This window comes from Bacillus sp. 491mf, assembly GCF_900112415.1.
Lineage (GTDB): Bacteria > Bacillota > Bacilli > Bacillales > Bacillaceae_G > Bacillus_A.
On record NZ_FOLV01000008.1, the window covers coordinates 115,343 to 157,787 of the forward strand.

The 42,445-nt window shown below is 34.7% G+C and carries 39 protein-coding genes, 4 pseudogenes and 3 other annotated features (1 of these 46 only partly in view); of the genes and pseudogenes, 12 read left to right on the forward strand and 31 right to left on the reverse strand.

Annotation, left to right across the window (positions count from 1 at the left end; all coding sequences use genetic code 11):
- Positions 1–863, forward strand: the 3' portion of a protein-coding gene (gene arsB, locus BM211_RS10560; RefSeq protein WP_256217070.1) for an ACR3 family arsenite efflux transporter. The gene continues 187 nt to the left of window position 1, outside the view; 863 of the gene's 1,050 nt are visible here — the last part of the coding sequence; the start codon falls outside the window, past its left edge; the stop codon is at positions 861–863.
- Here the strand turns inward: arsB and BM211_RS27065 are convergent.
- Together BM211_RS27065 and BM211_RS10565 are read right to left on the reverse strand one after the other, a co-directional pair.
- Positions 837–935: pseudogene (locus BM211_RS27065) on the reverse strand (hypothetical protein); the annotation flags it as partial. The gene arsB and the pseudogene BM211_RS27065 overlap by 27 nt on opposite strands.
- Positions 936–1,285: 350 nt before the next feature.
- Complete coding sequence (locus BM211_RS10565) at positions 1,286–2,134, reverse strand: hypothetical protein (protein WP_051957281.1); 849 nt, start codon at positions 2,132–2,134, stop codon at positions 1,286–1,288.
- 298 nt (positions 2,135–2,432) lie between these two features.
- Between BM211_RS10565 and BM211_RS10570 the strand changes: the two genes are divergently transcribed.
- Positions 2,433–3,260 (forward strand): peptidoglycan-N-acetylglucosamine deacetylase, encoded by an 828-nt coding sequence (locus BM211_RS10570; RefSeq protein WP_035432320.1) that lies wholly within the window; start codon positions 2,433–2,435, stop codon positions 3,258–3,260.
- A gap of 74 nt (positions 3,261–3,334) precedes the next feature.
- Here the strand turns inward: BM211_RS10570 and BM211_RS10575 are convergent, their stop codons facing one another.
- The 6 genes from BM211_RS10575 to BM211_RS10600 all read right to left on the reverse strand — a co-directional run bounded on the left by BM211_RS10575 (position 3,335) and on the right by BM211_RS10600 (position 10,617).
- Positions 3,335–4,237 (reverse strand): RNA polymerase sigma-70 factor, encoded by a 903-nt coding sequence (locus BM211_RS10575; protein WP_090996936.1) that lies wholly within the window; start codon positions 4,235–4,237, stop codon positions 3,335–3,337.
- 27 nt (positions 4,238–4,264) lie between these two features.
- Positions 4,265–5,446 (reverse strand): NAD(P)/FAD-dependent oxidoreductase, encoded by a 1,182-nt coding sequence (locus BM211_RS10580; protein WP_177206915.1) that lies wholly within the window; start codon positions 5,444–5,446, stop codon positions 4,265–4,267.
- 134 nt (positions 5,447–5,580) lie between these two features.
- The gene (locus tag BM211_RS10585; RefSeq protein ID WP_090996942.1) at positions 5,581–6,057 is read right to left on the reverse strand and encodes a YbaK/EbsC family protein; all 477 of its coding nucleotides are present in this window, start codon (positions 6,055–6,057) and stop codon (positions 5,581–5,583) included.
- A gap of 136 nt (positions 6,058–6,193) precedes the next feature.
- A complete protein-coding gene (locus BM211_RS10590; RefSeq protein ID WP_035432329.1) occupies positions 6,194–7,822 on the reverse strand; it encodes an ABC-F family ATP-binding cassette domain-containing protein in 1,629 nt (542 codons plus the stop codon).
- Positions 7,823–8,459: 637 nt separating this feature from the next.
- On the reverse strand, positions 8,460–9,302 hold the full coding sequence (locus BM211_RS10595) for a glucose 1-dehydrogenase (RefSeq protein WP_090996945.1): 843 nt from the start codon (positions 9,300–9,302) through the stop codon (positions 8,460–8,462).
- Between the two features lie 106 nt (positions 9,303–9,408).
- Positions 9,409–10,617, reverse strand: coding sequence for an MFS transporter (locus BM211_RS10600; RefSeq protein ID WP_035432333.1), 1,209 nt, complete (start codon positions 10,615–10,617; stop codon positions 9,409–9,411).
- A 591-nt stretch (positions 10,618–11,208) separates the two neighbouring features.
- On the opposite strand from BM211_RS10600, the gene BM211_RS10605 reads away from it, so the two are divergent.
- A complete protein-coding gene (locus tag BM211_RS10605) occupies positions 11,209–11,562 on the forward strand; it encodes a nitrous oxide-stimulated promoter family protein (RefSeq protein ID WP_256217067.1) in 354 nt (117 codons plus the stop codon).
- Positions 11,563–11,671: 109 nt separating this feature from the next.
- A pseudogene (locus tag BM211_RS26430) lies at positions 11,672–11,809 on the forward strand (IS3 family transposase); the annotation flags it as partial.
- 50 nt (positions 11,810–11,859) lie between these two features.
- On the opposite strand, the gene BM211_RS10610 reads toward BM211_RS26430, so the two are convergent.
- The 9 genes and pseudogenes from BM211_RS10610 to BM211_RS10650 form a co-directional block, all read right to left on the reverse strand.
- The gene (locus tag BM211_RS10610; protein ID WP_090996948.1) at positions 11,860–12,309 is read right to left on the reverse strand and encodes an Imm6 family immunity protein; all 450 of its coding nucleotides are present in this window, start codon (positions 12,307–12,309) and stop codon (positions 11,860–11,862) included.
- Between the two features lie 195 nt (positions 12,310–12,504).
- Positions 12,505–12,834: pseudogene (locus BM211_RS10615) on the reverse strand (GNAT family N-acetyltransferase); the annotation flags it as partial.
- A gap of 148 nt (positions 12,835–12,982) precedes the next feature.
- On the reverse strand, positions 12,983–14,155 hold the full coding sequence (eis, locus tag BM211_RS10620) for a GNAT family N-acetyltransferase (protein ID WP_090996954.1): 1,173 nt from the start codon (positions 14,153–14,155) through the stop codon (positions 12,983–12,985).
- A gap of 106 nt (positions 14,156–14,261) precedes the next feature.
- On the reverse strand, positions 14,262–15,554 hold the full coding sequence (gene aroA / locus BM211_RS10625; protein WP_090996956.1) for a 3-phosphoshikimate 1-carboxyvinyltransferase: 1,293 nt from the start codon (positions 15,552–15,554) through the stop codon (positions 14,262–14,264).
- Between the two features lie 17 nt (positions 15,555–15,571).
- Positions 15,572–16,672, reverse strand: coding sequence for a prephenate dehydrogenase (locus BM211_RS10630; RefSeq protein WP_035432343.1), 1,101 nt, complete (start codon positions 16,670–16,672; stop codon positions 15,572–15,574).
- Positions 16,665–17,759: a histidinol-phosphate transaminase gene (gene hisC / locus BM211_RS10635; protein WP_035432346.1), complete on the reverse strand. Its 1,095-nt coding sequence runs from the start codon at positions 17,757–17,759 to the stop codon at positions 16,665–16,667. Before hisC ends, BM211_RS10630 begins: the two co-directional genes overlap by 8 nt.
- A 14-nt stretch (positions 17,760–17,773) precedes the next feature.
- Positions 17,774–18,946 (reverse strand): chorismate synthase, encoded by a 1,173-nt coding sequence (gene aroC, locus BM211_RS10640; protein ID WP_090996959.1) that lies wholly within the window; start codon positions 18,944–18,946, stop codon positions 17,774–17,776.
- A gap of 52 nt (positions 18,947–18,998) precedes the next feature.
- Positions 18,999–19,232: a binding site (T-box leader), on the reverse strand.
- 7 nt (positions 19,233–19,239) lie between these two features.
- Entirely contained in the window at positions 19,240–20,316 is a 1,077-nt protein-coding gene (locus tag BM211_RS10645) for a bifunctional 3-deoxy-7-phosphoheptulonate synthase/chorismate mutase (protein WP_035432350.1), read from the reverse strand.
- A 144-nt stretch (positions 20,317–20,460) separates the two neighbouring features.
- Positions 20,461–20,695, reverse strand: a binding site (T-box leader).
- 56 nt (positions 20,696–20,751) lie between these two features.
- Positions 20,752–20,984 (reverse strand) — a binding site (T-box leader).
- A gap of 98 nt (positions 20,985–21,082) precedes the next feature.
- Positions 21,083–24,595 (reverse strand): DUF4020 domain-containing protein, encoded by a 3,513-nt coding sequence (locus BM211_RS10650; RefSeq protein ID WP_090996964.1) that lies wholly within the window; start codon positions 24,593–24,595, stop codon positions 21,083–21,085.
- Positions 24,596–24,831: 236 nt separating this feature from the next.
- On the opposite strand from BM211_RS10650, the gene BM211_RS10655 reads away from it, so the two are divergent.
- On the forward strand, positions 24,832–25,281 hold the full coding sequence (locus BM211_RS10655) for a YndM family protein (RefSeq protein ID WP_035432404.1): 450 nt from the start codon (positions 24,832–24,834) through the stop codon (positions 25,279–25,281).
- A 170-nt stretch (positions 25,282–25,451) separates the two neighbouring features.
- On the opposite strand, the gene BM211_RS10660 is transcribed toward BM211_RS10655, so the two are convergent.
- The 4 genes from BM211_RS10660 to BM211_RS10675 form a co-directional block, all read right to left on the reverse strand.
- Complete coding sequence (locus BM211_RS10660; protein WP_035432355.1) at positions 25,452–26,168, reverse strand: YoaK family protein; 717 nt, start codon at positions 26,166–26,168, stop codon at positions 25,452–25,454.
- A gap of 412 nt (positions 26,169–26,580) precedes the next feature.
- On the reverse strand, positions 26,581–27,516 hold the full coding sequence (locus tag BM211_RS10665) for an aminoglycoside phosphotransferase family protein (protein ID WP_090996967.1): 936 nt from the start codon (positions 27,514–27,516) through the stop codon (positions 26,581–26,583).
- A 161-nt stretch (positions 27,517–27,677) separates the two neighbouring features.
- Positions 27,678–28,706, reverse strand: a complete 1,029-nt coding sequence (locus BM211_RS10670; RefSeq protein ID WP_090996969.1) for a DUF2332 domain-containing protein — start codon at positions 28,704–28,706, stop codon at positions 27,678–27,680.
- Positions 28,707–28,947: 241 nt separating this feature from the next.
- Positions 28,948–30,279 carry a D-serine ammonia-lyase gene (locus tag BM211_RS10675; protein WP_090996972.1) on the reverse strand — a complete coding sequence of 444 codons (1,332 nt, stop codon included), beginning with the start codon at positions 30,277–30,279 and terminating at the stop codon, positions 28,948–28,950.
- Positions 30,280–30,438: 159 nt separating this feature from the next.
- On the opposite strand from BM211_RS10675, the gene BM211_RS10680 reads away from it, so the two are divergent.
- A complete protein-coding gene (locus tag BM211_RS10680) occupies positions 30,439–30,993 on the forward strand; it encodes a helix-turn-helix domain-containing protein (protein WP_035432364.1) in 555 nt (184 codons plus the stop codon).
- Positions 30,994–31,182: 189 nt separating this feature from the next.
- Here the strand turns inward: BM211_RS10680 and BM211_RS10685 are convergent, their stop codons facing one another.
- Positions 31,183–31,884, reverse strand: a complete 702-nt coding sequence (locus BM211_RS10685) for a MerR family transcriptional regulator (protein ID WP_090996975.1) — start codon at positions 31,882–31,884, stop codon at positions 31,183–31,185.
- 148 nt (positions 31,885–32,032) lie between these two features.
- Between BM211_RS10685 and BM211_RS10690 the strand changes: the two genes are divergently transcribed.
- On the forward strand, positions 32,033–32,527 hold the full coding sequence (locus BM211_RS10690) for a DUF6022 family protein (RefSeq protein WP_090996978.1): 495 nt from the start codon (positions 32,033–32,035) through the stop codon (positions 32,525–32,527).
- 70 nt (positions 32,528–32,597) lie between these two features.
- On the opposite strand, the gene BM211_RS26435 is transcribed toward BM211_RS10690, so the two are convergent.
- From BM211_RS26435 to BM211_RS10720, 6 genes are all read right to left on the reverse strand, one after another.
- Complete coding sequence (locus BM211_RS26435; RefSeq protein ID WP_177206917.1) at positions 32,598–32,768, reverse strand: hypothetical protein; 171 nt, start codon at positions 32,766–32,768, stop codon at positions 32,598–32,600.
- 371 nt (positions 32,769–33,139) lie between these two features.
- Complete coding sequence (locus BM211_RS10700; protein WP_090996981.1) at positions 33,140–33,664, reverse strand: cysteine hydrolase family protein; 525 nt, start codon at positions 33,662–33,664, stop codon at positions 33,140–33,142.
- Entirely contained in the window at positions 33,639–34,208 is a 570-nt protein-coding gene (locus BM211_RS10705) for an isochorismatase family protein (RefSeq protein WP_090996985.1), read from the reverse strand. Before BM211_RS10705 ends, BM211_RS10700 begins: the two co-directional genes overlap by 26 nt.
- A 17-nt stretch (positions 34,209–34,225) precedes the next feature.
- Positions 34,226–34,756 carry a GNAT family N-acetyltransferase gene (locus BM211_RS10710; RefSeq protein WP_090996988.1) on the reverse strand — a complete coding sequence of 177 codons (531 nt, stop codon included), beginning with the start codon at positions 34,754–34,756 and terminating at the stop codon, positions 34,226–34,228.
- Between the two features lie 78 nt (positions 34,757–34,834).
- Positions 34,835–36,403 carry an MFS transporter gene (locus BM211_RS10715; RefSeq protein ID WP_090996992.1) on the reverse strand — a complete coding sequence of 523 codons (1,569 nt, stop codon included), beginning with the start codon at positions 36,401–36,403 and terminating at the stop codon, positions 34,835–34,837.
- Between the two features lie 157 nt (positions 36,404–36,560).
- Positions 36,561–37,154: a TetR/AcrR family transcriptional regulator gene (locus BM211_RS10720; protein ID WP_090996995.1), complete on the reverse strand. Its 594-nt coding sequence runs from the start codon at positions 37,152–37,154 to the stop codon at positions 36,561–36,563.
- A 357-nt stretch (positions 37,155–37,511) separates the two neighbouring features.
- On the opposite strand from BM211_RS10720, the pseudogene BM211_RS25905 reads away from it, so the two are divergent.
- The 4 genes and pseudogenes from BM211_RS25905 to lsrF form a co-directional block, all read left to right on the forward strand.
- A pseudogene (locus BM211_RS25905) lies at positions 37,512–37,661 on the forward strand (sugar-binding transcriptional regulator); the annotation flags it as partial.
- Positions 37,662–37,669: 8 nt separating this feature from the next.
- Positions 37,670–39,232 (forward strand): autoinducer-2 kinase, encoded by a 1,563-nt coding sequence (lsrK, locus tag BM211_RS10725; protein WP_090996997.1) that lies wholly within the window; start codon positions 37,670–37,672, stop codon positions 39,230–39,232.
- A gap of 25 nt (positions 39,233–39,257) precedes the next feature.
- Complete coding sequence (locus BM211_RS10730; protein WP_090997000.1) at positions 39,258–39,614, forward strand: cupin domain-containing protein; 357 nt, start codon at positions 39,258–39,260, stop codon at positions 39,612–39,614.
- Between the two features lie 13 nt (positions 39,615–39,627).
- Positions 39,628–40,413, forward strand: a complete 786-nt coding sequence (gene lsrF / locus BM211_RS10735; RefSeq protein WP_090997003.1) for a 3-hydroxy-5-phosphonooxypentane-2,4-dione thiolase — start codon at positions 39,628–39,630, stop codon at positions 40,411–40,413.
- A 152-nt stretch (positions 40,414–40,565) separates the two neighbouring features.
- Here lsrF and BM211_RS10740 read toward each other — a convergent pair whose 3' ends face one another.
- Both BM211_RS10740 and BM211_RS10745 read right to left on the reverse strand, forming a co-directional pair.
- Positions 40,566–40,760, reverse strand: a complete 195-nt coding sequence (locus tag BM211_RS10740; protein WP_090997006.1) for a DUF4083 family protein — start codon at positions 40,758–40,760, stop codon at positions 40,566–40,568.
- Positions 40,761–40,846: 86 nt separating this feature from the next.
- The gene (locus BM211_RS10745) at positions 40,847–41,416 is read right to left on the reverse strand and encodes a DJ-1/PfpI family protein (RefSeq protein ID WP_090997009.1); all 570 of its coding nucleotides are present in this window, start codon (positions 41,414–41,416) and stop codon (positions 40,847–40,849) included.
- A gap of 181 nt (positions 41,417–41,597) precedes the next feature.
- Here BM211_RS10745 and BM211_RS10750 point away from each other — a divergent pair, with 181 nt between their 5' ends.
- Positions 41,598–42,095, forward strand: a complete 498-nt coding sequence (locus BM211_RS10750; RefSeq protein WP_090997021.1) for a GNAT family N-acetyltransferase — start codon at positions 41,598–41,600, stop codon at positions 42,093–42,095.
- A 171-nt stretch (positions 42,096–42,266) separates the two neighbouring features.
- On the opposite strand, the gene BM211_RS10755 is transcribed toward BM211_RS10750, so the two are convergent.
- A partial coding sequence (locus tag BM211_RS10755) for a zinc ribbon domain-containing protein (protein ID WP_141771622.1) occupies positions 42,267–42,445 on the reverse strand: 179 nt, incomplete at its 5' end.

The window sequence follows — 42,445 nt, forward strand, 5'->3', positions numbered from 1 at the left end:
AAGTTCGCTACGAGGAAATGTGGCGCGTATTTAAAGGCTGGAAAGTGCTATTATTATCTTTATTTCAAAACTGGGTCATTGGACCAATTTTAATGTTCGTATTAGCAATCGTTTTTCTACAAGATTATCCAGAATATATGGTGGGTTTAATCATGATTGGTTTAGCTCGTTGTATTGCCATGGTTGTCGTATGGAATGATCTCGCACAAGGTGACCGTGAATACACTGCAGGTCTTGTTGCCTTTAATTCTATTTTTCAAATCTTACTGTACTCTGTATACACATATGTATTCGTCACAGTATTACCGAAATGGCTAGGTATGGAGAGCTTTGTTGTAGATATTTCAATGGGGGAAATCGCAAAAAGCGTGGGTATTTATCTCGGAATTCCTTTTGTTGCAGGTATGTTAACACGACTTACTTTTGTAAAAACAAAAGGACGTGAATGGTATGAGTCAACAATCGTTCCTCGTATTAGTCCATTAACGTTAATTGCATTACTTTTTACAATCATTGTGATGTTCTCTATTAAAGGCGAAATGATTGTTCAGCTACCAATGGATGTTGTACGAATTGCAATTCCATTACTTATTTACTTTATCTTAATGTTCTTTGTTTCGTTCTTCTTATCTAAGAAAATGGGAACAAGTTACCCTGTTGCAACTTCTTTATCATTCACAGCAGCAAGTAATAACTTTGAATTAGCTATCGCTGTTGCAGTTGGGGTATTTGGTATTCATTCAGGAGCAGCTTTTGCAGCAGTGATCGGTCCATTAGTAGAAGTGCCTGTTTTAATTGCACTTGTTAATGTTGCATTGAAACTACAAAAGAAATTTTCAAATACTACTGTAATCAAAGAGTAACAACAGGCTATTTACTTCAGTATCATTTAAATCATAATAACTCCAAGTACCCTGTGTTTCTTTAATTATCAAACGTCTTGTGAAATGAATAATATAACAAGTATGATAACAGCTACACAAAAAGAAAAATTTTATATTATCACCGTTAGATAACCTTGTTACTAATATAATGTGCTATATCCACCTCACTCCTTCAGCACGCATAATTTATCTGAAAATCTCTATTAAATTTGGAAATATCCTCTTTCATCGATTCACCTCAACTCCGCCCCCCCAAATATGATTCCCCCTTACACCGAGAGTGAAAAGGTTAGAATTTTCTTATTTAATAACGAAAGGATAAACCTTATGTATCATAGGGGCTCGTCCCCTCTAAAAAGGTTGGATGTCAATTTTTTTAACTTACATTTATATAAATTGATTTATAAACATTTTTCAGGATCGATTTCAATAAACTCCCATTGTCCTTTCGTATCCTTTTTATATTGCGCGGCCAAAATATCTGTGTCATTTGTTAGTTGAAAAAATACAAAGCGATATTTGTTCCCATCAGTTCCAATCACATCAATTTGTTTCGTATAGTCTTCTTGTTTTGTTGGAAGTCGTTCCTTTACAAGTTCACACCAATTTCCGAACATGATATCAACAACCGCCTCTGCATTATGTTGCCAAAGATGATAAGCAGCACATAAAAAGTCCTCACCATATAGGTCAATATCGGCAATTTTGTATGATTTACCTTCCTTTTCAATATAAATATAACCGTAATAATAAGCGAAATAAGTAATCCCTTTAGCTGAACCTTCAATTGTTTCAATTTCAAAGAAATAACGGCTTGCCTTTGGATATTTTTTATCTCGATGTAACGGTGCTAGTTTTATTAAATTGATATGTCCAATTCCTTCGAATGAACGAAAATAACTCTTATAGGAAACTCTTTTTTGATATTGACTTGTGAAAAAGTTATAAGCGATTGGATACGGAATTTTTGATAGTCCAACACTCCCGCAACCTCCCTTTTTATATTTCGTAAGATTTTCAGCTTCTCGTAAAACACTGAAATAATTTATAATTGTATTTTCCGGTGAATTCATAAGCGACGGTGGAAGAACGATTTGATAGTATTGTTTATCAATGAAGGAATCAAAAAATTGATAGTTAAATCGTTTATTCAGAACGGGAAAGCATGACGGCCGAAAGTACTTTTCTAAATTCTCTTCTCTATCATCACTTTGCCCGTTTCCTACTTTATATTTTTGTTTTTGAAACATGGCCCCCATAATAATTTCACATGTATTTAAGTTCTTCCTTTGTATAAATCGTTGAAAAAAAGCGAATTTCTTATCCTTTAAATGAAAGCCCTTCATAATTCCACTCCATCCTAAAAGCATATGTCTTTAAAATGTATGATTTCATTACACCTTTCATAAACGAAATCCCAAAAATCTTACATTGAGTTCAAAAAACATTGTTTACTTGTAAATATATTTTTTCAGTACTATACATAAAATTCCTAATATAATAGAATGAAAGAGAATGGAATTATTAGATACAGAAAGAAGGACATTTATGCGTAACAAATCATCACTCGTAACTTTATTTAAAAGATCTCTTATTATGTGTGTAGGAATTTCATGCATATGCGGAGCATCTATCGGGTCAAATCACATTGTAAAAGCTAGTACAGAGGATTCTTCACAAACTGTTCAACTAGTAAGTGAAATACAAACTGCATTAGCTCCAAAAGAGACCCCTCAACAATACAATGGTCAAGTTAGAAAAGTAGCATATCTTACTTTTGACGATGGACCTGGAAAATACACAGCTCAACTATTGGATACACTAAAGCAAAATGGTGCAAAAGCTACTTTTTTCCTTATTGGCTCAAACGTTAAAGAATATCCAAATTTAGTAAAACGCGAATTAGCAGAAGGTCACTATGTCGGCATGCATAGTATGTCACATGATTACACGAAGCTGTACAAGCAAGGCGGTTATGTGAACGAAATGAAAGAAGATCAAAAATTAATTTCTAATATTATTGGACAATCTCCAAAATTAACTCGTCCACCGTATGGTTCCATGCCAGGACTCAATGAAGCATTGCGAAATCAAGTCGCTGAAAATGATTTGCGCGTATGGGACTGGACGATCGATTCTTTAGATTGGAAATATAATAAAATGCCAGTGGATGCTGCTTCTGCTAAAATTGTAGAAAATGTAATTGCAGGTGCAAAAACAAACAGAGAGGTAATCCTGCTACATGATATTCACCCACAATCTGTTTCTGCCGTATCTGCTATTATTAAAGGGCTAAAAGATAAGGGCTATGAGTTTGAAAGTTATAATGAAAACGAACATTTCGACTTAAACTTCTGGCATGATAAACGAATTTAACATGAATAAAAGGACTAATTTCTATCTGATAGGAATCAGTCCTTTTCTAATTACAGGGTTTTTCTAACGCATTTTTAATCTGCGATATCTATATTAATATGGAAATGTTGTAACTTATCAGGATTTAAAATAATATAAATAGATTTAATTTTAACCCCTTCAAATTCAAAACTCATTATAGCTTGTATTCCTGTACGATTTCTAATTACAATTCCAGGACAACCATTTACTTCTGTTTGCAACATAAAGTATTCTTCTTGATTCGTAAGAAATTTTGTTGCTAACGTAGTAAGAAGTTGTTTTACACGCACTGCACCATAAATAGGTTTAGCTGCAGCGGTTACTTTGCCGCCGCCATCTGCATAATAAGTGATATCTTCCCAAAGAATTTCCATCAACTGATTTGTATTTCCCTTTTGAATAGCATTTATAAAACATGCGATGACTTGTTCATGATCTTCTTTTACACTTTCGACCGCAATTTTCTTTTCAAGTTCTGGAAGCGCCTTTTTTATTCTGCTTAAGATTTTACGGCAATTCGCTTCTTTTTTTTGCACAATTTCAGCAATCGTTTCATAGTCATATTCCAAAATTTCACGGAGTATAAAAACAGCTCTTTCTATAGGATTCAATTGCTCAAATAATACAAGCAAAGCATATGACATATCATTTTTCATCATTATTTCCTGTAATGGATCTGTTTCTATTACTGCAATTGGTTCTGGTAGCCATGTTCCAACATAAAGTTCTCTTTTTTTCTTTGAAGATTTCAATAAGTCTAAGCAACGATTCGTAACCAATTTACACAGAAATGCTTTTATGTTTAAGCTGTGCTTCATTTCATATTCATTCAACTTTATAAACACATCTTGAATAATATCTTCTGCATCCGCAATACTGCCCGTCATTTTATAAGCAAGTGAGAAAAGGAGCGGTTTATAATTGGTATATAATTGACTAAGTTCAGCGTTTTCCATATAAATAGTCCTCACTTTCTATTTCAGTTAGACAAGCAAACTAGCTTGATCCCATGTTCTTTCTCGAATACGAGCACCCATTTTCCCTGATAAAATAAAGTCCAGTCCCCATTTTTGAATCCAAACGAAGCCATTATGAGGTCCAAGACTTATACAATATAATTTTATCGGGTACGCTTTGTGAGTGACAGAGTTACATATTCCATGTATCTCATTCTTTAAAATTTTACTCAACCTCGTCGCCTGCGGAATCGCTTCTTTACACGTCATTCCATCTACTTGATTCGTTTTTTTGTCAACAATCCTTGCACAATCTCCAATTGCATATATATGTGAATGTCCTTCTATACTATACGTATTAGTGACTAATATTTGGTTCTCATTTGATAACGGAAGCTGAAATGATTGAATGATAGGATTCACTTTCACACCTAGTGTCCAAACACACTCACCCGCTGCATATGTTGTTCCGTTTGTACACAGTAATTGACCATTTTCAAATTTCATTACTTTCGTTTTACAGATGCATTTTATTCCGATCTTTTTAAGTTCATCTGTTAATCGTTCACTTACTTTTACTGGAACACCTCGTAATAAATGTTCTTTGGAATCAAACAAAATGACTTCTACCTCAGCTGGATTAAGGTCTGCCTTTTGAACTTCTTCTTTAAACCAAACACATATTTCTGCAGAAGTCTCAATACCAGTAATCCCTCCGCCAACAATAGCAGCGCGCAATAGTTCTCGTCTAACCTCTTTGTTTTCTTCCATTTTTGCTAATTGAATTAACGAAAGCAATTTTTGTCTTACTGTTGCAGCAGTCTGCACACTACTTAATGTTGTACCACCTAACGTACTGGGGATTTCTTGAATGACACTCCCTAAAGCAAATACAAGGTAATCATATTGCACGGTTCTTATTCTTTCATCTTCTAATTTTACCTCTATTTCTTTTTCAGAATGATTACACGCTATCACTTCCCCTTTTATACATTCCATTCCATCTGTACAATACCTTTTTAATGGAACTTTTAAATCTGCATCTTCAACAACTGACTTAAACAATAAGACCTTCCGAAAATGAAACGAGTTTTTATCAATTAACGTGATTTTCACTTCTTTTCCAAGTGAAGAACGTAATTCTTTTTTTAACCCGTTTAATAAATTAATACCAGCAAATCCTCCGCCTAAAATAATAATATGTTTCATCTTAATTCCCCCTTTCCCCTTAAAACGATTTAAGATCTTCATTTGTGACATATTGAAAGGGAAAATCAAAAAACTACCTGCTCCTTCAGTGAATATAGAAACAGGTAGTTTTTTATACATTTCATTTTAATTATTTATTTTACACAAACTACTTGACCCTTTGTCATTTGTACTAGTTCCTCAGGTGTCAGACGAAATATTGCTTTCGGATGCCCCGCAGCAACCCAAATCACATCATACTGCAAGAGATCTTCATCAATAAGTGTAATAATTGGCTCTGCATGTCCTAATGGCGGAACACCTCCGATTACAAATCCAGTATGTTCCCGTACAAAATCCGCATCAGCTTTTTTAAATTTTTCATGTAACTGGTTTGCGAGTTTCTTTTCATTAATCCGATTTATTCCACTAGCAACAATTAACAGTGGTCTATCGGAAGTTTCAAGTCTAAAAATAATCGATTTACCAATTTGCGCTACTTTACAGCCAATTGCCTCTGCTGCCTCTTGAGCAGTTCGTGCATTCTCTGGTAATTCGATTACTTGATTCGTATATCCTAGTTCTAATAATTTATTTTGTACTCGCTGCGCGCTCTCTTTTAAAGCTTTCATTGATTTCATTCCCCTCTATTTTCTAAAATATTTACTATCTATTCTTCCTAGAGCGCAAGGACTCCTCTTATTCGGCATCAACAAACACCTTTTTATGAAACAAAAAAACATCCCCTATATAAAGGGGATGTTAAATTTATTTAGCTTCTTTATACATAGCTTCTACTTGCTTTTGAAGCTCAACGTTTTCTAAATACTCATCATATGTCGATTGTTTATCAACTAAACCGCTTGGTGTTACTTCAATAATACGATTTGCGATTGTTTCAATAAACTGATGGTCATGTGAAGTGAATAAGATTGTTCCTTTAAACGCCATTAAACCATTGTTTAATGCTGTAATAGACTCAAGATCTAAGTGGTTCGTTGGATCATCAAATGATAATACGTTTGCACCGCTTAACATCATTTTAGAAAGCATACAGCGTACTTTCTCTCCTCCAGAAAGAACAGAAACGTTTTTCTTTACTTCTTCACCAGAGAACAGCATACGGCCTAAGAATCCGCGTAAGAAGCTTTCAGACTCATCTTGTGGTGAGAATTGACGTAACCATTCAACTAAATTCATCTCGCTATTATCGAAGTACTCAGAGTTATCTCTTGGGAAGTACGCCTGAGATGTTGTAACGCCCCATTTAAATGAACCGCTATCTGGCTCCATCTCACCTGATAAAATTTTAAATAAAGTTGTAATTGCAATTTCATTACGACCAACAAATGCAATTTTATCACCTTTATTAACAGTGAAGTACACGTTATCTAATACTTTTTCACCATCAATTGTTTTAGAAAGACCTTCCACTGATAACAAATCATTCCCTACTTCACGCTCTGGTGTAAAGCCAACGAACGGATAACGACGAGAAGATGGTCTAATATCATCTAATGTAATTTTGTCTAATAATTTTTTACGAGAAGTAGCTTGTTTCGCTTTTGAAGCGTTCGAGCTGAAACGAGCAATAAAGTTTTGTAACTCTTTTACTTTCTCTTCTTTTTTCTTATTCGCATCTTGTGTTAATTTTAACGCTAATTGACTAGATTCATACCAGAAATCATAGTTACCAACATAAAGTTGAATTTTACCAAAATCAAGATCCGCCATATGCGTACACACTTTATTTAAGAAGTGACGGTCATGGGATACAACGATTACTGTATTTTCAAAGTTCATTAAGAAGTTTTCTAACCATTGAATTGCTTTTAAGTCTAAATGGTTCGTAGGCTCATCTAGTAATAAAATATCCGGTTGACCAAATAGTGCTTGTGCAAGTAATACTTTTACTTTCTCCGCCCCTGTTAACTCAGACATTTTTTTCGCATGAAGGTCTTCACCGATGCCTAGTCCTTTTAGAAGAATTGCAGCTTCTGATTCTGCTTCCCAACCGTTTAACTCAGCAAATTCACCTTCTAGCTCAGCTGCGCGCATACCGTCTTCATCGCTGAAATCTTCTTTCATGTAAATCGCATTCTTTTCTTGCATTACTGCATAAAGACGTGTGTGTCCCATAATTACTGTTTCTAATACTGGGAATTCTTCATATTCAAAGTGGTTCTGTTTTAAAACAGCTAAACGCTCACCTGGTGTAATATGCACATCTCCAGTTGATGGATCAATTTCACCAGATAAAATTTTTAAAAATGTAGACTTACCAGCACCATTTGCTCCGATTAAACCATAACAGTTACCTGGTGTAAATTTTATGTTAACATCATCAAAAAGCTTACGATCTGCAAAACGTAAACTTACGTTACTTACTGTAATCATTTAGTTCCTCCTATTAATACCGCTGTTTTTTAACGAATTTTATCTAAAACACTCTTAACCTATATCTTACGACTCACGTATTTTAGGATATAGCCATTATATAGTAGCAAACATACATAGAGCAAGGAAAGTTTGTTAATTATATCCTAACATTTCATTTCTTCTCTATTTGTCACCATAACAAACTTAATAATCTATAGATTATGTAAAGACTTTGATTTGTGTTGCAATCTCCCCAAATGATACCTATCCTTATATGAAGTTCATGTTCCTCAGACCGGAGATTTACCGCTGACTTCCTTCAGATTTCGCGTCACCACGGACACCATTGTTTAAGCTAATCGCTATAACTCCCCTCACGATTGACACATGCCGAGCTCAGATATCGGTTTTTCGACGTACGATGAATTATAGTATTTAGTAACAATCGCATAAAATGAGGTGCATTTAGCTGAATTGATCTATTCTTTAACGAACTTTTCAACAGAACCCCTCAGCTACTACCAAGTCTTCAAGAACATTTAATTCTTCCATAGACAATCTAAAATTCCGATACTCTATAAAAAAATCCCGGATCTTTATACTATTATGGAGTCATTTATGAAATATAAAATGGCTCTATTAGCTTTGTAAGTATTTAACTGTTTACAATTTCTCCACCATTCACGTGCAGAATTTGTCCTGATATGTAAGATGCATCATCAGATGCCAAGAATACATAAGCGGGTGCTACTTCAAACGGTTGGCCAGCTCGCTTCATAGGTACATGGTCTCCAAATGTGGCAAGCCATTCTGGGGGTAAGGAAGATGGAATTAATGGAGTCCAAATTGGTCCTGGGGCAACACCATTAACTCGAATCCCTTGCGAAGCCAGTGACAATGACAAAGAACGTGTAAATGAAACAACGGCTCCTTTAGATGCTGCGTAGTCAATTGCATCTTGATCTCCATCATAGGCACTAAGAGATGTTGTATTTATTATGGAGCTCCCTGAATTCATGTACGGTAAAGCAGCTTTCGTTAAAATAAACTGTGAAAAAACATTTGTGTGAAAGGTGCTTGCCTGTTGATTTGAATCTACATCAAGTAGACTATTCCTTATGTATAGTACACCAGCATTATTAACCAAAATATCAATACGACCAAATTGCTGAATCGTTCGCATTACAACTTGTTGGCAATGCTGCTCATACCCAATATCACCTGGAATGCTAATACAACTACGACCATACTTTTTGACATAGAACTCTGTTTCTTTTGCATCGCTGTGTTCATTTAGGTATGAAATTACAATGTCCGCACCCTCTTTCGCGAAGGCTACAGCGACAGCTCTTCCAATTCCGCTATCCCCACCAGTTATAAGCGCTACCTTATTTATAAGCTTACCGGCTGGTTTGTAATTTGGGTTATCAAATATAGGTCTGGGGATCATTAATGATTCAATGCCAGGTTTACTTTGTTGTTGAGGCGGAAAACCCATGACATACACCCCTCTCGGCATTTTTCTATAATTTATTTTGATATTCAGGGAAATATATCCTTTTTAAAAAATTAAATAGAGGAAGTGAGGGCGTAAATTAGGATTTTTAACATTGTAAATCCGTATTTTTTGCTTGAAATAAAACAAAAGACAATCCTGCCGAGATACAGATAAGTACAGCGCCAAATATATACACCATTCTAATACCTAAATATTCAGCTATAACTCCGACTATAAAAATAGAAATACTCGAAACCGTTGACAATAGAACGTCGCGAGAAGCATATACTTTCGGAAGTAATGGCACATCTATGTTTGTTTGAAATGCAGTTTGCTGTGCTACATCCCGTATTTGATATGCTGGTCCCATCGCAATGCAGAGTATCAGTGATAAGACAGGTATACTACTCAGCCCATATAATAAAGTAAGAACGCTGAATAAAAAAGAGCCAGCTGCCATACTGATTATAAGATTTTTTTGAATCTTTTTCGCTAGGTATATCGTTATAAGTCCTCCTGCAATTGTACCGATATAATAACTAGCATTTATATAGCCCCACCATTGTTCTCCTTTGTGGAGTATTTCTTTTACATAAACCAATGTAATCGCCCCAACCCAAATTTGACCTGCAATTCCTTCGATTACATCCATTAATGTAACTAATCGTAAGGTTGAGTTACTCCAAATATGAATCCAACCTTCCTTCATAAGTGTCCATTTAGATGCCCCTTCATTTTCTCTTATCTCATTGTACAGAGAGCGAATGGCTATGTATAAACAAACGATAGAAATCCATAACAAGATAGTCGTTATTAGTAAAGTAGGAGTATATCCTATTTTTACGACAAAAAATCCTGTCAGCGTATAGCCACCAATTTGTACCGCTTGATTGGAAATCGAAAACAAGCTATTAACTTTTACAAGTTCTTCTTTTAAAACGATTTGGGGAACGATAGAGTTCAACAAGGGATTCCCCCATCCTTCAACAAAAGAAAGTATCATTATGTAAGTGAATAAAATATAAGTATGAGAAGTTAAGAATGTAAACCCTAATAATAATAAAGTAATCAAGATACCCTTCGTTATTTGCAAATTTACAAGTGCTTTTGACGTAGAAATATTTTGTAGAATGAGCGGTGCTGACAAACCAGCTAGTAATCTTGTAAGAGCCTTCAAAAAGGGAAATAAAGAAGCAAATAATACGGATTCCGTTTTCTGATAAATAAAAGTTGTAATGACCATAATATATACGACATCAGCTAATGAGATGGTTGTTTGAGCGATCCAGAACGAATAAAATCTATAATTTTTCATATTCACCTCCAGATAAGAAATATATTTTAATTGAAATTATTATAAAATAAATATTATTAAAAATAAATAGACTTTTGATGTTTGATACAAATATTCAAAAGTCTAAGCTATTTGATTTATACATAACACTTTTCAGAAATGAATGATAAACAATTGAATGGCTATTCTAGATTTGATATCACTTCTTAAAGACCTAAATTGTAAAACTCCTTAATAAATATAGGTATATACATATTAGCCATAACTAAAGTAAGCGTTAAAGTGTTCCCACCTACCAATTGAATCAGTTCCATGTCATAATCTCCTTACGTACAAGACGGAAAGGAGATTTTTTATAGCTAAAATAGATCAATCAATAGCGTGGAAGAATCGAGTGGACGCTTATCGTTCCAGTGGTTTAAGCATCCGAAGCTCGTAAGAAAAAGAAAGATGTGTATTTATGTCTTAATGCATTCACTTTTGCTGTTGGTTATGATTGGTAAGAACATTCTCCATTAATAATTCGTAGGAAAGAGATAAACATTAGAAAAACTGTCAATAAATATTCATGTAAACCCTCTAAAAAAGTCTTACAATCAAAGCAGAGAGACTTTGGAACGGGAGGCACTAGTCATGAATCGAATTGAACGTGAAGAAAAAACAATTAGCATTATGATTGATATGTATTGTAAAAACGAACATGAACAAGATACTATATGTGAAGAATGTCATAAGTTAAAAGAATATGCTTATTTTCGTTTATCAAAATGTCCATTTCAAGAGAAGAAGCCAGCATGTCAAAATTGCAAAATTCATTGTTATAAACCAGATATGAAAGATTTCGTTAAGGATGTTATGAAAAAGAGCGGACCGAAAATGATTTTAAAACATCCATATTTCGCGGTCATGCATGTTGTTGACACAATGAAGAAGGCTCCTGACTTACCGAAAAGAAAAAAAAGCTAAAAGAAAAAACGGGTTGTCTAACTGGTATGATCCCCTTTAGGTAGACAGTAAAAAAAGAGTCAATCTGGTATGATGGACTCAGTACTGTTTTACCTAAAGGGGATTTTTTATGGCGAAAAAAGGACAAACATTTCAAACATATACAGAAGAATTAAAACAAGAAACAATTCGTCTTCGGTTAGAGGAAGGAAGAGCATTACGAGAAATTCGTGAATTACTTGAAGTAAAAAGTGATAAGAAATTAATTTAACTTTGGCTTTGTTAAAGAACAATGTTGATAGTATACTATATTCTGCATTAATAACATAAGTTTTCATTAAAATACTTCAGGCACTCTTTAATATCCTCATGCGCATCCATATTTTGATTAATAAATATTACAAATCGTTCTATTTTCTCCTTTATAATGCACTCGATAGCCTGTGGTACATATTTTTGATTTTCCATTTGATAGGCGATACTACATAATACACACACTATATTCGTTAATAATGCCCACATATACGATTCTTCCTCTGTTATACCCTTCAAGTAACCAAATTCAACTATATCGTATCCATCCTGTGAATCCACAGTTTCGTATATATCATCAGCAGTAATTTCATTATTTGTTATCCATTCTTTACATATACCAATTACCCGTTGTCCTTCTTTGTACAACTCTTTATTCTTTACAATATCCTCATAGGCATGTAAGAGACTTTCTGCATTAGTTAATAACGTATCATATTGCTCCACTAATTTCATATTGTTATTCCACCTCTCTCTATTTATGATGTGTTTAATAATATTTCAGGTAGGTTTTGAATATCAACATTCACCCTTAACAGAGCCTTTATTTTAAAAATTCAACCAAGCATAACCCCGTTCTAAATTTAGGATGGACTTAAAATATAGTTATTTAACTTTTACTCTGTTCTTGAACTTATACACCTTTTTACTTTAAGAAGGAAAATATTCCATAGGTTCTGTACAATGGATGTACCCATTTTTCTTATAATAATTAATGCTATCATCACTTGGCCACACAATGATAAATTCGTAGCTATTTTCTTTCGTCCACTCATTTATTGTTGTAAGGAGCTTACTTTCAATACCTTTATTTCTATATTCTTTAATAGTAAATACGTTTGTCATATAAGCAAATGGATGTGTTATTCTACCAGGGCGGGGTACTTTTTGTATTAATGTTATATATATGTGTGATACAATTTTTCCATTTTCCTCCGCAACCCAAATATACCATTGATCACTATTAAGGGCATTCTCTAAAAAAGATTGACATTCCTTTTCAAAATCATTGAATGATTACCCCTCGTTTATTTTAAATGTAACACTCTTACGAATAGAGCCATTTTAATGAACATAAAAAGCGCTACTTTCAAATAGCGCTTTTTTTATGTTCTTTCCCAATAAATAATTAAAAGAAATCATAAATAAATGGTTGCTGGGAAGGAATCAATTTTTCAAATTGTTTTATGTCTTTTTCCGTTCCTGAAATGTTACCAATTTGATATAATTCCCATGGGCTTTTATAACCGAACAGTGCTGTAGACAGAGCATTGATGTTTACATGTATTCCCTTCCCCTTAAACACTGAAGCATCCTCTTCATTTACGATTACTGCTTCTTTCTCTCGTAAAACTACCGTTTGATTATTCCAATGTGCAAATGAATCAGAAATATGTAAAATAACCTCTTCTTCGTTATTCTCCCAAGCAAATGGATATTGCTTAATAAAACGTTCAACATCAACGATTCTAACCATAAAGTACGGTTTTATTTCCGCTTTAATGCGCGGCTCTTGTAGTGAAAATAACAATGGTTCTTTTTCATGAACAATCATCTCAAGTTCTTGAATCATTGAATCATGTTGGCAAATGAAATTCCATAAACCAGTTCTAGCTTCGCTGTTTAATGGCACAAATTCTTCTACTTTCATCTTAGAGCTTTCTACTTTATACAAAATATACCCCATCGGCTCATTTGCTTCATTATAATAAACGGCTGCATTTAGATCACCATAGACAAAATTTAACCAAATATCCCGAGTTCGAACTAACATACCAGAATATTTCTTTGCAAATTGCTCATATACGATTTCAATCTCTTTCAAATGAGAGTCCTTCTTACATCGTTTCATGCTTCCTGATACGTGTTCTTTCATAATTAAATCTGCTTTTGTTAATGAACATACAAGGCGATTCGCAAACAGCTCCCATCCATACTTCCTGTAAAAAGAAACAGAAAATGGATGTAGCATGGAAACGCTATAACCGTCTTGTTTCATCGTTTCTAAAACATATGTTAATAATTTTTTCACATAACCGTTTCGTCTAAATTCTGGGTATGTAGCCACGCCTGCAATCCCGCCCATTTTGAACTTTTCTTCACCTAAAAATATTTCAAACGGGATTAGGTGTAATTTTGCGGCAAGTTCTTTTTCTTCTAATATCCCAAAAATTTGGTGATATTTTTTCATAAGCTGAAGACGATTTTCAATTTGATCTTCTGCTACTTTATATTGAAAGGCATATTCAGATAGTCGAATTGCTTCCCGGTATTGTTCTTCTACTAATTGAATTACTTCCATGCTCCCATTCCCCCTCTAGCGCCTTTCGTAACTGCACATTAAAATATAACACAATAATCAAAAAATACAAAATTCACACAAAAAAACCCGATAGATTTTATGCAATCTATCGGGTTTCTAACCTCAATTTCTCAATCTCTTCAAAAAACCTTGGATATGATACGCCAACTGCTTCCGCATCTTGAATCAATGTCTCTCCCTCAGCAATACAACCAGCTATTGCAAGCATCATTCCAATTCGATGATCTCCATGACTATTTACAGTATTCCCCTTCAGTAGTGTTTTCCCATAAATAATCATCCCATCATCCGTCGCTTCTATACGTGCCCCTAGTTTTGTTAGTTCTTCTACAACTGTATCAATTCGATTCGTTTCCTTTACCTTTAGCTCATGGGCATCTTTAATAATCGTTATCCCATCTGCTTGCGTTGCTGCAAGAGCGATAATTGGAATTTCATCAATTAATCTCGGAATCATATCGCCGCCAATCTCAATTCCTTTTAACCTTGATGTTTCAATTGTAAGATTAGCAGCTGGTTCCGCAGCATCTCTATCATATTGTTCAATTGTTAATTTTGCACCCATTTTTATAAGAACATCGATAATTCCCGTTCTTGTTGGATTGATTCCAACGTTTTGTAATGTAAGTTTACTATTTGGAGTAATCGCTCCGCCTACTAAGAAAAACGCAGCCGATGAAATATCTCCCGGTACATGAATGTTCGTTCCTGTTAGCTGTTGTCCGCCTTCTATTGAAACTTTTGTTCCATCTCTCTTCACTTGGACGCCAAACGCTTGAAGCATTCGTTCTGTATGATCCCTTGATATATGAGGTTCTGTAACACTTGTTACACCTTTTGCTCTTAGACCTGCTAATAAAATAGCAGATTTCACCTGTGCACTTGCAACAGGCGAAAGATAATCGATTGCTTGAAGATTACCTCCTCGTATCGTTAAAGGTGTATATGTACCGTCTGCTCGTCCATCAATTGTTGCACCCATTAGACTAAGCGGTTTAGTAACACGTTTCATCGGTCGTTTTCCGATAGAATGGTCACCTTGTAAGCATAAGTGAAGGTTTATATTCGCTAATATGCCAAGTAATAAACGAATCGTCGTACCAGAATTCCCAACATCCAGTACATTCTCCGCTTCTTGTAAACCTTCCATTCCTTTTCCAATCACTTCTACTTCATCTCCATTTTGCGTGATCGATACCCCCATCTCACGAAAACAAGAGATCGTGCTTAAACAGTCTGCTCCTGGCAAAAAGCCCTTAATCGTTGTTTTTCCATGAGCGATTGCGCCAAATATGACAGAACGATGTGAAATTGATTTATCGCCTGGAATAACAATCGTTCCTCGCAACCCTTCTCTAGCTGGCTGGACAATTTTCATATATATAACACCTTCCTTTATATATTTTCAAATGTTTGATACTGTTCATCCTGTAAAGACTCCGTTGCTTTCATCCGATCTTCTTCTGTTTGAAAACTAATACGCAACACCCCAAGTAATCCTTCACGTGCTTCTAGTATTTGCAGGTTTGTAATACTAATCTCGTGCCTTGCAAGTATGCTTGTAATATGTGCTAATGCACCAACTTTATCTAAAACATCTACGTATAAATCATGATAAGCGGGAATCGCCCCACTTTTGCGAACAGGCATAGAATCACGATATTCTTTCGCCTTTGCGAAGTAATTGTGTAATACTTCGCCATCCCCTTCTGCCACTGTATGCTGCAATTGCTTCATGTCTGTAATCCATTCCTCTAATAGTTGCAATAAGTGAGAACGGTTTTGTCTTACAATATCGCTCCACATTTTGGGGCTACTAGAAGCAATACGGGTAATGTCTTTAAAACCACCAGCTGCTAACATATGAATTAACGGATTTTCTCCGGCATGCTTCTCCACTTGCTTCACTAACCCTGCCGCAATTAAATGGGGAAAATGACTAACAACACCTGTTACATAATCATGTTCCTCTGTATTTAACACAAGAAAATGCGAACGCGTTCCTTTTAACCAATCTTTTAATTGTTCAACCTTCTCTGTCTGGACATTACGCATCGGTGTTAAAATGTAATATGCATTTTCAAATAAATGCGCTTTTGCACTTTCTACTCCCGTTTTATGAGATCCCGCCATCGGATGTCCGCCAATAAACGTAACACCGCCTGGCAGCAATATTTCCGCTTCTTTCATAATTGTTCCTTTTGTACTTCCAACATCCGTCACGATGACATCTTCACGTAATTGATACGAAGCAAGTTGTTTTATTAGCTTAGTTGTTTCTTCAACAGGAGATGCAAAAATGATCAAATGTGCTTCTTCACATATTGTCTGCAAGTTCACTCCTGCCTCATCAATTACATTCAATCGTTTCGCACGTTCCACTTGCTCACTTTGAATGTCATAACCAGTAATCATTACATTGTGTTCTCGCTTTATTGCTAAAGCAAGTGAACCACCAATTAACCCTGTCCCAATTAATACGACTTTTTTACACATGCGCCTCATCTCGAGACCTACTATTATTAAAGTGTTGTGTTAACACTGTAATCACCCCTTCATTTTGTTCACTTGTACCAATTGTGATGCGAACGCCATTTAAAAATGGACGAACGATATATCCAGCGTGCGCACACAATTCGTATATTTCCTGTGCATTGTCTAACGGCATAAAGATAAAGTTCGTTTCAGATGAATAAAATGGAACCTCATTTTCTTTACAAAAGCGTTCATATCGCTGCAAGCCTTCTCGGTTTGCATGAATTGTTCTTTGTAAAAATGATTCATCATTCCACGCAAGTATTGCAGCTTTTTGCGCAAGTGATGACACGTTAAACGGAAGACGAACAACATTTAATTTCTCAATAATTGATTCATTTCCAATTGCATAACCAACTCGAAATGCCGCTAATCCGTATGCCTTTGAAAATGTTCTTAAGATCAAAAGGTTCTCATGCTCTTTCAATAATGGGATAGTATTTGGAAAGTCACTTGCTGTGACATATTCATAATACGCTTCATCAATTACAACTACTGTTTCGTTTTGAACTTGCTTCATAAATTCACTTAATTTTCGGTCATTCACATATGTGCCTGTTGGATTATTCGGATTACAAATCCAAACTATTTTTGTTTTTTCATTCATGACTGCCGCAATTTCATCTAAATTATAGACCCCGTTTTGAAGCGGAACTTCCTTCACCTCACACCCTTCAATTACTGCGTGATGACGGTATTGCGGAAATGTTTCCCCGGCGGTCACAATATTATCAGCTTGGCAAAGCATTGTGCGACTAATAATTTGAATGACTTCATCAAGACCGCTTCCACATAAAACTTCCTCTGTTTTAACATGCAATTTCTCAGCAATCATTTCACGAAGTTCTACCGATCCCCCGTCCGGGTATAAAGCATGTTCATTCCACTCTTTTCGTAATCCTTCCATTACACGAGGTGAACAGCCAAACGGATTTTCATTTGAAGCTAATTTGACAAATGACTGGACACCATAATCTGCTTGCATTTGTTTTGCTGATTTACCTGGTGTATATGGATGCAACTCCTGTAATTGCTCTTTTGCTTTCATAAAAACCCTCCTTTTTAAAATTCATTCGCGTACTTTTTATGCTGAGCAACATTTTGCTTAATAAGCTCCATACGATCTTGCCCAAATTGTTCTACTAACGCAGTTGCGAGTTCCCAAGCGACAACAGATTCTGCCACTACACTTGCCGCTGGTACTGCACAGCTATCAGAACGTTCAATACTTGCTTGAAACACTTCCTTCGTATCAATATCTACACTTGCAAGTGGTTTATATAATGTAGGGATTGGTTTCATAACACCTCTAATAACAATCGGCATTCCTGTTGTCATTCCGCCTTCTAATCCACCAGCGTTATTCGTTTTTCGTGTGTAACCCGTTTCTTCATCCCACAAAATTTCATCATGTACAGCACTTCCTGGTTGCCTAGCTGCTTCAAAACCAATGCCGATTTCAGCGCCTTTAAATGCATTAACACTCATGACAGCTGCTGCTAACTTTGCATCTAATTTTCGGTCATAATGAACGTAACTGCCAACACCAATTGGCATTCCTTCCGCAACCACTTCAACGATGCCACCAATAGAATCTCCGCTACTTTTCGCTGCATCAATTGCTTCCATCATTGCTTGCTCGGCTTCTTGATCTAAGCAGCGAACAGGCGAACATTCTGAAATCAGCTGCATCTCTTCTAATGATTTATCAAGAACTTGCTTCGCTTTTACACCACCAATTTCAAGGACATACCCTGCAACATTTACTCCTAACTCTGTTAAAATCTTTTTCGCAACAGCTCCTGCGGCTACTCTTACAGTTGTCTCCCTTGCAGAAGAACGTTCTAATACATTGCGTATATCACGATGACCATACTTAATTGCTCCGTTTAAATCAGCATGCCCTGGACGTGGTTTTGTAATTGTTCGTTTCATTTCTTTACTTTCTTGCTCAGAAATCGGCTGTGCCCCCATGACTTTTGTCCAATGTTTGAAATCATCATTTTTCACAACCAATGTAATCGGTGAACCAAGGGTATAGCCATGTCGTACGCCGCTTACAATTTCCACAGTATCTGTTTCAATTTGCATACGCCTCCCGCGTCCATATCCCTTTTGGCGTCTTAATAGCTCTTTATTTATATCTTCTGCATGTAATGAAAGACCTGCAGGAACACCTTCTAAAATAACTGTCAACTGCGGACCATGTGATTCTCCAGCTGTTATATATCTCATTTCTATTTCCCCTTTACAATTTTGTAAAAAAAAGCCCCTACTGATTCCGTTCAGTAGGGGCAGTGATAGTCGCGGTACCACCCTAATTTATAGACAAATATGTCTACCTCTCTTTATTGTTAACGATCATTTTGACCGTCTTTCTCTTCATAAAAACTTTCGTCTTTACTACGAAAAAGATGCTCCAGGGGTGTAATTCACACATATCTTTGTACTGATTTCCACCAACCATCAGCTCTCTGAAACAAGAAGATACATGCTACTGCTTCCCTATCAACGCAATAGTTATTTCATTATGATAGCTTATTTTTAAATCCTTTTAACTCTTCCATGAAGGCATGGAACTGCGGAATATCCATTTGCTGTGCGGAATCTGATAAAGCAACCGCTGGGTCTGGATGTACTTCAGCCATAACAGCATCTGCACCGATTGCGAGTGCTGCTTTCGCAGTTGGTAAAAGTAAATCTTTTCGTCCTGTTGAATGCGTTACATCTACAACAACCGGTAAATGTGTTTCTTTCTTTAAAATTGGCACTGCGGAAATATCAAGTGTATTACGCGTAGCTCTTTCATATGTGCGAATGCCGCGTTCACATAAAATGATTTGGTCATTTCCTTGTGCAATAATGTATTCTGCTGCATTCACAAATTCATCAATTGTCGCTGCTAAACCGCGTTTTAGTAATACTGGTTTATTCACTTTCCCAACTGCTCTTAACAAATCAAAGTTTTGCATATTTCGAGCGCCTACTTGAATGACATCAACGTAATCAAGTGCCAATTCAACATCATTTGGATTTAATATTTCACTAATAATCGCTAAATCAAATTCGTCTGCTACTTGGCGTAAAATTTTCAGCCCTTCTACTCCTAATCCTTGGAAATCATACGGAGATGTTCTCGGTTTGAACGCACCGCCGCGCATTAATTTGATTCCTTGTTTTTTCATCGCCTCAGCAACTTGGCGAACTTGCTCTAGACTTTCAACTGCGCATGGCCCCATAATAAACGTTTGTACGCCGCTTCCTAATAATTCACCTTTTACATCAACAACCGTATTTTCTTGTTTCTTTTTACGTGAAACTAATAATGCCTTACGATTATCGTCTTCTTGCAGTTCTAAACTTGCTTTAAAAATTGTTTTGAAAATATGTTGTATTGTGGATGTTTCAAATGGTCCTTCATTGTTCTCTGCAATCATATCAAGTACTTCACGCTCGCGAACAGGATCAAAGCGTTTCGTACCATGCAATTTCTTTTGCTGTCCGATTTCTTTCACAATCCTTGCACGCTCATTTAATAAGTCTAGAAGTTGTAAGTTAATCTCATCCACCTGTTTACGTAATTTCTCTAATTCATGATTTCCCATTAAAAATTCCTCCTTTTATCTTTTGGAAATTATATTGAGGGATTGAAAATTCCCTATTTTCCGAATCTTATTCTTATAACAAAACAAGGTTGGTAACGATTTCTTATGATGAAATATATAAAAAAATCCCTACTGATTCAAATCAGTAGGGACGATCATTATCGCGGTACCACCCTAGTTGTAGACACTTTTGTCTACCTCTCTTTATTGTTAACGATCATTTTGACCGTCTTTTCCTTCATAAAGACTTTTTGCCCTTACTACGAAAAAGATGCTCCAGGACTGTAATTCATGCTTGTTTATGTACTGGTTCGCACCAACCACCAGCTCTCTGTAACAGGGAAACAACCACTACTCTCTTTCCTATCATCGCGCTAATTATTTTATTTTCATTTAGGTCCGCATATATACAAAAAATCCCCTACTGATCCAATCAGTAGGGACGATTATTATCGCGGTACCACCCTAATTGTAGACACTTTTGTCTACCTCTCTTCATTGTTAACGATCATTTTGACCGTCTTTCCCTTCATAAAGACTTCTGCCTTTACTACGAAAAAGATGCTCCAGGACTGTAATTCATGTTTACCTCTGTACTGATTTTCACCAACCATCAGCTCTCTATTACAGGGGGATAAACACTACTCTGTTCCCTTCAATGCGTTGTTTTTTATTAATTATGAATTGTATTATAAAGTGTCATTTCAAAATATGTCAACACTTTTTCATTATTTTTTATATTTTTTTCTTTGCATCGTATGATTCATCATAACAAATGTGAATCATTTGCATGTTGATTCATCATTCCAATGCGCATCATCTCATTTCGAATCCCCTCAAGTAACGTATTTTCAAGCTTCATCTCATCAAACAATTGCCGAAGATGAATCACTTCATTTTCAATATACTCTGCATCATTTATCTTTGTTAATAAAACAAAAAATAATGTTGCATACACTTTCGGACATTGCTGGATCAACTCGCTTTTTTCCAGAAGCTGTTTTAATAAATACTTCAATGCTTGTTTTTCTTCTTGCAATGAAGATATAGAAAAATACGATAAAACAGTTTCAATTCCTTTTTCAGCAATAACATCCATATATAACACAAAACGCAAAAAGATGATATATTCTTTCTTAGATATTATACTCATCTTAGGACGTTCAACTAAAAAACCTGCAAGCCAATCTTCCCAAAATTTTTGTTGCTCTTTTAAGCTTAAAGTTTTTACATAATACGATACATTTTCTATAAACTTTACTTTCTCCATCTCTTCTCCCTGTATAAAAAGAGCGTACAACCAATCTATTTGTTCATCCCAATATAAAATACACTTTAGAAAAATGAGACTTAGCCATTTCCTAAAGACTTCTTGTGTTTGTGCATTCAACAAATGAAAATGCCGTACAGCAAAAGCAATATATTTCTTTGTTTGTATGAATAAAGGTAAATTAATTTGCGTATTTACAAATCCGGCCCATGCATACTTTGTTTCCTCTTTGTTTTTCTGCAAATCTAAGTAAGGAATTAAATGTTTTCTACACCAATGCTTCTCGATATGAAAGAGAAATGTTAAATCAGCTGTAAGCCTCGCAATCATAATATTGACATAGTATGATTTTTTCCGCATCTGCTCTTCAAATACATACAAATACGCATGGATATTTCGATCATATAAATGTTCATATGCAAGAAGCTTTAATAAAGTTGCTGTTATTTTCCCTACCGGATGTTGAACTGCCTCATTATAGTAATCTGTTTGCTCTTTATCTTTCCCTTGCCCTCCTTTCATAACATGAGGAAATAACGAAAATGCAAGTTGTTTTACTGCGCGAATTGTATCTTCTTGAAATTCTGCTAACTGATTGCTTTTTTCATATAGAAAACTACTTATGAGCCAATGATAAGTCGTATGCCTTACAAATTGATGCAACATTGGTAAAATCTCTTGTATATTCTTATCTGTTAATTGTCGATTATTGCGCCACTCTCTAATTAATACAAACCATACTTCTTTACTCACTTCTTTATATCCAACTAATTGATACGCAAGCGAAATACTCCATTGTACATTTGTTTTACAAGCCTTTGAAAGCATTTCTAAAAAATGATGCTTCTCTACCAATCCTTCCTGTGAATATTGAATAACTTGCCTTACCATTTCTACTTCTGTCATATGCAATAAACCATCTATTGTTAAATTGCATGTGATTGGTTGTAATGTCCGCTCCTCTTGTAAATCTGGAAACTGCCTTGATAAAAAATGAGGGAATTTCAGTTTCATGGATTCATATGTTTGCTTCGTAGATTCATGATTTGGTACGCACAAATAAAGCCAGTCAATTAAGTTACAAGCCACATAGCACGTCTTTTCTTCAAACTGTTTCACTATGGCTGTCAGTACTTTTTGTTTCGTATGTTCAGCTGCATGTTCATAATGATTCTTTAACAGTTGAAAGACTTCATGCTTACAAGTATCTTCGATAAGCAGTTGACACTGTAACAACCATTCTATTTTTTCATTTTGCGTTCGAAAAACAGTATGGTTCATACTGTGTACTGCAATTCGCTTTTGCAATGTATTCCCAAATTCCATCATAAAAGAAATATAAAAGTTTGCTTTATCCTCATAATGGACACAAACATAGTCCATACAATCTCTAACTATATTAATTAAAAACGAAAATTCACGTGGTTGGCTATCTTGCTCATGTGGTTCAATTGCACTTCGTGAATCACTAACTGAATCATGGATCTCAAGGGCCTGTTGTTTTAGCGTTAATCTCTGTAGTTTTTCTAATCCAATCTGTAATATTGGAATCGAAAAATAAGAAAGATGTGGCTTCAATTTCACTTCCCATATGTGCTGCAGCCTTAAAAAGCTTGTAGCTGATAGATGGTTTGTTTCCGCTAACTCTATCACATCTTGCATCTCATGTTCCCATTGCCGAAGTCGCTTCAATTTTAGTTTTCCATCTAATATACAAGTAAGTAAAAGAACCATAATTTCTTTATGTTCCGGATACGTACATTTGTTAAGCAACGAAGGCAGACTTTCAATGAAAAATTCATTTCTTTTCGCCTTTTCTAACAATAATAAAAGCCACTGCGCAAACGAAACGATATCTATGGGCTGTTCCGTATCTACTAAAAAGTTACATATCGTATTCCATAACAAAGTAGATATTTCTGTATTATTTTTATACATCAACTGAAATAATTCATTTTGGTGGCTTACTAAAAAATGATCAACAATCCACTGTGCAAGCAACTGATCTTTCTCAGAAGTCTCAGCTTCCTGTGAAAATAAATTCCGCAGTTGTCCTTCTTTTTCTAACCATTCCACCCATTCGTAGTCTCTTGCAAATTCTACAAAATAACGAAGTGTCTCAATTTTTTTTACAGATTGTTTAATATAAGACAGTTGTTCCTGCTCTAAAGATGGAGGAACAGTTACAATATCACGAATTCGTGTTCTTTTTGTAATATAATTATCTCCCATTAACTCTGCCCACCGCTGCACTGCTTTTGCTAATGATTGATGATTTTGCGCCTTATTTGGATAGACAATGGGCTTAATCCCTAAATGCTCCCAGTGATATGTATTATCTCCCCCCGCAACAAACGCATACCGCCTCGTACTTGGTGGTAATCCAGTTGCTAAATATTTCATAACAGGGTCATTATGACTATATCCAATAAACAAAACTGTATAATTAGAAAATAAATCAACCAAAAATCGTCTTGCCCATCCTTCTGTTAAGTAAGCCCTTCCAAAATCGCCATCTGTCAAAATTAAATTCTCTTCTTCTTGTTCCACATTACCATGAATATATGCCAATCCTTTAAACGTTCTTCCCGTTGGAAGTGCCGGAGCATAGTATATATTTACTTTACGTCTTGATCCCTCAAGTACCGTTGTAAAATGCTGATCGAAATTTGTAGTAACAATTCGAACATTCTCATCATTTGCAAATAATTGCAAAATAGAATAATGTAATGGATTTGGCATTGAATATGCTACATGGACAAGATTCTTCGCAATCTGATGAACATCTTTCGTTTTTGCAATTTTCCCAAGATAATAATCGTGCGGTTCATTTTCCTCACGTTTGTCTACATATAGAGCGCTCGCAATATCATCCACTAAATCATCAAAATTTGGTAAGTTTGAATTGCCTTTCATAGATACTCCAGCTCCAACAAATAAAACCAGTTTCCCTTGTTCGAGTTTATCAAATAGTTCATCTGGAATTTCTACTTCTGAAGTAATCCACACCCTGATCCCCCCTTACCTAAAAATGTTAATTTTCTCTTTCTAAATATAACATTTTTTGTTTATTTTTCAAACATTCAGATAAGTGGAATCTGAATAAATATTAAATGCATTTGATTTATAATCAGGTAGTTATCTTCCGTCTTTTTAGAAAACACCTTGCATGTTATAATTTTAAATTCCCATGTATAAAGTTCCCTTTTTCATTCAAACTAAATAGAAAAAGAGAGGTTCAAATGATGAATCATATTACGGTTTTGCTAATCAAATTTATATCCTGTATGATTGCTTTTGCGATTGGTTTGGATTTATTCTTTGATGCAACAATTGTGGACATCTTTTCTTTTAGTTTATTTGTTACAATCGCTTCATATATGCTAGGAGATCAAATTATTTTACCGCGAGAGGGAAATACCGCTGCACTCGTAGTTGATTTTCTTTTTACTTATATGAGTGTATGGATTTTTGGAAGCGTACTTTTAGGAAATTATATGCAAATTGCTTGGGGAAGTATTTTATCAGCAATTATCGTTACAGGAGCAGAAATTTTTGTTCACCGCTATTTAATGAATCGCATTGCTAATTATCAAACAGCAGAAAGAAAACCCCTTACTTTCAATAGATCATTAGCTTATGGAACAGAGTTTGCAGAAGAGCAAGATGTTACTGATGCGAAAAAACGGAAATGATGTAACAACTTTAAATATTTGAGTGAAATCATACTACATTCGTAATCGAATAGAAAAATCCTGAGAATTACTCTTTCTCAGGATTTTTTGTCAAATTGAGTTCATTATTGTTTCAAACTACAATCCACTTCACATGTCTTTTATGAAGAACGTGTTATGGTGAGGTAGTATTATCCGACTTTTCGTTTCAATATTTGAGATTTTCTCCAATACCCTCTATCTTTATGATACAAAATCAAAGCAATTACTAAAATTCCTGAAGCAATCCAAATAGCTCTGTACCCTAAATGAGTGGTAGTAAATGTGCCTAACAGTGTACCAAGTATAAAAGAAAAAATAATAACAAGAAATTCTTTAAATCGTATTTTCTCTTCCTGATTATGTTCTATAAATGCTAAATATGCTGCCTGCGTAACAGTTCGAAGATTCCCTGTTGTCATTGTTGAATTGTAAACCCACTTGTCAAGCTTATTAAAAGTAGAAATTTGTAAAGATGATACAAATGAAATGCATACGGTTACTACTATGTTAGGAATACTTTTTGGCAAGAACCCTACAATGATCAAAACAATACATTCTAAAATAAGAATAGAGCGTCTATAACTATGCAATGCATGTCTTATATGAGGAACCTTTACTACTTCTGATATTAAAACCCCTAACATAAAAGCTAAAATAGGCGGGATATATAGCAAAGCATTATACCATTCTCCATTAGCTGCTCTTATAGCGAGTAATACTACATTCCCTGTTTGTGCATTAGCGAATACTCCGTCCCTACTGATGAAAGTATAAGCATCTAAAAAGCCTCCAACTACAGCTAACAAAATACCTAAATAAACAGAGTTTGAAGATAATGAGGGGATTGTACCAAGTTTGTCTTTCATAATATTATCTCCTTGTACATTATATTGCATATATTATCCATTTATACAAATAAAAACATTATTTTGATACGATTCACAAGATATTCGTAATTTCTATCTTGATGTCGCTTCCTTTTACTTTTTCCTAATATGATATAATAACATACCAAGTTTTTTAACTACAATCAATACAATTATTGAACGGACTGTAGTTTAATTTCATTCACATTTATAGATTTCCCCTTTCTAATCGTGTATTTATTTAACGGAAAATTAGTCTATCTCAAATGCATCAAAAAGAAATTTCACCAAAATAACAAAAAAGGAGCGATAGCAAAAACTTATCTCTCCTGTTGTTAATCCAATTTCTATTAAAATATAATCAACCTAATTAGCAAAAATTCCAATTCCCTTTTTCAATACACTTCATTTATCACTTTTCACAAAACAACATATGTGGTTCGTACCATAACGGTCTTTTCATTTCAAAACCTTTATGATCCTCCAGTATATTATGTAGCCTTCCTATCATTTCATCTAATTGGTGCGGCGCAAAACGTAATGACCAGACTACTGATGAAAAGATAACCATTCCCGCGTAAATAGAATAAAGCATCCAAAAATCTTCAGGAACATTATGTTTAAAATATCCTTGAATTTGCCCTATTGAAAATGGAATGCTCTCATTTCTTTGAAATAAAGATACTTTTACAAAATCATGAATTGGGTCTCCCCAATCAAAATTATTGAAATCAATTACCCCAGCATACCTATTATTGTCTACAATAATATTTTGCAAATGAAAATCATCATGCTGAAATCGGTTCGGACGTCCTTTTAATACATACTTATTTTTTTCTATAAAATTAATAACCTTTTGATCATTTTCAATCTTTATTCCACTTTCCTTATATGCATCAAGGTATCGATAATGCTTTTGCATTGCCTGTTCATACCAAGATTTGATATTAACAGGGGCCTCAAGCAAATGCATTTTAAATAGCTGTCCTCCTGCTTCAGTACCAATTTTGTATTGCTCTTGATCAGTAAGAACGGTTAATGCCTCCTTCACATCAACGCCCTCAATAAAAGAATAAATTGTGTAGCAAAAATTCATTTCTTCTAAAATTCCGATTTCTATGGGCTTAGGGGATTTAACATGATATTCTTGCATTCTTTGTAATATTTGAAACTCCGTCTTTTTTCTCCCATACCCTTCTAAACTTCCTATTCTTAGTAAGAATTTTTTTTCATCAGAATAGACTACATATTTTTCATCTGGAGAATATCCTTTAGATAACCTTTCAATTCTATTAGTACAATGTAAGAAATCAATTTTTTCTTGAAGAATTTGAGGAATATTCTCCATCGTTTACCTCCATTATGGATTTTTCAAATGCCTTTTTAATTCTTTCATTACATTACAATAGTTATAGTAATTATCGATTCTTTACATCAATCGGAAAAATCACGTCTATTCCTGCCTTACTTAATTCTTCCTGAATATAATAACAATGTTCTGCGCCATATCTACTTCAAATTCCACTCAAACCATCTACCATGTCCATCCGTCTCTCCAATTGTTTGATGGTATTCAACACCATCAAGATAATAATCAAGGTGTAGCTTTCGATCCCACATATTGTTGTAAAGATGGAAAACGTCTCGTTTCCTTCCGATCATTTTTATTTTGTCTAGCAGTTCATACTTAGAGTCTTCTGGTATTTGATTTGCAACGTGTGTATGAAAAATACAAATTGCAGTATCCTCCGGAAGGTTTTCTGCAACTTCTGAAAGCAATGCCACTCCATCGCCTTCTATAAGCTTTACTGGATTTTCAATTAAACATGTAGCTGCCTTTTCAAAAAGTGCCAACCTTTCTTCATGTTCAGGCCAAATAAGCGCTTTTAACCACAAATAATCTTCAAAATTATTTAAATCGCTAATATGCAAGTCTAAACCTACTTTTGAAGCTACTGGAGGACTAGTTAATAGGAATTGTGGTACACTATTTCCTTTTATTTCAGACGTTATATGAACATGTGAGTTTTTATCTCCATAACCCTCGTTTGTTCCATATGAGTAACTATACTTGTCCCACAACAATTGAAGACCAGCACTTGTTCCAATTTCTATTAGTGATAATGGTTTCTTGACAACGCTATAAATATAACAAAATATTGGATATAGATATGCGCAGCGCCTTACTTCATTAGTCTGTACTAACTTACTCTTTAGAAGAGAAATAATTTCGTCTTTATACACTTGGCAAAAATCTTTAAAATGAACAAAAGAATCTTCTACTTCCCTTGGATTCTTCGTAATACTCGGATAATACTCTTTTAAAACATGATCTTCCCCTTTTAACAAAAGATAATGAACAGCACCTAAAAGTAAATTAGGAACTGGTTGACCCTCTCGAAAATTCATGCATAGCTCTAATAATTCATCATCTTCAGAAATTTCGGTGGATAAATACTCATATAATTCACTTGAGCCATTGCATTCCAGTTTGGCGAAATTTTTAAATCGTTCAGATAATTGGGTAGTATTCAAAATAATCCTCCTTCATTAGTGGGAATTTTTCTAATTTTAAAAACAATTCAATTATAACTGAAATCGACGTTATGGTAAATTATTCTTGTTATAGAAATATATGAAATTCAAAAGAAATTCAAAAGAAATTCAAAAGAAATTCAAAAGAAATTCAAAAGAAATTCAAAAGAAACTTATAAAAAACAAAAAGTACACCACTTTAGATAAGCGATGTACTCTTACATATATATTAGAAAAAGATTGTTTATCCTTTTTGATAATATTCTTCCATAATGTGAGGTGGAACCATTCCCCCACCTGTTGCCCACATAATATGAGTTGCTTGTTTCATTTTCTCTTGCAGGTGATTTTCTTGCATATATTGCTGCCCTTTAAAGAGTTGAACTGGTCCGTATACACTTGCCAATGCTGACGGCTCTAATTTTATTCCTTCTGTATCAGCCAAAGCCTTTAGTAGTCTATATAACTCTTGGTCACTAACTGTGTAACAGCCGCTTAATAACGGTTCCATCACTTTCCCTACAAATCCTGATGCTCTTCCTACCGCAAGACCGTCAGCTTCCGTCACATTATCAATGCCAAAGTCTTGGACAGAAATTTTATCATGAAGACCTGTCAGCAAACCAATTAACATACAAGGAGAATGAGTTGGTTCCGCAAAGAAGCAATGTACATGATCACCAAACAATAATTTTAAACCGAATGCTACTCCGCCAGGGCCGCCGCCGACACCACATGGTAAATAAACAAATAACGGATGATCTGCATCAACAATAACGTTTTGATCTTGCAATTGCTTTTGTAAACGAGAAGCAGCTACAGCATATCCAAGGAATAGATTTTTTGAATTCTCATCATCAACGAAATAACACATAGGATCCGCTTCTGCTTGCCTTCTTCCTTCCTCTACTGCCTTACTATAGTCCGCTGCATATTCGATAACTGTAACATTTTTACTGCGTAGTAAATCTTTTTTCCACTGTTTTGCATCAGCAGACATATGAACCGTCACATTAAATCCGAGTTTAGCACTCATAATACCGATACTAAGTCCTAAATTTCCCGTTGAACCTACCGCGATTGAATATTGCGAAAAGAACGCGCGGAATGCATCACTATCTAAAATGGAATAATCATCTTGTTTATGTAATAAATGCTGCTCCAAAGCTAAGTCTTCTGCATGTTTTAGAACTTCATAAATCCCGCCTCTTGCTTTAATAGATCCTGATATCGGCAAATGGCTATCACATTTTAGTAATACATTACCTGCGATATGCTGATTATATTCTTGTTCTAAATGTTGTTTCATAGAAGGAGTTGCGACTAAAGGTGATTCAATGATTCCACCTGTATCTTTTGTTTCAGGAAAAGCTTTCGCAATATACGGCGCAAAACGTTTTAATCTTTCCTCCGCATCTTTTACATCGTCTTTCGTAAGAGAAGCTTTTTTCATTCCTGTTTCAAACTCTTCTTTATTCGGATTCACCCAAAATACTTCCTCTGTCAAAACCAGTTTATTTAATAAAGGGTGCTTTTCTTTTAACGTTTGTATAGTTGTACTGTCATACTTCTTCATTCGTATATTCTCCCTTCTTAATTCCTACCATGTTATCATTTTAAAATTTAACTTTATTTATTATAATTAAAATAAATTTAACACAAAAACGAAATGAATTAAATATATATTAATAAATTTTAATTAGATTTAATTTCAATTAGTAAAAGGAGCATAAAAATGAATGATATAAATGTAGGACAAAAAATAGCAGAATACCGAAAAGCACAAGGCTTAAGTAGTCGGGAACTAGCGACACTCGCCAATGTCACTCCTTCTATGTTAAGCCAAATTGAAAAGGGATCAGCAAACCCATCTCTGCAGACTCTTAAATTAATATCTAACGCTTTAAATATTCCTATGTTTAATTTCTTTTTGGAAGAAACGAATGCTCAAAGCTTAGTTGTAAGAGCTGACCAGCGAAAAAAAATTACCTTTCCCGAAAGTGAAAGCTTATCATATGAGTTACTATCTCCCGATTTAAGCGGAGCCCTCGAACTTGCTCTGATGACTTTATTGCCGCAATCCTCTTCTTCTGAAGAACCAATCGAGCATAAAGGTGAAGAAATCGCATTTGTTTTAGAGGGAACTGTGACACTACAATTAAATCAAGAGACAGTAACTTTATACAAAGGAGATAGTGTAAAAATCCCATCTTATATGAAACATAAATGGGAAAATCCCTATAAAAAGAAAGCGGTAGTCATTTTTGCAATTACTCCTCCTACTTTTTAAGTATTTATCAAATGCATGAATAAGACTTATATGAGGTACCGTCAGGAAGGTGCGGGTTTACAACGCTAAGGAAGTTTCAACCCATAAAAAAAGTCGATCTCTTAACCAAAAAATCGACTTTTTTTATTTGTTCTTATTCCCTCTTTTTGGGGATTTGAGCAAAATTACCCTATATTAATATTTTCTTAGTTATTTTAATCCTAACTTTGCACATAATTGATACAAAAAGTATAGTCCATGTAACTGTTCTTGATTACGTTTATTTAAATGCTGTTGGCACTCCCGGACAATGCTTTTTGCCCCTTCAATATTGTATTCCTCCAAATTTCTAATAGATTTTTTTAATTGAACAATTTCGTGTGAATACACAGCGTTTTGTGTAAGCTTCATTAACAAAATTTTAATAAACTGATATGAATTAAAGTAGCGATAATTATTTTTACCTCTCTTTGAATTAACATGTCTCTCTTTTTCCCAATATCGTATAGTAGAAGTAGAAATTTTTGTTTTATTTGCTACCTCTCCAATCGTCATTAGGTGATTTGCTATCGATTGAGAATCAACGATATTGTTTAGGTCTTTTATTATTCTAGTTGCTAACTCTTTTTCTTGATAGGTGACTGCTTGTATCTCGTTGATTATCCAGAGTGCAGAATTCAAATTTTTTTGTTGCAGTTTTTTTAATACAGCTGTTGTTATCTCCATTCCAAACCCGGGTGACATGGCTACTATACATTCAAAATATGCTAAATGTTCCTCCGTATAGATTCGATATCCTGTATCCAACCTTTCTGTGGGTGGGATAATCCCCCTTGTTTCGTAACTTCTTAAAGTGCTAGTACTTACATTTAACCTTTTCGCAATATCAATAGGCCTTATATTACTCTTCATTCTTCTTCATCCCTATCAACATTAAATTTATTATAAAGTTTATCATTTAATCCCCTTTAAAATAAGTATATACAATTGAAAACTTTATAATTGGCTTTAATGTTATAAGATTAAGGAGTAAGTAATAAAAAATGATGGAGGGATCTAAGTGTCAAAATTAAACATTCAACCCGAAATGTCAATTGAAGAGTTAGGACAAAAAGTATCTGGTTATCTAAAGGACCATTGGGAAGAAGTTCTTGCAAATACCATTGAGGAACTCCAAAAATTATTTCCGGAGTATGAAGATGCCACGTATGGTATGTACTTAGATAACCTACTTCCCCCAGCATGGAAAGAGCTTGAGAAAGCAGGTTTTCAGTCTGCTGAAAAAACAAAAGAAGATGACTTTATTATTGCTGGCTGCTTAAATTTTAGAAATTCTATTGAAAAAGCAAAATGGGGAACGCCTGATCATGAAAAACGTATCTTTTGGATTGTCATTGAAAACCAAAATAAACAATTAATTGGTACTTTTCTTTTTGAATTATCTCATTCTCATGTAAATTTCAACCTCCCTTCAGCTCCAAAACTAATGACTTTTACAAGTACTGAAAGAAATGAAATTACCAAAAAAATTCTAAGCCTAAACGAAAATTCTTGATTAATGTAACAAGAGACTGTCTAAAAAGGGCTTGATCCATCCAACAAGTAACAATATATGGAACTACCTACTATTTAAGTTCCCACATAATCTGTGAAAATGCACATACTTCAAAATGACGACGATTCATTTCTTCAGGTATTCCTTTTTTCTTCTTTGCTGGACTAACCCAACGCCACCAAGCATCTGGTATCCAGGATAAATCTAAGCGAGGGATCAGCTTTCTTTTCAGTACGAGCAACTGGAATCACTTCTTTTCGAGTAAATTGATGTGAGAATAAGAATGGAATCACTTCTTCCATAGACTTATCTTGGTTTGTAGAACGCAAAGATATTGAATTTAAAATCTTAAATAATGTTGCTCTATGACTGGCAAAAAAACGTCATAAAAACCCCTCTTTCTTTTTAGGGGGTGAGAGCATCTGGCCATGCATAGAAGTGGTCAGGTCCTATTTCTGCCACATGCAGGGTTTAAGACAAAAGGAGAAAGCTAGTAGCGTTCATGCCGTATTCTTCATAGCAGCGACTTATATGTCGAAAAATTAAAATGGATTTATAAAGTAAATAAGCCAGTATTTCTAGGAATTTCCCCTAAAAATGCTGGCTTGACTATCATACAATCAGTTTTATTTCTTTTACATCTACTATATCCGCAAACCAACCTAATACTTTGTTATGATGGTGAATGATATCCTCAGCACGTAATTGTTCTGAATCAAACGTACTATGCGCCCCTTGAATCAACGTTACCTTATACCCTTCACTAAACGCGCGGCGAACAGTTGTATCTACGCAATATTCTGTTTGCAATCCACAAATAAAAAGATGTTCGATTCCTTTTTCTCGCAAAACTTCACGAAGATTCGTTTTATAAAAAGAATCCGGTGTTTCTTTTTCCACTATCATCTCATTTGGCATTGGAGCAATTTTAGAATGAATGTGCCAACCTGCTGTACCTTTTTCTAACGGATGCCCCTTAGAACCATTATGCTGGACATAAATAACAGGAATATCATGCGCACGACATCTTTGAATGACTTCCTGTAAATTTCGCAATAATTCCGAGCCATTATGTACAGGTATACCTACTGTATACATACCTTCTTGCACGTCAATTACTATAAGCGCTTGTTTCATTGCAATTACTCCCTTTCCCAATATAGGAATCTACATATTCACTATAATATAAAACCTCAATGACATTGGACCAATTTAATACCGAACCAACAAAATCATTAATATTTAATCCTGGCATCTCATAAGTTTCTCCATCATTTACTGTACCAGTTGCATCTTCTATAACAGTAACTTTATATCCCTTTTCAAAAGCAGCAATAGACGTAAATAAGCAACAATATTCTGTATTAAATCCTACTACAACCACATGATTAACATTATTCTGACGTAATATATCATCTAAACTTGTATGTAAAAAAGCACTCGGCGTGGCTTTTTCAACTAAATAATCTATATATTTTACAAACTGATTTTCTATTTCACTGTCTTCCGATTGACTGTATATGCAACTCTCTGGATTTTCATCCTTGTGCTTCATAAAAATAACGGGATTACCTTGATCTTTAAAACGATTTATCATCTTTTTAATTAAATCTTTTTCAGAACTAAAATTCTTTTTTGCTAAAATTCCTTTTTGCATATCTAGAACTAGCAATGCTTTCATACCATTTCCCCTTTAACTCACGATTTGTATTCCATCATCCAACAATCTTCCCATACCCCTTCATGCAATTCATGTTCTTTTAACACTTTTACTTTTTGAAACCCACACTTCTCATAACAACGAATTGCTCGTTCATTACTTACTCTTGGATCCATCGCGATTGCGAATGCTCCTAATTCATTCTTAATATATGTAATTACAGCCAGTACAAGTTCTGTACCAATTCCTCGGTTCCAGTACGCTGTTTCTCCGATAAATTGATCCATTCCCCACACATTTTCTCTCTCATCATATCCATATAACGCTTTCCATTCTGGATCTAAAGGATAGATTTGTATATAACCGATAGATTTGTTTTTGTATTCTACAATACACCGTTTCTCTCCCGAACTACTTATATAGCGCTCTCGAACTTGCTGTAGTGATTGTGGTTTATCTCGTCCTTCATAAAAGCGTAAAACTTCAGGGTTTGATAGCCAATTTGATAAAGTTTGAACATCATTTTCTGTTACGTATCGAATGGATACATCTTTCTTCTGAAATAACATAATTCTCCTCCGTTCGCAATAGTTGCAATGTTCATTTTCATTAAATATTACAAAAACAAAGTTGACATAATGTTATTATTACATTTCATCCAAAGAAAGCATAGCTACTTTTTTGGCTTTCTCCCTTCTTTCCATATACATTTCGATCACTAAACTAAGCAACGCGAAAAGAAAAATAACCCCACCTATTTGGAAAGTTTGACTAAAACTATTCATAACCGCATGTTTATATTTTACTTGAATTTGTTTATAAAATTTATTATTTTCACTCGCATCCTTCATTACACTTTGCTGTGAAGTTATTAATTTTAACTCTTGTATCATTTTTTCTTTTTGCAAACTTGTTTGATTACTTTCATAAATGATTTTTTCCGCTTCCTTATTTACTTTTTCTTTTTCAATAGATAGTTGGTGATTTAAAATAACCACTAAAACAGCTACACCAACAATACTACCTACTGTTCTAGAAATATTTGATACACTTGATGCAATACCCGATTTTTCAGCTGGCACACTTAATACTGCAGTTGTTGTAAAAGGAGCGAGTGTACAACCTGTACCAATACCTACAATCATAAGCCTCCATACATGGTCCCAATCCGTATCGTTTAATGACATATGACCAAATGAATAAGAAGCAATTAAAAATGCAATCATTCCTATACAACCAATAGCAATACTTCCACGCTTAGCAGCAATTGGTGTCATAATTGCAGTCACCACCATTGAGACAATTGCTAATGTACTAATAATCGTTCCGGCCCGAAGTTCACTCATTCCTTCTACTTCTACTAGATAAAAAGCAAAAACAAATAAAAAGTTCATAATGCCCATCCCCACAAAAAACAAAGCGAGATTAGCAAATGAAAACTCCTTGTATCTGAATAAATGTAAAGGTAACATCGGATTTTCACTTTTCTTTTCAATGATAATAAATAATACGAAGCTTATAAAAGAAATGATAAACAGAAAACTCATAGTGGCGTAGTTTACACTTGATTTATTCACTTGTATAAGAGCATATACAAGTGTAACCAAAGCGAATGATGAAGTAATCATACCTGGCCAATCTATTTTACGGCTAGATGTAAGATCATAAGATTCTTGAATTAAAAAGAAAACGAAGAGTAAAGAAAGGATACCAATTGGAACATTAATAAAAAACACCCAATTCCAGCTCAATTTATCTGTTAAAACACCGCCAAGGGAAGGACCAATCGCAGCAGCTAAGCCGCCAAAGGCCCCCATAATTCCACTAATCATACCTTGTTTTCCTTTTGGAACAAGTTCTAATCCAAGTGGCATCGCAACTGGAACAATAATAGCAGCAGACATTCCTTGGAGTACACGAAAAATAACTAACATATGAAAAGAAGAGGCAAATCCACACATTAGTGAACTAATTGAAAATCCTAATAAACCAATAACAAACAACATCTTGCGACCAAATTGATCTGCAAGACGTGCCGCAATTAATAAACATGTAACAAACGCAACGTTATATCCATTTGCAATCCACGAAATATTGTCTATTGAAGTATGAAACGTTTTCGTCATTTCTGGAAGTGCAATACTCACAATATTTGAATCTAAGATCGCCATAAAAAATCCAGAAACTAATGCAAATAGTGCAAATAATTTTCTCATATCCTTATATCTCCCTATTTATCCCGCATTAACGGGCAGTAATACTCCCACCTCAAAATTCGGCGAAAGCAAAGAAGTTAGGTGGGAGATAAACTGCCCGTAAAAGCCCGATTGGTTCAACTAATAATCAGTGGGGGTTGAAGAAAACCCCCACTGATTAAAGTTTCACTTTATTTTCCTTATAAGAAACCCCGTTAACAAAAAGATTTACACTTGTCTCTATGTATTCTTCTAATTTAATATCCTCGTCAGTTAGGCTAACATTCATAATATATAAAAATAACTGACCATAAAACATGTTTGCTATTAATCGATAATTGCACGGTGCAATGTACCCTTTTTCACTAAGTTTTTGTAAATATGTTTCTAAGTGATCAACTAAATGTGAATTTAATTCATGAAGCAGTCGTTTCATCTCACTATTTTGTCTGGATTCAAGTAAAGCCGCCCAAATGTAATTTAACTTTGGAAGGTTAATCTGTATGTATGTTTCTGCAATTGTTGTAAGGTCTTTACTTAAATCACCAGTAAACTGTTCATCCAATCCTTCTAACAACGCAACTGGTGTTGTTCGTAAAATAATACTTTCTCGAAATAAATTTTCTTTATTTTTAAAGTTACGAAAAATGGTTAATTCGCTTACCTCTGCCTTTTCAGCAACTTCACGAATTGTCGTTGCTGTGTATCCTTTTTCACCAAATAATAAAACAGCTGCTTCAATAATCTTTTCTCTTGCTGATGTTTTTCTCATTTTATTTCCCTCCATTTAATATATAAGTAAGTGATTACTAACATATTACCATAAAGTAAAATGTTAGTAACTAATTACTTTCATTTTATGAAATATTCTTCCATTTAACAGAACGATATAATTTCATCAACTATTAACTTGTATTGCCTTAGAAGAAATAATGGCATTCATGTCCTAGATACGCTTTTAAAATACTTTCACCTATTTTTAAATAGAAAACATTTTTCAAATACTATTTATTCTCTACTTGCTTTATAGCACTGTATATCTTTTTCTTCATATCTAAAAATTATTTTTCTCAAGTAACTTCCAACTGCTAACGGTATAAATAAAAATATTTGTACATATGTTGAAGAGATGGAAATCATGATACAACTAAACTTTGAAGAAAACCTGTTAACAAAAACTACGTGGTGTTATTACAAAGATTATCTTCCCCAACAATAAATAGCCTCCTTACTACATATATCTAGAAATAAGGTTGTCCGTTTACTAGAAAAGGAGCGTGGGATATAATGACTGCTCTATTAGCTTATGATGCCGGAACCGGTAGTATCCGAGCTGTCTTATTTGATTTACAAGGGAAGCAACTTGCTGTAAGTCAACGAGAATGGGTTCATATGGAAGACTCACGATATCCAGGTTCAATGGATTTTGACGTAAAGGAAAACTGGAAGCTTATTCAAGGCTGTACAAAAGATGTACTACAAACAAGTCGTATTCCTTCTTCTACTATTCAAGGAATTAGTGCAACAAGTATGCGCGAAGGATTTGTTTTATATGACAAGGATGGTACTGAAATTTGGGCATGTGCCAATGTTGATAACCGTGCGACAGCTGAAGTTACACAACTTAAACAAATACGATCTCACCTTGAACATGATATATATACAATATCAGGGCAAACTTTCGCTCTAGGTGCATTACCAAGATTAAAATGGATTGCAAAACATCAACCTGACATTTATGAAAGAACACATTCTATTACAATGTTAAATGATTGGATTTTATATAAGTTGTGCGGCGTATTACAAATGGATCCTTCCAATGGATGTACGACGGGGATTTTTAATTTACATACTAGAAATTGGGCTCCAGAACTAATAGAGAAATGCAACCTCTCATCAGTACTCTCACCGAAAATAAATGAAGCTGGAACTATTATTGGAAACGTAACAAAACAATGCGCAGCAGAAACTGGATTATTCGAGGGAACGCCTGTTGTTACTGGAGGCGGAGATGCGCAAATGGCTTCTCTTGGTTCTGGAGTTGTCCAAAGCGGGCAAACTTTCATTTGCGGCGGAAGTTTTTGGCAACAAGAAGTGAACATAAGCAATCCTGTGCTAGATCCAAATGCTCGCATTCGTGTAAATTGTCACGTTCTTCCTACTCTTTGGCAATACGAAACAATTGCCTTTTTTCCCGGTCTTGTGATGCGCTGGTTTCGAGACGCTTTCTGCCTGGAAGAAAAACAACGAGCAAAAGAACTAGGTATCGATGCTTACGAATTATTAGAGGAACAAGCAAAGGATGTCCCAGTTGGATCACGCGGTATCATTCCAATTTTTTCTAATGTCATGAACTATATTTCTTGGCGTCATGCATCTCCCTCTTTTATAAATTTAAGCTTAGATCCTGAAAAGTGCGGGAAGAAAGAAATATTTCGAGCTATTGAAGAAAATGCAGCTTTCGTGACATATGGAAATTTAAAGTTAATTGAAGAATTAACAGGACGGTTCCCGAAAGAGGTAGTTTTTGCTGGAGGGGCTTCAAAGGGAAAATTATGGTGTCAAATTGTCGCTGATGTATTAGGTGTTCCTGTAAAAGTACCTGTAGTCAAAGAAGCAGCCGCTTTAGGAACAGCAATTGTAGCGGGGATTGGTGCCGGTATTTATCATTCAATGGAGTCTATTTCTGAACAATTTGTAAAATGGGAAACAACGTATTTACCGAACAATAAAAATCATGAACAATACCAAAAACTATATAAAAACTGGAAGGCTGTATATCAGCAGCAACTTCAATTAGCTGATCAAGGATTTACTTCTCATATGTGGATTGCACCTGGAGCTCTGTAAATTGTTATAAAAAGGAGTGAAAAGCATGCTAAAAGTAAATGAAGAAGATTTCTCCTATCGCTTCGGTGATAATGGACCAAAATATTTAGTAAAGGGCCCTAATATTGATATAGGTGTTGTTGTCATTAAACCAGGGCAAGATTTTCAAAACCATTATCATACAACTTGTGAAGAAATTTTCTATGCATTAGAAGGTGAGATAGATTTCTATATTAATCACGTAAAAGTTCCTATTAAACAAGGTGACGTCTTACAAGTTCGTCCTCATGAATCTCACTATCTCATCAATCGTTCTTCACAAAATTTTAAAGCGCTCTTTATTAAATCGCCTCATTTGCAAGAAAAAGATACTGTACAAACAGAAAATCCAAACTGTAATTAAGGAGTGATACCCTATGACTTGGGGATTTCAAAATCGCTTACATACTATTTTACCTGATGGAAAAGCAGTTATGTTAGCAATTGATCACGGTTATTTTTTAGGACCCATTCATGGATTGGAACAGCCTCTTGAAACAGTAAAAAGTTTACTTCCTTACACGGACTCCCTCTTTTTAACTCGAGGTGTACTTAACTCTTGTATACCAGAAGATTGTAAAACGCCTATGGTTCTTCGTGTATCTGGCGGGGCTACTGTAGTTGGAAAAGATCTTGCGAATGAAACAATTGTTACTCCAATAAAAGAAGCTTTGCGTCATAACGTAGCTGGCGTTGGCGTATCTGTCTTTGTTGGATCTGATTATGAAACACAAACTGTAACAAACCTTGCGAATGTTGTATCTGAAGCACACGATTATGGTTTACCTGTACTCGGAATAACTGCAGTAGCAAAGGAACTTCAAAAACGGGAAGCACGTTTTTTAGCGTTAGCTTCACGTGTATGTGTTGAAGTGGGTGCTGATATCATTAAAACGTATTACTGTGAAGGCTTTGAAAAAATCACAAGTACATGTCCGGCTCCAGTTGTGATTGCAGGGGGGCCAAAGTTAGACACAATTGAAGCAGTGCTTACAATTACATACAATGCACTGCAAGAAGGTGCAGTCGGTGTTGATATGGGACGAAATATTTGGCAATCCGAACATCCGGCTGCGATGATTCAATCGATTCATGGCATCGTAAAAAATGGATTGAATGTAAAAGAAGCTCTAGAATTATATAATACGATTACAAATTCGTGAATCATAATTATATAAAACTACATTTTTCACTTCCAGTAACACTGATTGTGTAAATATGAACACCCTCTAAACTTTGAGAATAGAGGGTGTTCACATTTACACTTACATTTCTTGTTCGCTTCTCAATTCACATATTTGTTAAAGTGAAAAAATTAATTTTTTTCTTTCTTCTCTAACAGCTCAATAACTCTATCTAATTTCTTCTCAATTTCACTTATAGAAGCTCTTTGTCTAGATTGATTGACGAGTCGTGATCGTATAAATGCGCCAAGCGAAATAAAAAATAGCAGTATTAAAGCGAAGAAAAGAGTAATTGAAACAATGTTTAAGATTGAAAAAATAGCCATTCTTACATCTATCCTTCCTGTTTCTTCTTTATTCCTATGTTATCTTGATTGGCATTGTTGAAATTCTATTTAAAAAGATTCTTAAGTTAAGAGGTTATTCCCTTACAAAACTTTAATGTTGAATCTAACTTTTCTTTCTCTTTCAACAAGTTCATTAATTGGCAAACAGTTACTGCAAACTCTGCAAACGCAGTACCTTTTGCAGTTATGATTGTGTCTTCCACTTCAATATCTGTTCCTGTATATACCGATGTTTCAAATAGGGCTTTGTTATTCTCATATGTATGCTGAAGACACGTAAATTTTCTACCGTTTAGTACCCCTGCTTTTGCTAGCAAAATGGCAGAAGCGCATATAGAAGCAATAGGAATATGTAAGTTATAGGCGTTCATTAATGTCTTACTAACCATTCCCTCATCTACTATTTCATGAACACCATCTCCTCCAGAAATAAGGATGAGATCAAATTCATTTACCTTAATTTCAGATAAAGAAGCTTCGACTTGAGTCCTTAATCCACCAATACTTTCTACTGGTTTACCATCTACGGAGACGGTAGTAATTTTGGCTTTACCTATTTTTCTAAGCAAAAATAATGCGTGGGCTATTTCAAAATCAGCGTATTGTGGATAAGCGAGAAACAATACTTTTTCCATACAATAATCATTCCCCTTTACATTTGTTATTCAATTACTTTTAAAACCTTAAACATTTCTATCCGGTACTTTTAGAATAAATCGAGAAGGTTTTCACTTCCAAATTGTTAGAATAATCAATATGGAATCTTGTATAATGAAAGCAGTAATAAAAATCTACAATAAACGGACGGTGTTATATATGAATGAGAATCTTTCCATACAAGAATACTCTTCTAATTATCAATCTCAAATTTTAGATTTAATCCTTTCCATCCAACAAGATGAATACAATATCCCTATTTCAAAAGAGAATCAACCTGATTTACTTAGCATAGAAAGCATTTACCAATTTGGTAACGGTAATTTTTGGGTCGCACTTTATCAAGGAGAAGTTGTAGGCACTATCGCTCTTTTAGATATTGGCAATCATCAATTAGCATTGAGAAAAATGTTTGTGAAAAAAGAGTATAGAGGCAAAATATTTCAAACAGCCGGTCTTTTATTACATAATGCGATTGCATGGGCAAAGACAAAAGAAGTGAAAGAAATATACTTAGGAACAACGCTGCAATTTGTAGCGGCCCATAAGTTTTACGAGAAAAATCATTTTAAAAATATAGAAATTGATAGATTACCTACAAATTTCCCTATTATGCAAGTAGACAAAAAATTCTATAAATATACTGTTCATAATTAGTAGTATCAGATGGTGAATAACCCCTCCTTATCCACCTTACGGATTGATTGAAGAAGGGGCTTCCTGTTTCATAGACCGTTGCGTAGTGGGGTGTCCCACTGCGTCTTACACAGTCTCCACAGGCGTAGATTATACTGTTCGGACATAACCTTGCCCTACAGTTTATAGGTTTTAATTTGTAGCAAGCAATTCTTCTAATCCTTTTTGTAAGATGTTCCGGCTCGCGTTATAGTCTCTATCCAATACCGTTCCACATTTTGTACAAATGTGAGTACGAATAGAGAGAGACTTCTTCACACGATTCCCACAAACAGAACAGTCTTGTGAAGTATACTTTGGTTCTACCTTAA

What these genes read in the sequence shown, in the direction of transcription:
- BM211_RS10645 (WP_035432350.1), bottom strand. Translation starts at nt 20,316, where the DNA reads ATGGGAAATCATGAATTAGAGAAATTACGTAAACAGGTGGATGAGATT.
- BM211_RS10630 (WP_035432343.1), bottom strand. Translation starts at nt 16,672, where the DNA reads ATGTGTAAAAAAGTCGTATTAATTGGGACAGGGTTAATTGGTGGTTCA.
- BM211_RS10595 (WP_090996945.1), bottom strand. Translation starts at nt 9,302, where the DNA reads ATGGGTTTTCCGCCTCAACAACAAAGTAAACCTGGCATTGAATCATTA.
- BM211_RS10600 (WP_035432333.1), bottom strand. Translation starts at nt 10,617, where the DNA reads ATGAAAAATTATAGATTTTATTCGTTCTGGATCGCTCAAACAACCATC.
- BM211_RS10585 (WP_090996942.1), bottom strand. Translation starts at nt 6,057, where the DNA reads ATGAAAGCTTTAAAAGAGAGCGCGCAGCGAGTACAAAATAAATTATTA.
- BM211_RS10680 (WP_035432364.1), top strand. Translation starts at nt 30,439, where the DNA reads ATGAATGATATAAATGTAGGACAAAAAATAGCAGAATACCGAAAAGCA.
- BM211_RS10565 (WP_051957281.1), bottom strand. Translation starts at nt 2,134, where the DNA reads ATGTTTCAAAAACAAAAATATAAAGTAGGAAACGGGCAAAGTGATGAT.
- BM211_RS10740 (WP_090997006.1), bottom strand. Translation starts at nt 40,760, where the DNA reads ATGGCTATTTTTTCAATCTTAAACATTGTTTCAATTACTCTTTTCTTC.
- aroC (WP_090996959.1), bottom strand. Translation starts at nt 18,946, where the DNA reads ATGAGATATATAACAGCTGGAGAATCACATGGTCCGCAGTTGACAGTT.
- BM211_RS10660 (WP_035432355.1), bottom strand. Translation starts at nt 26,168, where the DNA reads ATGAAAGACAAACTTGGTACAATCCCCTCATTATCTTCAAACTCTGTT.
- BM211_RS10655 (WP_035432404.1), top strand. Translation starts at nt 24,832, where the DNA reads ATGAATCATATTACGGTTTTGCTAATCAAATTTATATCCTGTATGATT.
- lsrK (WP_090996997.1), top strand. Translation starts at nt 37,670, where the DNA reads ATGACTGCTCTATTAGCTTATGATGCCGGAACCGGTAGTATCCGAGCT.
- BM211_RS10610 (WP_090996948.1), bottom strand. Translation starts at nt 12,309, where the DNA reads ATGAAATTAGTGGAGCAATATGATACGTTATTAACTAATGCAGAAAGT.
- BM211_RS10705 (WP_090996985.1), bottom strand. Translation starts at nt 34,208, where the DNA reads ATGAAAGCATTGCTAGTTCTAGATATGCAAAAAGGAATTTTAGCAAAA.
- eis (WP_090996954.1), bottom strand. Translation starts at nt 14,155, where the DNA reads ATGGAAGTAATTCAATTAGTAGAAGAACAATACCGGGAAGCAATTCGA.
- BM211_RS10685 (WP_090996975.1), bottom strand. Translation starts at nt 31,884, where the DNA reads ATGAAGAGTAATATAAGGCCTATTGATATTGCGAAAAGGTTAAATGTA.
- BM211_RS10590 (WP_035432329.1), bottom strand. Translation starts at nt 7,822, where the DNA reads ATGATTACAGTAAGTAACGTAAGTTTACGTTTTGCAGATCGTAAGCTT.
- BM211_RS10580 (WP_177206915.1), bottom strand. Translation starts at nt 5,446, where the DNA reads ATGAAACATATTATTATTTTAGGCGGAGGATTTGCTGGTATTAATTTA.
- BM211_RS10720 (WP_090996995.1), bottom strand. Translation starts at nt 37,154, where the DNA reads ATGAGAAAAACATCAGCAAGAGAAAAGATTATTGAAGCAGCTGTTTTA.
- lsrF (WP_090997003.1), top strand. Translation starts at nt 39,628, where the DNA reads ATGACTTGGGGATTTCAAAATCGCTTACATACTATTTTACCTGATGGA.
- BM211_RS10675 (WP_090996972.1), bottom strand. Translation starts at nt 30,279, where the DNA reads ATGAAGAAGTATGACAGTACAACTATACAAACGTTAAAAGAAAAGCAC.
- aroA (WP_090996956.1), bottom strand. Translation starts at nt 15,554, where the DNA reads ATGAAAATTGTCCAGCCAGCTAGAGAAGGGTTGCGAGGAACGATTGTT.
- BM211_RS10750 (WP_090997021.1), top strand. Translation starts at nt 41,598, where the DNA reads ATGAATGAGAATCTTTCCATACAAGAATACTCTTCTAATTATCAATCT.
- BM211_RS10710 (WP_090996988.1), bottom strand. Translation starts at nt 34,756, where the DNA reads ATGTTATTTCAGAAGAAAGATGTATCCATTCGATACGTAACAGAAAAT.
- BM211_RS10665 (WP_090996967.1), bottom strand. Translation starts at nt 27,516, where the DNA reads ATGGAGAATATTCCTCAAATTCTTCAAGAAAAAATTGATTTCTTACAT.
- BM211_RS10730 (WP_090997000.1), top strand. Translation starts at nt 39,258, where the DNA reads ATGCTAAAAGTAAATGAAGAAGATTTCTCCTATCGCTTCGGTGATAAT.
- BM211_RS10575 (WP_090996936.1), bottom strand. Translation starts at nt 4,237, where the DNA reads ATGGAAAACGCTGAACTTAGTCAATTATATACCAATTATAAACCGCTC.
- hisC (WP_035432346.1), bottom strand. Translation starts at nt 17,759, where the DNA reads ATGAAAGCAAAAGAGCAATTACAGGAGTTGCATCCATATACACCAGGT.
- BM211_RS10745 (WP_090997009.1), bottom strand. Translation starts at nt 41,416, where the DNA reads ATGGAAAAAGTATTGTTTCTCGCTTATCCACAATACGCTGATTTTGAA.
- BM211_RS10570 (WP_035432320.1), top strand. Translation starts at nt 2,433, where the DNA reads ATGCGTAACAAATCATCACTCGTAACTTTATTTAAAAGATCTCTTATT.
- BM211_RS10715 (WP_090996992.1), bottom strand. Translation starts at nt 36,403, where the DNA reads ATGAGAAAATTATTTGCACTATTTGCATTAGTTTCTGGATTTTTTATG.
- BM211_RS10700 (WP_090996981.1), bottom strand. Translation starts at nt 33,664, where the DNA reads ATGAAACAAGCGCTTATAGTAATTGACGTGCAAGAAGGTATGTATACA.